The organism is Ancylobacter lacus (assembly GCF_018390635.1).
GTDB classification, from domain to species: Bacteria; Pseudomonadota; Alphaproteobacteria; order Rhizobiales; family Xanthobacteraceae; genus Ancylobacter; species Ancylobacter lacus.
The window spans coordinates 1-54,571 of sequence record NZ_JAHBGE010000065.1 but is presented as its reverse complement, the minus strand read 5'-3'; the positions used below and the strand labels follow the sequence as shown (position 1 = coordinate 54,571).

Annotated in this window: 55 protein-coding genes and 1 riboswitch (1 of these 56 cut by a window edge); of the genes, 26 read left to right on the top strand and 29 right to left on the bottom strand. The window is 71.9% G+C overall.

Annotated features, from left to right (window positions below; genetic code table 11):
* On the top strand, positions 1-712 hold the final stretch of the coding sequence (rpsA, locus tag KHC27_RS16655) for a 30S ribosomal protein S1 (protein ID WP_213340517.1). 998 nt of this gene lie to the left of the window's left edge; 712 of the gene's 1,710 nt are visible here — the last part of the coding sequence; its start codon lies beyond the left edge, outside the window; the stop codon is at positions 710-712.
* Between the two features lie 160 nt (positions 713-872).
* Here the strand turns inward: rpsA and KHC27_RS16650 are convergent, their stop codons facing one another.
* Positions 873-1,637, bottom strand: a complete 765-nt coding sequence (locus KHC27_RS16650; RefSeq protein ID WP_213340516.1) for a haloacid dehalogenase type II — start codon at positions 1,635-1,637, stop codon at positions 873-875.
* A 198-nt stretch (positions 1,638-1,835) separates the two neighbouring features.
* Between KHC27_RS16650 and KHC27_RS16645 the strand changes: the two genes are divergently transcribed.
* Positions 1,836-2,741 (top strand): LysR substrate-binding domain-containing protein, encoded by a 906-nt coding sequence (locus tag KHC27_RS16645; protein WP_213340515.1) that lies wholly within the window; start codon positions 1,836-1,838, stop codon positions 2,739-2,741.
* 20 nt (positions 2,742-2,761) lie between these two features.
* Here the strand turns inward: KHC27_RS16645 and KHC27_RS16640 are convergent, their stop codons facing one another.
* Both KHC27_RS16640 and KHC27_RS16635 read right to left on the bottom strand, forming a co-directional pair.
* On the bottom strand, positions 2,762-3,466 hold the full coding sequence (locus tag KHC27_RS16640) for an LrgB family protein (protein ID WP_213340530.1): 705 nt from the start codon (positions 3,464-3,466) through the stop codon (positions 2,762-2,764).
* Positions 3,447-3,911, bottom strand: coding sequence for a CidA/LrgA family protein (locus tag KHC27_RS16635; RefSeq protein WP_213340514.1), 465 nt, complete (start codon positions 3,909-3,911; stop codon positions 3,447-3,449). The genes KHC27_RS16640 and KHC27_RS16635 overlap by 20 nt, the downstream gene beginning before the upstream one ends.
* An 87-nt stretch (positions 3,912-3,998) precedes the next feature.
* Between KHC27_RS16635 and KHC27_RS16630 the strand changes: the two genes are divergently transcribed.
* Entirely contained in the window at positions 3,999-4,883 is an 885-nt protein-coding gene (locus KHC27_RS16630; RefSeq protein ID WP_213340513.1) for a LysR family transcriptional regulator, read from the top strand.
* Positions 4,884-4,894: 11 nt separating this feature from the next.
* On the opposite strand, the gene KHC27_RS16625 is transcribed toward KHC27_RS16630, so the two are convergent.
* The 3 genes from KHC27_RS16625 to KHC27_RS16615 all read right to left on the bottom strand — a co-directional run bounded on the left by KHC27_RS16625 (position 4,895) and on the right by KHC27_RS16615 (position 7,471).
* The gene (locus tag KHC27_RS16625) at positions 4,895-5,470 is read right to left on the bottom strand and encodes a sugar O-acetyltransferase (protein ID WP_213340512.1); all 576 of its coding nucleotides are present in this window, start codon (positions 5,468-5,470) and stop codon (positions 4,895-4,897) included.
* A 55-nt stretch (positions 5,471-5,525) separates the two neighbouring features.
* Positions 5,526-6,599, bottom strand: coding sequence for a ferrochelatase (gene hemH / locus KHC27_RS16620; protein ID WP_213340511.1), 1,074 nt, complete (start codon positions 6,597-6,599; stop codon positions 5,526-5,528).
* Positions 6,600-6,763: 164 nt separating this feature from the next.
* Entirely contained in the window at positions 6,764-7,471 is a 708-nt protein-coding gene (locus KHC27_RS16615; RefSeq protein ID WP_213340510.1) for a glutathione S-transferase N-terminal domain-containing protein, read from the bottom strand.
* A gap of 230 nt (positions 7,472-7,701) precedes the next feature.
* Positions 7,702-7,918: riboswitch (cobalamin riboswitch) on the top strand.
* A gap of 35 nt (positions 7,919-7,953) precedes the next feature.
* Here KHC27_RS16615 and KHC27_RS16610 point away from each other — a divergent pair.
* Positions 7,954-8,631 (top strand): energy-coupling factor ABC transporter permease, encoded by a 678-nt coding sequence (locus tag KHC27_RS16610; protein WP_213340509.1) that lies wholly within the window; start codon positions 7,954-7,956, stop codon positions 8,629-8,631.
* Between the two features lie 184 nt (positions 8,632-8,815).
* Here KHC27_RS16610 and KHC27_RS16605 read toward each other — a convergent pair whose 3' ends face one another.
* Complete coding sequence (locus KHC27_RS16605) at positions 8,816-10,243, bottom strand: homospermidine synthase (protein WP_213340508.1); 1,428 nt, start codon at positions 10,241-10,243, stop codon at positions 8,816-8,818.
* A 185-nt stretch (positions 10,244-10,428) separates the two neighbouring features.
* Complete coding sequence (locus KHC27_RS16600; RefSeq protein ID WP_213340507.1) at positions 10,429-11,649, bottom strand: polyhydroxyalkanoate depolymerase; 1,221 nt, start codon at positions 11,647-11,649, stop codon at positions 10,429-10,431.
* 260 nt (positions 11,650-11,909) lie between these two features.
* Between KHC27_RS16600 and KHC27_RS16595 the strand changes: the two genes are divergently transcribed.
* On the top strand, positions 11,910-12,662 hold the full coding sequence (locus KHC27_RS16595; protein WP_213340506.1) for a glutathione S-transferase family protein: 753 nt from the start codon (positions 11,910-11,912) through the stop codon (positions 12,660-12,662).
* Between the two features lie 147 nt (positions 12,663-12,809).
* Here KHC27_RS16595 and KHC27_RS16590 read toward each other — a convergent pair whose 3' ends face one another.
* The 3 genes from KHC27_RS16590 to KHC27_RS16580 form a co-directional block, all read right to left on the bottom strand.
* Positions 12,810-13,412, bottom strand: coding sequence for a GNAT family N-acetyltransferase (locus KHC27_RS16590; RefSeq protein ID WP_213340505.1), 603 nt, complete (start codon positions 13,410-13,412; stop codon positions 12,810-12,812).
* Positions 13,413-13,579: 167 nt separating this feature from the next.
* Entirely contained in the window at positions 13,580-14,710 is a 1,131-nt protein-coding gene (locus KHC27_RS16585; RefSeq protein WP_213340504.1) for a type III PLP-dependent enzyme, read from the bottom strand.
* Between the two features lie 649 nt (positions 14,711-15,359).
* The gene (locus KHC27_RS16580; RefSeq protein WP_213340503.1) at positions 15,360-15,599 is read right to left on the bottom strand and encodes a hypothetical protein; all 240 of its coding nucleotides are present in this window, start codon (positions 15,597-15,599) and stop codon (positions 15,360-15,362) included.
* Positions 15,600-15,722: 123 nt separating this feature from the next.
* On the opposite strand from KHC27_RS16580, the gene KHC27_RS16575 reads away from it, so the two are divergent.
* The 8 genes from KHC27_RS16575 (at position 15,723) to lhpI (ending at position 22,742) form a co-directional block, all read left to right on the top strand.
* Positions 15,723-17,321: a gamma-glutamyltransferase family protein gene (locus KHC27_RS16575; protein ID WP_213340502.1), complete on the top strand. Its 1,599-nt coding sequence runs from the start codon at positions 15,723-15,725 to the stop codon at positions 17,319-17,321.
* Positions 17,322-17,395: 74 nt separating this feature from the next.
* On the top strand, positions 17,396-18,535 hold the full coding sequence (locus KHC27_RS16570) for an alpha-D-ribose 1-methylphosphonate 5-triphosphate diphosphatase (RefSeq protein ID WP_213340501.1): 1,140 nt from the start codon (positions 17,396-17,398) through the stop codon (positions 18,533-18,535).
* Positions 18,536-18,546: 11 nt separating this feature from the next.
* On the top strand, positions 18,547-19,263 hold the full coding sequence (locus tag KHC27_RS16565) for a DUF1045 domain-containing protein (protein ID WP_213340500.1): 717 nt from the start codon (positions 18,547-18,549) through the stop codon (positions 19,261-19,263).
* Positions 19,264-19,266: 3 nt separating this feature from the next.
* Positions 19,267-19,881 (top strand): LbetaH domain-containing protein, encoded by a 615-nt coding sequence (locus KHC27_RS16560; RefSeq protein WP_213340499.1) that lies wholly within the window; start codon positions 19,267-19,269, stop codon positions 19,879-19,881.
* A gap of 102 nt (positions 19,882-19,983) precedes the next feature.
* A complete protein-coding gene (sppA, locus tag KHC27_RS16555; RefSeq protein ID WP_213340498.1) occupies positions 19,984-20,967 on the top strand; it encodes a signal peptide peptidase SppA in 984 nt (327 codons plus the stop codon).
* A 62-nt stretch (positions 20,968-21,029) separates the two neighbouring features.
* On the top strand, positions 21,030-21,323 hold the full coding sequence (ihfB, locus tag KHC27_RS16550) for an integration host factor subunit beta (protein WP_213340497.1): 294 nt from the start codon (positions 21,030-21,032) through the stop codon (positions 21,321-21,323).
* 64 nt (positions 21,324-21,387) lie between these two features.
* Positions 21,388-21,774 (top strand): lipopolysaccharide assembly protein LapA domain-containing protein, encoded by a 387-nt coding sequence (locus KHC27_RS16545; RefSeq protein WP_343210933.1) that lies wholly within the window; start codon positions 21,388-21,390, stop codon positions 21,772-21,774.
* A 5-nt stretch (positions 21,775-21,779) separates the two neighbouring features.
* A complete protein-coding gene (gene lhpI, locus KHC27_RS16540; RefSeq protein ID WP_213340496.1) occupies positions 21,780-22,742 on the top strand; it encodes a bifunctional Delta(1)-pyrroline-2-carboxylate/Delta(1)-piperideine-2-carboxylate reductase in 963 nt (320 codons plus the stop codon).
* Between the two features lie 27 nt (positions 22,743-22,769).
* Here lhpI and cysW read toward each other — a convergent pair whose 3' ends face one another.
* The 4 genes from cysW to KHC27_RS16520 all read right to left on the bottom strand — a co-directional run bounded on the left by cysW (position 22,770) and on the right by KHC27_RS16520 (position 26,739).
* Positions 22,770-23,651 carry a sulfate ABC transporter permease subunit CysW gene (gene cysW / locus KHC27_RS16535; RefSeq protein WP_213340495.1) on the bottom strand — a complete coding sequence of 294 codons (882 nt, stop codon included), beginning with the start codon at positions 23,649-23,651 and terminating at the stop codon, positions 22,770-22,772.
* A complete protein-coding gene (cysT, locus tag KHC27_RS16530) occupies positions 23,648-24,469 on the bottom strand; it encodes a sulfate ABC transporter permease subunit CysT (RefSeq protein WP_213340494.1) in 822 nt (273 codons plus the stop codon). Before cysT ends, cysW begins: the two co-directional genes overlap by 4 nt.
* A gap of 127 nt (positions 24,470-24,596) precedes the next feature.
* Complete coding sequence (cysP, locus tag KHC27_RS16525; protein WP_281417093.1) at positions 24,597-25,613, bottom strand: thiosulfate ABC transporter substrate-binding protein CysP; 1,017 nt, start codon at positions 25,611-25,613, stop codon at positions 24,597-24,599.
* Between the two features lie 151 nt (positions 25,614-25,764).
* Positions 25,765-26,739: a DMT family transporter gene (locus KHC27_RS16520; RefSeq protein ID WP_213340492.1), complete on the bottom strand. Its 975-nt coding sequence runs from the start codon at positions 26,737-26,739 to the stop codon at positions 25,765-25,767.
* 98 nt (positions 26,740-26,837) lie between these two features.
* Here KHC27_RS16520 and KHC27_RS16515 point away from each other — a divergent pair, with 98 nt between their 5' ends.
* From KHC27_RS16515 to KHC27_RS16490, 6 genes are all read left to right on the top strand, one after another.
* On the top strand, positions 26,838-27,713 hold the full coding sequence (locus KHC27_RS16515) for a LysR substrate-binding domain-containing protein (protein ID WP_246520019.1): 876 nt from the start codon (positions 26,838-26,840) through the stop codon (positions 27,711-27,713).
* 120 nt (positions 27,714-27,833) lie between these two features.
* A complete protein-coding gene (locus KHC27_RS16510; protein ID WP_213340491.1) occupies positions 27,834-28,601 on the top strand; it encodes a phosphoribosylanthranilate isomerase in 768 nt (255 codons plus the stop codon).
* The gene (trpB, locus tag KHC27_RS16505) at positions 28,598-29,809 is read left to right on the top strand and encodes a tryptophan synthase subunit beta (protein WP_213340490.1); all 1,212 of its coding nucleotides are present in this window, start codon (positions 28,598-28,600) and stop codon (positions 29,807-29,809) included. The genes KHC27_RS16510 and trpB overlap by 4 nt, the downstream gene beginning before the upstream one ends.
* An 8-nt stretch (positions 29,810-29,817) precedes the next feature.
* On the top strand, positions 29,818-30,669 hold the full coding sequence (trpA, locus tag KHC27_RS16500; protein WP_213340489.1) for a tryptophan synthase subunit alpha: 852 nt from the start codon (positions 29,818-29,820) through the stop codon (positions 30,667-30,669).
* 188 nt (positions 30,670-30,857) lie between these two features.
* The gene (gene accD, locus KHC27_RS16495) at positions 30,858-31,784 is read left to right on the top strand and encodes an acetyl-CoA carboxylase, carboxyltransferase subunit beta (RefSeq protein WP_213340488.1); all 927 of its coding nucleotides are present in this window, start codon (positions 30,858-30,860) and stop codon (positions 31,782-31,784) included.
* 16 nt (positions 31,785-31,800) lie between these two features.
* Positions 31,801-33,174, top strand: coding sequence for a bifunctional folylpolyglutamate synthase/dihydrofolate synthase (locus tag KHC27_RS16490; protein ID WP_213340487.1), 1,374 nt, complete (start codon positions 31,801-31,803; stop codon positions 33,172-33,174).
* A 178-nt stretch (positions 33,175-33,352) separates the two neighbouring features.
* Here the strand turns inward: KHC27_RS16490 and infC are convergent, their stop codons facing one another.
* The gene (infC, locus tag KHC27_RS16485) at positions 33,353-33,877 is read right to left on the bottom strand and encodes a translation initiation factor IF-3 (protein WP_213340527.1); all 525 of its coding nucleotides are present in this window, start codon (positions 33,875-33,877) and stop codon (positions 33,353-33,355) included.
* A gap of 433 nt (positions 33,878-34,310) precedes the next feature.
* On the opposite strand from infC, the gene KHC27_RS16480 reads away from it, so the two are divergent.
* The gene (locus tag KHC27_RS16480; RefSeq protein ID WP_213340486.1) at positions 34,311-35,087 is read left to right on the top strand and encodes an alpha/beta hydrolase; all 777 of its coding nucleotides are present in this window, start codon (positions 34,311-34,313) and stop codon (positions 35,085-35,087) included.
* 15 nt (positions 35,088-35,102) lie between these two features.
* Here the strand turns inward: KHC27_RS16480 and rsmD are convergent, their stop codons facing one another.
* Both rsmD and KHC27_RS16470 read right to left on the bottom strand, forming a co-directional pair.
* On the bottom strand, positions 35,103-35,660 hold the full coding sequence (gene rsmD, locus KHC27_RS16475) for a 16S rRNA (guanine(966)-N(2))-methyltransferase RsmD (protein WP_213340485.1): 558 nt from the start codon (positions 35,658-35,660) through the stop codon (positions 35,103-35,105).
* 15 nt (positions 35,661-35,675) lie between these two features.
* On the bottom strand, positions 35,676-37,757 hold the full coding sequence (locus KHC27_RS16470) for a pseudouridine synthase (RefSeq protein WP_213340484.1): 2,082 nt from the start codon (positions 37,755-37,757) through the stop codon (positions 35,676-35,678).
* Between the two features lie 105 nt (positions 37,758-37,862).
* On the opposite strand from KHC27_RS16470, the gene KHC27_RS16465 reads away from it, so the two are divergent.
* On the top strand, positions 37,863-38,291 hold the full coding sequence (locus KHC27_RS16465) for a nucleoside deaminase (protein ID WP_213340483.1): 429 nt from the start codon (positions 37,863-37,865) through the stop codon (positions 38,289-38,291).
* Positions 38,292-38,295: 4 nt separating this feature from the next.
* Here KHC27_RS16465 and KHC27_RS16460 read toward each other — a convergent pair whose 3' ends face one another.
* The 9 genes from KHC27_RS16460 to KHC27_RS16420 form a co-directional block, all read right to left on the bottom strand.
* Positions 38,296-40,101, bottom strand: a complete 1,806-nt coding sequence (locus tag KHC27_RS16460; RefSeq protein ID WP_213340526.1) for a methanol/ethanol family PQQ-dependent dehydrogenase — start codon at positions 40,099-40,101, stop codon at positions 38,296-38,298.
* A gap of 180 nt (positions 40,102-40,281) precedes the next feature.
* Complete coding sequence (locus KHC27_RS16455) at positions 40,282-41,181, bottom strand: patatin-like phospholipase family protein (RefSeq protein WP_213340482.1); 900 nt, start codon at positions 41,179-41,181, stop codon at positions 40,282-40,284.
* 176 nt (positions 41,182-41,357) lie between these two features.
* Positions 41,358-42,623 (bottom strand): phosphoribosylamine--glycine ligase, encoded by a 1,266-nt coding sequence (purD, locus tag KHC27_RS16450; RefSeq protein ID WP_213340481.1) that lies wholly within the window; start codon positions 42,621-42,623, stop codon positions 41,358-41,360.
* Between the two features lie 72 nt (positions 42,624-42,695).
* Entirely contained in the window at positions 42,696-44,645 is a 1,950-nt protein-coding gene (locus KHC27_RS16445) for a MacB family efflux pump subunit (protein WP_213340525.1), read from the bottom strand.
* Between the two features lie 73 nt (positions 44,646-44,718).
* The gene (locus tag KHC27_RS16440) at positions 44,719-45,891 is read right to left on the bottom strand and encodes an efflux RND transporter periplasmic adaptor subunit (protein WP_246520018.1); all 1,173 of its coding nucleotides are present in this window, start codon (positions 45,889-45,891) and stop codon (positions 44,719-44,721) included.
* Between the two features lie 172 nt (positions 45,892-46,063).
* Positions 46,064-46,252, bottom strand: a complete 189-nt coding sequence (locus KHC27_RS16435; protein ID WP_213340479.1) for a hypothetical protein — start codon at positions 46,250-46,252, stop codon at positions 46,064-46,066.
* 36 nt (positions 46,253-46,288) lie between these two features.
* Positions 46,289-47,197, bottom strand: coding sequence for a S49 family peptidase (locus KHC27_RS16430; RefSeq protein WP_213340478.1), 909 nt, complete (start codon positions 47,195-47,197; stop codon positions 46,289-46,291).
* Positions 47,198-47,297: 100 nt separating this feature from the next.
* Positions 47,298-48,077, bottom strand: coding sequence for a tRNA1(Val) (adenine(37)-N6)-methyltransferase (locus KHC27_RS16425; protein WP_213340477.1), 780 nt, complete (start codon positions 48,075-48,077; stop codon positions 47,298-47,300).
* A complete protein-coding gene (locus KHC27_RS16420; protein ID WP_213340476.1) occupies positions 48,061-48,282 on the bottom strand; it encodes a putative signal transducing protein in 222 nt (73 codons plus the stop codon). Before KHC27_RS16420 ends, KHC27_RS16425 begins: the two co-directional genes overlap by 17 nt.
* 143 nt (positions 48,283-48,425) lie before the next feature.
* Here KHC27_RS16420 and KHC27_RS16415 point away from each other — a divergent pair, with 143 nt between their 5' ends.
* Entirely contained in the window at positions 48,426-49,436 is a 1,011-nt protein-coding gene (locus KHC27_RS16415) for a polyprenyl synthetase family protein (RefSeq protein ID WP_213340475.1), read from the top strand.
* Between the two features lie 30 nt (positions 49,437-49,466).
* Here KHC27_RS16415 and KHC27_RS16410 read toward each other — a convergent pair whose 3' ends face one another.
* Together KHC27_RS16410 and KHC27_RS16405 are read right to left on the bottom strand one after the other, a co-directional pair.
* The gene (locus KHC27_RS16410; protein ID WP_213340524.1) at positions 49,467-49,790 is read right to left on the bottom strand and encodes a YnfA family protein; all 324 of its coding nucleotides are present in this window, start codon (positions 49,788-49,790) and stop codon (positions 49,467-49,469) included.
* Positions 49,791-49,822: 32 nt separating this feature from the next.
* Positions 49,823-50,722 carry a 4-(cytidine 5'-diphospho)-2-C-methyl-D-erythritol kinase gene (locus KHC27_RS16405; RefSeq protein WP_213340474.1) on the bottom strand — a complete coding sequence of 300 codons (900 nt, stop codon included), beginning with the start codon at positions 50,720-50,722 and terminating at the stop codon, positions 49,823-49,825.
* A gap of 275 nt (positions 50,723-50,997) precedes the next feature.
* On the opposite strand from KHC27_RS16405, the gene rimP reads away from it, so the two are divergent.
* The 4 genes from rimP to KHC27_RS16385 all read left to right on the top strand — a co-directional run.
* On the top strand, positions 50,998-51,810 hold the full coding sequence (gene rimP, locus KHC27_RS16400; protein ID WP_213340473.1) for a ribosome maturation factor RimP: 813 nt from the start codon (positions 50,998-51,000) through the stop codon (positions 51,808-51,810).
* Positions 51,810-53,417, top strand: coding sequence for a transcription termination factor NusA (nusA, locus tag KHC27_RS16395; protein WP_213340472.1), 1,608 nt, complete (start codon positions 51,810-51,812; stop codon positions 53,415-53,417). The genes rimP and nusA overlap by 1 nt, the downstream gene beginning before the upstream one ends.
* Before the next feature lie 14 nt (positions 53,418-53,431).
* Positions 53,432-54,166: an RNA-binding protein gene (locus KHC27_RS16390; protein ID WP_213340471.1), complete on the top strand. Its 735-nt coding sequence runs from the start codon at positions 53,432-53,434 to the stop codon at positions 54,164-54,166.
* Between the two features lie 68 nt (positions 54,167-54,234).
* Positions 54,235-54,571 (top strand): translation initiation factor IF-2 associated domain-containing protein (locus tag KHC27_RS16385; protein WP_213340470.1); only part of this gene is annotated, 337 nt, incomplete at its 3' end.

The following is a 54,571-nucleotide window of genomic DNA, read 5'->3' as shown; positions in this document are numbered from 1 at the left end:
CACCTCCCAGGAAGTGGAAGTCGCGATCCTCGAGGTGGATTCGGTCAAGCGCCGCATCTCGCTCGGCCTCAAGCAGACCCTGCAGAACCCCTGGGATGCCTTCGCGGACAAGTATCCGTCCGGCTCCGTGGTGGAAGGCGAGGTCAAGAACAAGACCGAGTTCGGCCTCTTCCTCGGCCTCGACGGCGACGTCGACGGCATGGTGCACCTGTCCGACCTCGACTGGAACCGTCCGGGCGAGCAGGTCATCGACGAGTTCAAGAAGGGCGACGTGATCAAGGCGGTCGTGCTCGACGTCGACGTCGAGAAGGAGCGCATCTCGCTCGGCGTGAAGCAGCTGGCCGGCGACCCCTTCGCCGATGCCGGCGAGATCAAGAAGGGCGCGATCGTCACCTGCGAAGTCGTCGACGTGAAGGATGGCGGCGTCGAGGTGAAGATCATCGGCACCGACATGACGACCTTCGTGAAGCGCTCCGAGCTGGCCCGCGACCGCGGCGACCAGCGCCCCGAGCGTTTCGCCGTCGGCGAGAAGTTCGACGCGCGCATCATCCTGTTCGACCGCAAGGCCCGCAAGGTCCAGGTGTCGATCAAGGCGCTGGAGATCGCCGAGGAGAAGGAAGCCGTGGCCCAGTTCGGCTCGCAGGATTCCGGCGCCTCGCTGGGCGACATCCTGGGCGCCGCGCTGCGCAAGGCGACCGAGAAGACCGACTGAGCGTCTCCCGGCCGGGGCGCCCCGCACGGGCGCGCCCCTTCCGCGGAACGCCGGACGGCGTGACACACAAGCGGCCGGCGCAGCGATGCGCCGGCCGTTTTTCATGGGCGGGCAGGGTCTTGCGGCCGGCGGGATGTCGCCGGCCGCCCGGGCCGGCGGCTCACATCCAGCCGGCGGCGGCCAGCACGCCGGGAACGGCGTCCAGCGCCGGCACGGTGGCGTCGGGCCGGTAGTCCGGCAGTGGCCGGCGCCCGGTGCCCCGGTCCACCCACACCGCGCGGAAGCCGAGGTCGCGCGCCGCCGCGAGATCGAGATGCGGGCTGGCGCAGACATGCACGATCTCGTCGCGCGTGACGCCGAGCGCCCGCCAGCCATGCTCGAAGATGGTGCGCGAGGGCTTGTAGGCCCCGGCCTGCTGGGCGGTGATCACCCGGTCCACATGGCCGCCGAGCTGGGCGATGTTGCCGGCGATGATGGCGTCGTCGGTGTTGGAGATCACCGCGAGGCGGAAGCCGGCCGCCTTCAGCCGGGCGAGGCTGGCCACCACCTCGGGGAAGGGCGGCATCCGGCCGATGGAATCGGTCAGCACGGCGGCGTCGGCGGGGTCGGGCTCCAGCCCCAGCTCGGTCATCGCCGCCGCCATCGCCCGCCCGGCCACGGTGCGGAAGTCGAGATGCGGCCGGGACTCTTCCAGCGCGTGCTCGTGCCGGTCATAGACCGCGATGAAGCGGGCGGGCTCGACCGGATGGGCCTTGCCGGCGAGCACCTGGCGGATCGCGGCGAGCAGACCCTCGTCCCACTGGATGAGGGTGCCGTAGCAGTCGAAGGTCAGCCACAGCGGGCGGGGCCCCGACAGGCCGCCGGTCGCCGAAGGTGCGGGGGGTGCCGCCACGCCCGGCGGCGTCTGGATGGGGTCCTCGGACATGAGCATGCCTTCCCTGGTGATGGCCGGGGGCGGGGCCTTTCCCGCCCGCGGACCGCCGGAGGGAAGGGGCGCCCCGCCGCGCCCGGCCGGAGCCTTTCGGAGTCGCGGGCCGCCGGTCGGCGCCCGCAGCAAAGGCTCTAGCGCGGCGGCGCCTTATCGGGAAATGATATGGTGCAATGTCCTTGATTGAGAAATTCAATGCACTTCGGCTTCGACCTCGATCTCCTGCGCACCTTCGTCGCGGTGGTGGACAGCGGCGGCTTCACCCGCGCGGCGGAGCGGGTGCACCTCACCCAGTCCACCGTCAGCCTGCAGGTGAAGAAGCTGGAGCAGGGCCTCGGCCATGTGCTGCTGCTGCGCGAGCGCGCCGGCGCGGTGCGGGTGACGGAGGAGGGCGAGCGTCTGCTGGGCTATGCCCGCCGGCTGCTGGCGCTCTCGGCCGAGGCCTCCGAGGTGCTGCGGCGGCCCGGCGCGCCCCGCACCATCCGGCTCGGCGTGCCGGAGGATTTCGCCGGCCGCCGGCTGATCGACCTGCTGGCCGGCTTCGCCGGGCGCTGGCCGGACACGCGGCTCGACACAGTGAGCGGCCTCAGCCTCGATCTCCGGCGCCTGCTGGAGCAGGGCGAGCTCGACCTCGCCCTTGCCAAGCGCGAGCCGGGTGACGGCACCGCGCTGGCGAGCTGGACCGAGCCGCTGGTCTGGGTCGGCGCCGCAGGCTCGGGGATCGAGGCCGGCCTGCCGGCGCCGGACGAGCCGGTGCCGCTGGCGGTGTTCTCCGCCGGCTGCATCTACCGCGACCGGGCGATCCGCGCCATCGAGGAGGCCGGGCGGGGCTGGCGCATCGCCTATGCCAGCCAGGGGCTTTCCGGGGTGCAGGCGGCGGTGGCGGCGGGGCTGGGGCTCAGCCTGCTGCCGCGCGAGGCGGTGCTGGCCGAGCACCGCGTCCTCAGCGGATTCGGCCTGCCCGAGCAGGGCCCGACCGAACTCGCGCTGTTCGCCGCGGCCCGGCGGCCGGAGCGGCGGGTGCGGGCGCTGGCGGATTTCCTGGTCGGGCACATCGACGGGCTGCACGCCCCCGCCCGGCCTGCCGACGCGGTGCCGTGAGGCCCCCCGCCGGGCCCCTGTCACCGCAGCAGATGCGCCACCAGCGGGGCGGCCAGCACGTTCAGCAGGCCGACCAGCACCATCACCAGCCCGGCCACCGCGCCTTCGGTCTGGCCGATCTGGTGGGCGCGGGCGGTGCCGACGCCGTGGGCGCCGAGGCCGAACAGCGCCCCGCGCGCCAGCGCCGAGCCGAAGCGCAGCCGGGCCAGCACGAGGTCGCCGAGGGCGCCGCCGGCAATGCCGGTGATGACCACGAAGATCGCGGTGAGGTCGGGAACGCCGCCGATGTCGCCGGACACCTCCATGGCGAAGGGCGTGCTCATGGAGCGCGGCAGCAGGCTGAGGCGCAGCACCCCATCCAGCCCCACCGCGGTGGCCAGCGCCCAGCTCGTCAGCACCGCGGTGGCGCTGCCGGCGACCATGCCGGCCAGCAGCACCGGCCAGTGCCGGCGGATCAGCGCGCGCTGCTCATAGATGGGAAAGGCGAAGGCCACCGTCGCCGGGCCGAGCAGCAGCACCAGCCAGCGCGTGCCGCCGATATAGTCGCGGTAGCTCGCATGCAGCCCCACCACCACCAGCGCGATCAGCGCCGGCGTCACCGCCAGCGGCGAGAGCCACCAGCGCGGCCAGCGCCGGTAGATGCGCTTGGCCGCGGCGTAGAAGCCGATGGTGACGAGCGACCAGAGCAGAACCCGGCCGGCGGCCTCAGGAGAGAGCAGGCTCATCATCGGCGCGGCTCCAGCGGCTCAGGGCCTCGACGGTGAGCGCGGTGACCACCATCACCATCACCGTGCTGAGCAGAATGACGAACAGGATCTTGAGCCCGGTGAGCCCGATCAGCTCGCCATGGTCGAGCACCGCCAGCACCGCGGGCACGAAGAACAGCAGCATGTCGGCCAGCAGCCATTGCGCGCCGCGCCGCAGGTTCTGCCGCTTCAGCCGGCCGCTCGCCAGCAGCGCCAGCACCAGGGCGAGGCCGACGAGGCCGCCCGGCAGCGGCAGCCCGAGCAGCCGCACCATGGCCTCCCCCGCCAACCAGAAGCCGGCGACGAGACCCACCTGCAGCAGCGGGCTGTGGCGCACGAGCCGCGCCACGCGGGCGGCGCGCGGCAGGGCCGGGCGGGTGGCGGCGGGACGGGCAGCGGCGGAACGGAAGGCGATGGGCTTCATGGCGACCTCTCGCTTTCCTAGTAGACCCGCCGGCCTTATGATGAAAATGAATTGATAGACTGGAAATTATTCCAAGAAGGCATAGCGATGGATTTCCGCACCCTCCGCGCCTTTGTCGAGGTCGTGCGCCAGGGCGGCTTCTCCCAGGCCGCGCGCACCGTCTTCGCCACCCAGTCCACTGTGTCCAAGGCGGTGAAGCAGCTCGAGGAGGAGATCGGCGCCCCGCTGCTCGACCGCATCGGCCATCGCAGCCTGCTCACCCCGGTGGGCGAGGTGGTGTACCGCCGCGGCGTGAAGCTGCTGGCCGACCGCGACGACCTCCTCGCCGAGCTCGACGAAATCCGCGGGCTCCGGCGCGGCGTGCTGAAGCTCGGCCTGCCGCCGGTGGGCAGCGCGACCCTGTTCGCGCCGCTCTTCGCCATCTACCGCCGGCGCTACCCCGGCATCGAGGTGCGGCTGGCGGAACATGGCAGCGACGAGCTGGAGGCACGGCTGCGCGCGGGCGAGATCGACTTCGCCGGGGCGCTGCTGCCGACCTCGGCGGAATTCGAGTGGCAGGAGGTGCGGCGCGAGCCGCTGCTGGTGCTGCTGCCGGCGGCCCATCCGCTCGCCGCGCGCGAGCGGCTCGCCATGCTGGACCTGCGCGAGACGCCGCTGATCCTGTTCGACAGCGGCTTCACCCTGAGCCGCATCGTGCTGGAAGCGGCGCGGCGCGCCGGCTTCGAGCCCGACGTGGTCGCCCGCTCCAGCCAGATCGACTTCATGGTGCAGCTCGTGGCGGCGGGGCTGGGCGCCGCCTTCCTGCCGCAGCTCATCGCCCGGCAGCGGCCCGACCCCCAGGTGCGGCAGGTGCCGCTGGACGAAGAGGGGACGGACTGGGCGATGGCGATGGCATGGCGGCGCGGGGCCTTCTTCTCCGAGGCGGCCAAGGCGTGGCTGGCGCTGGTGCGCGAGGCCCATCGCCCGGCCTGAGCCGGCCGCGCCTATACCCGCTGCCGGGCGGGGTTGCCGACGACGGTGGCGCCGGCCGGCACGTCGCGCGTGACCACCGCCCCGGCGCCGATCAGGGCGTCGTCGCCGACCGTCACCCCCGGCAGGACGATGGCGCCGGCGCCGATCCACACATTGGCGCCGATCGTCACCGGCCGGCCGAATTCCCAGCCGGTGGCGCGCTCGGCGGGGTCGCGCGGGTGGTCGGCGGTCAGGATCTGCACCCCCGGCCCGATCTGGGTCCGCGCACCGATGGTGACGGAGACCACATCCAGCACCACGCAGTTGAAATTGAGGAACACCCCGGCGCCAAGGGTGATGTTGAAGCCGTAGTCGCAGTGGAAGGGCGGGCGGATGACGCAGCCTTCCCCCACCGCGGCGAAGCGGGCGCGCAGCAGCGCCAGCCGCGCCGCGTCGTCCTCGGCGAGGCTGGCGTTGTAGCGCACCATGAAGGCGGCCGCCGCGCGCTGGGCGGCGACGATCTCCGGGTCGCTGGCGAGATAAGGCTCGCCCGCCAGCATGCGCTGGAGGTGGCTGCGGCGGTCGCCGTCGTCGCGGTCAAGGCTCATCGCTTTCCCCCATCCCCGGCGCCTTCCCGCGGGCGCCTGCCTGTGGGGAAGCGGGTTAGCCCAGCTCGACCCAGCCGGAAAGCTCGCGGCGGATCACGTTGTGCAACACATCAATGCCGCCCTCGCTGTCATTGAGGCACGGGATGAAGTGGAACTGCTCGCCGCCATTGTGGTGGAAGATCTCGGCGTTCTCGCCGGCGATCTCCTCCAGCGTCTCCAGGCAGTCCGAGACGAAGCCGGGGGTGATGACGGCGAGCCGCTTCACGCCGGACCTGGCGAGGGCTTCGACGGTCTTGTCGGTGTAGGGCTGCAGCCATTCGGCCCGGCCGAAGCGGGACTGGAAGGTGAGGCGCAGCCGGCCCTCCGGCCAGCCGAGCCGCTCGCGCACCAGCCGGGCGGTCTTGTAGCAGTAGCAGTGATAGGGGTCGCCCTTCTCGAAATACTCCTTCGGGATGCCGTGGAAGGAGGCCAGCACCAGCTCCGGCTCCCAGTCCAGCCCGGCCAGCGACCGCTCGATCGAGGAGGCGATGGCGTCGATATAGACCGGGTCGTCCGGCCAGTGCGCGGCGACCCGCAGCACCGGCTGCCAGCGCATCTTCATCAGCGCCTCGAACGCCTTGTCGCAGACGGTGGCGGAGGTGGCGGCGGCGTATTGCGGGTAGAGTGGCACCAGCAGCACGCGCTCGCAGCCCTGCTTCTGCAGCGCCTCGATGCGCGAGGCGATGGAGGGGTTGCCGTAGCGCATCGCCCAGTCCACCACCAGCCGGTCGCTCTGCGGCGCCAGCCGGGCGGCGAGCTTCTCGGACTGGGCGCGGGTGATGGTCTTGAGCGGGCTCTCGTTGCGCTCGCGGTTCCAGATCGTGTCGTAATCCTTGCCCTTGGCCTGCGGCCGGCGGGAGAGGATGACGACGTTGAGCAGGAACCACCACAGCGCGCGGTTCACCTCGATGACGCGGCGGTCGGAGAGGAACTCGCCGAGATAGCGCCGCATCGACCAGTAGTCGGTGGCGTCCGGGGTGCCGAGATTGACGATGAGCACGCCGATCTTGCCGAAGGCGACCCGGGGATGGTCGGCCGGCAGATGGGCGGGGGCGAAGGGCCCGCGCGGCGGCGTCACGTTCTGGTTCATCTCGGCTCGACCTCGGTTTCGCCCTCTCGCAGGGGCTTATAGGGGAAATCCGCGCTCCTGCCAGCCGCCACATTGACCGGGGCGGCGGGCGAGGCGCTGGGGACGGCGCGGCGCCGGTCCCCGGAGCACGCTCCCGACCGCTACGCCGCGCCGCCGCCGCCGGATCAGGCCGGGCGGGCCGGAATCTCCAGCCCGCGCTGCACCGCCGGCCGGGCGAGGCCACGCGCCAGCCAGGCCGGCACGTTGGTGAGCTCGTCATAAGCGACCAGATCGCCGGCGCCGTAGAACCCCACGAAGCCGCGCACCCAGCCCAGCAGCGCGATGTCGGCGATGGTGTAGTCCGCGCCCATGATCCAGTCGCGCCCTTCCAGCCGGGCCTCGAGCACCCGCAGCAGCCGCGCGCTCTCCTTGGCGTAGCGGTCGCGCGGGCGCTTGTCCTCATAGGCGGCGCCGGCGAATTTGTGGAAGAAGCCGAGCTGGCCGAACATCGGCCCGACCCCGCCCATCTGCCACATCACCCACTGGATGGTCTCGTAGCGCGCCGCCGGATCGGCCGGCAGGAACCGCCCGGTCTTCTCGGCGAGATAGAGGAGGATGGCGCCGCTCTCGAACAGCGCCAGCGGCCGGCCGCCCGGCCCGTCGGGGTCGAGGATCGCGGGAATCTTGCCGTTCGGGTTCAGCGACAGGAATTCCGGGGTCCAGGTCTCGTCCTTGCCGATGTTGACGGTGTGGGCCTCGTAGGGCAGGCCGGTCTCCTCCAGCAGGATCGAGACCTTCACCCCGTTGGGGGTGGGGAAGGAATAGAGCTGGAGCCGGTCGGGGTGCTGCGCCGGCCAGCGGCGGGCGACGGGGAAGCTGGAAAGATCCGTCACGTCATTCTCCGGGTGGGGTGGGCGCGCCGGGTGGCCGCGCCCGCAGGGCTGCCGGCGGCGCGCGCCGGCCGTGCGCACCAGACGTAAGCAGTCCCGGCCCGAATGCCATGGCGCGGCGGCCCGTGGCGATGCCGGATAGGCGGTTTGCCCGCAGGCCGGGGGAGTGGCGGCCAACGCCTCCTCCCCCGTGAACGCGCCCGCGCCGCCTTGACAGCACCTCCCGGCACGACCGTGATGCAGGGTCACATGGTGTCCGGGCGACGACTCGCCCGGATGAAACGGGAACGGGGAAGGGCGTAAGCCCGAAGCCCCGACCGCCCCCGCGACTGTGAGCGGCGAGCGAGCTTCCATCACGCCACTGGCCCGCGACCGAAAGGCGTGGGCCGGGAAGGCGGAAGCGAGCGTGGACCCGCGAGTCAGGAGACCGGCCATGGGCATGGGTCCAACGCGAGCCGTCGGGTGAGACGGCGAAGGAGAACGGCATGCATATCGAACCCGGCCTCGTGGCCGAAGGAAAAATCTGGCTCGGCTACGTCACCGCCGCCGCGGCCGGCGCGGTCACGCTGAAGCTCGCGGCGGAGACGGTGCACACGCGCGGCCTCGCCTCGCTGGCGCTGCGCAGCCTCGCCACCACCGCGCTGGTCTTCAGCTTCTTCGAAGTGCTGCCCCACCATCCGGTCGGGGTGTCCGAGGTGCATCTCATCCTCGGCTCGACGCTGTTCCTCGTCTTCGGGGTGGCGCCGGCGGCGATCGGCCTCGCCCTCGGGCTGCTGATCCAGGGCGTGTTCTTCGCGCCCTTCGACCTGCCGCAATACGGCATGAACGTCACCACGCTGCTGGTGCCGCTGTTCGCGCTCACCGCGCTGTCGCGGGCGATCATCGCTCCGGCGACGCCCTATGTGGAGCTGAAGTACCGGCAGGCGCTGGCGCTCTCCACCGCCTATCAGGCCGGCATCGTGGCGTGGGTGGCGTTCTGGGCCTTCTACGGCCATGGCTTCACGGTGGAGAACGCGGCGGCGATCGGCTCGTTCGGCGCGGCCTACATGCTGGTCATCCTGGTGGAGCCGCTGGTCGACCTGGCCGTGCTCGGTGCGGCGAAGGCGCTGCACCGGCTGAACGGCAGCCCGCTGCTGGAGCGCCGGCTCTACAACGCGGCGTGAGGCGGGACGGCCGGGGAGGCGCCCGACCCGGCGGCGCGGCACCCGCCCTGAAACGCGGAAGGCGGCACCCGTCGGGCGCCGCCTTTTTTCAGGTTGCCATCGGCTCGCCGGGACGCAGGGCGTCCCTTGGCAGGGCGCGGCGGCAGGGCGCGGCGGGAAGGGGTGAGGGCCCTCCCGCCATAGCTCAGCGCACCAGCACGTTGCGGAACTGCCAGGGGTCGCTGGTGTCGAGGTCTTCCGGGAACAGGCCGGGACGGCCCGCCAGCGGGGTCCAGTCGGTGTAGTAGCCCTTCACCGTGCCGAGATAGGGCAACTGCACCTCGAGGCAGCGCCTGTAATCCATTTCCTCGGCCTCGACGATGCCGGCCTCGGGATTCTCCAGCGCCCACACCATGCCGGCCAGCACGGCGGAGGTGACCTGAAGCCCGGTCGCGGTCTGGTAGGGTGCGAGGTTGCGGGCTTCCTCGATGGTGAGCTGCGAGCCGAACCAGTAGGCGTTCTTGGCGTGGCCGTAGAGCAGCACGCCGAGCTCGTCGCGCCCGTCGACGATCTCGTTCTCGTCGAGAATGCTCCACTCGCCGGAGAACTGGCCCTCATTGCCGAACATCTCGTGCCACGACACCAGCGCGTCGTTGCAGGGGTGGTAGGCATAGTGACAGGTGGGGCGGTAGGCGACCTGGGCGCCGTTGCGCACCGTGAAATAGTCGGCGATCGAGATCGACTCGTTGTGGGTGACGAGGAAGCCGTGCTGCGCGCCGAGGCTCGGGCACCAGGTGCGCACCTTGGTGGCGGCGCCCGGCTGCATCAGGTAGATCGCGGCGCCGGAGCCGAAATTGTGGGTGTAGCCGTTTTCCGGCATCCATTTCTCATGGGTGCCCCAGCCGAGTTCGGCCGGCTGCAGGCCTTCGGAGACGAATCCCTCAACCGACCAGGTGTTGACGAACACGCCGAAGGGGCGGGGATCGCGGGCGCGCTGGGTGTCGCGCTCGGCGATGTGGATGCCCTTCACGCCGAGGCGCTGCATCAGCTCGGCCCAGCCCTCGCGGCTGGCGGGTTCCTCGAAGGGGAGGCCGCTATCGGTGGCGACGTCGACCAGCGCCTTCTTGACGAACCACGACACCATGCCGGGATTGGCGCCGCAGCAGGACACCGCGGTCGGACCGCCCGGATTGGCGCGCTTGGCCTTCAGCATGGATTCGCGCAGCGCGTAGTTGGAGCGGCTGGCGGGGGTCGCGTCCTTGTCGAAGTAGAAGCCGAGCCAGGGCTCGACCACCGTGTCGATGTAGAGGGCGCCGAGTTCGCGGGCGAGGTTCATCAGGTCGACCGAGCCGGTGTCGACCGACAGGTTGATGACGAAGCCGCGCCCGCCCGAGGTGAGCAGGGGCGTCAGCACCTCGCGGTAGTTCTCGCGGGTGATGCCGAGCTGGAGGAAGCGGATGCCGCGCTCGTCGAGCAGCGCGCGGTTGTCGTCCACCGGGTCGATGACCGTCAGCCGTTCCTTATCGAAGGTGAAGTGACGCTCCAGAAGAGGCAGCGTCCCGCGGCCGATCGAGCCGAAGCCGATCATCACGATGGGACCGTCGATTTGGGCATAGACCGGCCAAACGGACATTCTTGGGGAACTCCTCCAAAAGTCAGCAGAAACAACGCGCCGCGCGACATGCGCCGGGCCGCGGCACCATGAGGACGGGAAGGTGCGCCGTCAACCGTGACGACGCCATGACGCCGCCGCGACGCCACGCCGTCCCGACCCCACGCCGCCGCGACGGCAGGGCGCCCCGGCGGGCGGGGCGGCGCTCAGTCCGCGGAGAGGATGTGGTTGCGCACGATGGGATAGACCTGCGCCTGCCAGCGGCGGCCGCTGAACACGCCGTAATGGCCGACGCCGGCCTGCATGTGGTGGCGCTTGCGGTGCGGCCGCAGCCCGCTGCACAGGTCCTGCGCCGCCACCGTCTGGCCGACCGCGCAGATGTCGTCGCGCTCCCCCTCCACCGTCAGCAGCGCCGTGCGGCGGATGGCGCGGCAGTCCACCGGCTCGCCGCGATAGGTCAGCACGCCACGGGGCAGCTCGTGCTCCTGGAACACGATGCGGATGGTTTCGAGGTAGAACTCGGCGGCGAGGTCGAGCACCGCGAAATACTCGTCGTAGAAGGCCTTGGTGGTCTGCGCCTTCTCGGTCTCGCCGAAGGCGAGGTGGCCGTAGAGGTCGAGATGGGCCCGCACGTGGCGCTGCAGGTTCATGCCCATGAAGGCCGAGACCTGCACGAAGCCGGGATAGACCCGCCGCCCGACCCCGGCGAAGCCCGGCGGCACGGTGGAGATGAGGTTGCGCTCGAACCAGTCCATCGGCTTGGAGGTGGCGAGCTCGTTCACCTTGGTCGGGCTGATGCGGGTGTCCACCGGGCCGGCCATCAGCGTCATGCTGTGCGGCTGGGCGGGGTGGCCGGCCTGCGCCATCACCGCGCTGGCCACCAGCACCTGCACGCAGGGCTGGCACACCGCGAGCACATGGGCGCCGGGACCGATGGCGTCGAGGAAGTCGATGATGTGCTCGACATAGTCGTCGAAGCCGAAGGCGCCGGCCGAGAGCGGCACGTCGCGGGCATTGTGCCAGTCGGTGACGTAGACGTCGTTCTCCGGCAGCAGGGTCTTGATGGTGCCGTGCAGCAGGGTGGCGAAGTGGCCGGAGAGCGGCGCCACCACCAGCACGCGCGGCTGGGCCTGCTCGATGTCCTTGGCGAAGTGCAGCAGCGTGCCGAACTCGGTGGCCGCGGCGATCTCCTCGCGCACCGCCACCGTGCGGTTGCCGACCTCCACCTCGGTGATGCCGAAGGGCGGGCGGGCGTGGCTGAGGCCGGCGCGCTCCACCATCTCCAGCCCGGCCGCGACCTGCCGCATCAGCAGGCTGTCGCCGAAGCCGCCGGCCAGCGCGCCGCCGAGGCTGCGGCGGGTCAGCCGCGCCAGCACGCGCAGCGGGTCCATCAGGTCGGCCTGGGCCTGATAGGCGGCGTAGATCATGCGGGTCTGCCTGTCGGAGAGGTGCGGGAACGGAGACGGCGGGGGAGGGGACGGCGGAAGGCGCAGGGCTTGACGAGGATCATGGGCGTGACGCTAACGCATTTTGCCGTGGGTGCCTATGATACCGCCATGGCGCCGCAGCGGGCAGGGGCCGCGACCGTTCCGCCCTGTCCCGGCGGGTGGCACGAACCATGATTGCAGCGCTGGCGACACATGCCGGCCGTCCACCCCAAGGAACCCCTGCCAAGGAAGCCCGTCCCATGCCTGCCGCGCCGAAGACACCCGCAAGGCCCCCCCGCAAGGCGGCCTCCACCTCCAGGGCAACGGCATCGACGACGTCCACGGCCGGTTCCTCCGCGCCGACGACGACGCTCACCCTCAGTAGCAAGAACTATTCCTCGTGGTCGCTGCGCGGCTGGCTGATGTGCCGGATGGCCGGGCTGGCGTTCGAGGAGGTGCGGCTCTCCGCCGACGACCCCAGCATCCGCGCGGAACTGCTGCTGCAGTCCTCCTCCTTCCTGGTGCCGTGCCTGACCCATGAAGGCCGGCGCATCTGGGACACCCTCGCCATCGGCGAATACCTGCACGAGATCGTGCCGCAGGCCGGGCTTCTGCCTAGCGATAAGGCAGCGCGGGCGCATTGCCGCTCCATCTGCGGCGAGATGCATTCGGGCTTCGCCAATCTGCGCTCGGCCCTGCCGATGAACATCAAGGCCCGGCACGAGGGCTTCAAGGTGTGGGCAGGCGCGCTCGCCGACATCGAGCGCATCACGCTGATCTGGCGCGACTGCCTCGCCACCTATGGCGGGCCCTATCTGTTCGGCGCCGCGCCCTGCCTCGCCGACGCGATGTACGCGCCGGTGTGCTGGCGCTTCACCACCTATGGCGTCGCGCTGGATCCGGTCTGCGCCGCCTATTGCCGCGCCATCCTGGCGCTGCCGGCGATGGAGGAATGGGCCGCCGCCGCCCGGATCGAGCCGGACGAGATGGAGGAGCTGGACGTCGAGTTCTGAGGCGGGAGCGGGCGGCGAGGGCCGCCGGGCGCGCCGGCACGGCGCGAGACTGCCGCGCGGCCCGCGCCCTCCCTTTCGGGCGGCGGGGCCGCGCGGCGTCGAGCGCGGGCGGAGACGACGAACGGGGAGGGGCGGGATTCGCCGCCTTCACGCGCTGCGCTTGAGGCTCTCGTCAAAGGATACGGCGGCGGTCTCCCGCGCGATCAGTTCGCGCAGCGAGGGCGTGGCGGCCATCGCCCCGGTGGCGTTCACAAGTCCGCGAGCGCCGGCCAGCGCGCCGGGCGCCAGCTCCAGCCCGAGGAAGCGGTCGCGCTCGAACGGGCCGGGCATCCACAGCTCCCGGGTCGGGGCGGTGGAGAAGCCGAACCGGGCGTAATAGGGCGCGTCGCCCACCAGCAGGATGGCGCCGTGGCCGAGCCGGGCGGCCTCGTTGATGGCGGTGGTCATCATCGCCCGGCCGAGGCCGAGGCTGCGGAACCAGGGGTGCACCGCCAGCGGGCCGAGCAGCAGGGCCGGCTTGGCCGGGCCGGCCGAGACGTGCCACAGCCGCAGCGTGCCGACCAGCCGGCCATCCGGGCCATGGGCGGCGAACGCCAGCCCTTCGGCGGGGAGGCGGCCCTCGCGCAGGCGCTCGGAGGTCTTGGCCAGACGCGCGGCGCGGCCGAAGGCAAGGTCGAGCAGGGCCTCGCGCTGGGCGATGTCGCCAGCGGTCTCGAGGGAAATGGCAGGAGCGGCGGCGGGGAAGTCCATGGCAGCCTCCAGAACCCGGGCAGGGGTAACAGAGATGCGGGGGAAAGGTTGCGAGAGGGGCCCGGGCCGGCGCCTCGATCCCGAACCGCGCGGGCACCGCTCCCGGCCGCGTTGGCGGCGGGAGGCAGGCCCCGGCGGGGGGAGAGGTCGAGCCGGCCCGGTAAGGCTCAGATCACGTAGGATCGGAGCGGGTCGAAGCCGTTGAAGGCCACGGCCGAGTAGGTGGTGGTGTAGGCGCCGGTCGCCTCGATCAGCACCTTGTCGCCGATGGCGAGCGAGACCGGCAGCAGGACCGGCTCCTTCTCGTACATCACGTCCGCCGAGTCGCAGGTCGGGCCGGCGAGCACGCAGGGCTCCACCGCGTCGCCATCGCGCGGGGTGCGGATGGGGTAGCGGATGGCCTCGTCCATCGTCTCGGCGAGACCGCCGAACTTGCCGATGTCGAGATAGACCCAGCGCACCGGATCGTCCTCGGACTTCTTCGAGATGAGGACGACCTCGGCCTCGATCATGCCCGCGGCGCCGACCATGCCGCGGCCCGGCTCGATGATGGTTTCCGGCAGGTGGTTGCCGAAGTGGCGCGACAGGGCGCGGAAGATCGCCTGACCATAGGCCTCGGCGGCCGGCACGTCCTGCAGGTACTTGGTCGGGAAGCCGCCGCCGAGATTGACGAGGCTCAGCGGCAGGCCGCGCAGCGCGCACTCCTGGAAGATCTGCGAGGCGGAGGCCAGCGCGGAATCCCAAGCGTCGACGTTCTTCTGCTGCGAGCCGACGTGGAAGGACACGCCATAGGCCCACAGGCCGAGCCGGTGGCCGTGCTCCAGCACGTCCGCCGCCATCTCCGGCACGCAGCCGAACTTGCGGGAGAGCGGCCATTCCGCGCCGGCGCCGTCGCACAGGATGCGGCAGAAGATCTTGGCGCCGGGGGCGGCGCGGGCGACCTTCTCGACTTCCTCGACCGCGTCGACCGCGAAGAGGCGCACGCCGAGCGCGAAGGCGCGGGCGATGTCGCGCTCCTTCTTGATGGTGTTGCCGTAGGAGATGCGGTCGGCGGTGGCGCCGGCCGCCAGCGCCATCTCGATCTCGGCGACCGAGGCGGTGTCGAAGCAGGAACCGAGCTCCACGAGGGCGCGCAGCACCTCCTTCGCCGGGTTGGCCTTCACCGCGTAGAACACGCGGGTGTCCGGCAGGGCGCGGGCGAAGGCGGCATAGTTGGCGCGGACCACGTCGAGGTCGACCACGACGCAGGGACCATCCTCGCGGCGGTTGCGGAGGAATTCGCGGATACGGTCGGTCATGGCACTCTCCCAAGGACCCGAAGCAGCAACCATGGATGCAACAGCCCGCCCGCGGCCCCGGTAGGGCACGGTCGTGGCGAGACGGTGCATCCGCTCGCGATCGACGGAGGATCCGCCGATCGTATGGACTGGAGCCGTGGCAGCGATACGTCCGCGAGCGCATGTGGAGAGCGCTCCCGTTCGGTCGATGCCTTCGCTTGGACTGGGAGGACCCCGATCCGCACGCCCGGCAAGAAGTAGTGCCTCTTTAGTTTCCCGACCTTTGGAGGGCCGACAGAGACCAAAAAAGCCCGCTACGTCGTTGCTTCAAGTCACGTTCCCCGCTGAGAGCGAGGTGCGCCGGTTTCGCCTCCGGCTACCGATCTTCCTGGCGACTTTCCGGCCTCTTGTCCGGACTTCCGCCGATCGGCACGCGACCACAGGCACGTGCGAATGTTGGGCAGGCGCTGATGTAGGGAAAATGACCGTCACATGCAAGACGGTTTTGAGAAAAATGCGCAAGGCCCGGTTGCGCGGGACGCATGCCGCCGCAACCAGCTGGCGGCGCACGCTTTTTTCCGGGAGGTGCGGGCCAGGGACGACAACGGCCGGATCGCTCGGGCCGTGGCGGGTGCCGGCGGGGCCGGCGCGGGCGGGCCGGCGCGCGCCGTCAGCCCTCGATGAAGGGCTCCACGGTGCGGGCCTTCTGCACGAATCGCCAGATGCCGTAGAGCGCGAGCAGGAAGAAGACGCCCTCGAAGATGCGCTCCCAGTGCCAGCTCGCCTCGAACAGCGCGGCCAGCGCCCAGCCGGCGGCCAGCCCCGCGCCGATCAGCTCGGCGCCGAGCAGGATGGCGGCGCTGACGACGGTGCTGACATGGTCCCAGCGGATGCGGCGGCCTGCGCTCATGGTCTTCGTCTTCCGGCTTAATGCGAGGGGCGCAACCTGCTATGCCCGGCCGCCCGGGTCAAGTCGCGGGCGGATTCGCGGCCGCGGCGCGCGGGTTCATGGCCGGTGGGACGGAGCGTCGGGATGGGACAAGAGAGCCTCTTCGCCGGGCGCGGCATGGTTGCCGCCCCTCACCATCTCGCCGGCGAGGCCGGCCGCGCCGTGCTGGCCGAGGGCGGCAACGCGGTGGAGGCGATGGTGGCCGCCGCCGCCGCCATCGCGGTGGCCTATCCCCACATGAACCACTTCGGCGGCGACGGCTTCTGGCTGATCCGCGAACCCTCGGGGCGGGTGCGCTACATCGAGGCGGCGGGCTTCGCGGGGGCGAAGGCGACGCGCGGCTTCTACGAGGAGCGGGGCCACCACGTCCTGCCCGCGCGCGGGCCGCTCGCCGCCCTCACCGTCCCCGGCCAGATCGGCGGCTGGCAGCTCGCGCTGGAGGCGGCGAAGGCGCTCGGCGGACGGCTGCCGCTGGCCCGGCTGCTGGAGCCGGCGATCGCGCTGGCCCGGGGCGGCGTGCCGGTGTCGCGCTCGCAGAGCCGGCTCACCACCGAGAAGCTGGCGGAGCTGCAGGACGTGCCGGGCTTCGCCGCGACCTTCCTCGCCGAGGGCAAGGCCCCCGCCGCCGGCACCACCCAGCGCTTTGCCCGGCTCGCCGACACGCTGGCCCATCTCGCCGGCGCCGGGCTGGACGATTTCTACCGCGGCGATGTCGGCCGGGAGATCGCCGCCGACCTCGAGCGGGCCGGCAGCCCGGTGACCCGCGCCGACCTCGCGCGCTTCCGCGCCGTGCCGCGCGAGCCGCTGCACGCGCGGTTCTCCGCCTTCGAGGCGTGGTCCTCGCCCCCGCCCACCCAGGGGCTCGCCACCCTCATGATCCTCGGCATCTTCGACCGGCTGGAGGCGAAGCAGCCGGAGAGCTTCGCCCATGTCCACGGGCTGGTGGAGGCGACCAAGCGCGCCTTCCTGGTGCGCGACCGGGTGGTGACGGACGGCGAGCGGCTGCGCCACGACCCCGCCGCCTTCCTCACCCCCGCCGCCTTCGAGCGCGAGGCGGCGGCGATCGACCCGCGCCGGGCGCTGGCCTGGCCGCGGCCGGCGGCGGGCGGCGACACGGTGTGGCTGGGCGCCGCCGATGCCGGCGGCACCGTGGTGTCCTACATCCAGTCGATCTACTGGGAGTTCGGCTCCGGGCTGGTGCTGCCGGCGACCGGGGTGCTGATGCAGAATCGCGGCGTCTCCTTTTCGCTCGATCCCGCCGCGGTCAACCCGCTGGAGCCCGGCCGGCGGCCGTTCCACACGCTCAACCCGGGCCTCGCCCGGCTCGCCGACGGCCGGGTGATGGCGTTCGGCACCATGGGCGGGGAGGGCCAGCCGCAGACCAATGCCGCGGTGCTGAGCCGGCACGTGCGCTACGGCGTGCCGCTCGGCGAGGCGATCGACCGGCCGCGCTGGGTGCTGGGCCCGACCTGGGGCGCGGGCAGCGCCGTGAGCCTGCGGATCGAGCCGCGATTCGATTCCGCCCTGCCGGAGCAGCTCGAGCGCGCCGGCCACGCCGTCAGCGTCATGGACGAGCCCTATTCCGACGTCATGGGTCATGCCGGGGCGGTGATTCTCCATCCGCGCGGCGCGCTCGAAGGGGCGCACGACCCGCGCAGCGACGGTGGCGCGGCCGGCGTGTGAGGCCGCCAAAGGGGCGGCGGGCCGGGTGCCGGCGCTTCATCGAACGGTCACAGGAACATGCGAGAGGCGCGCCGATGGAAACGATCCTCACCAATGCCCGCCTCGTGCTGCCCGACGCCGTCGTCGAGGGCACGCTGGTCCATGCCGACGGCGTCATCCGGGCGGTGGAGGCCGGCCGCTCCGCCGCGCCCGGCGCGGTGGACTGCGCCGGCGCCTATCTCGCGCCGGGGCTGATCGACCTCCACACCGACGCGCTGGAAGGCCATTTCGTGCCGCGCCCCAAGGTGATCTGGCCCGATCCCCGGGCCGCGGCGCTGGCCCATGACGCCCAGGTGGTCGCCTTCGGCGTCACCACCGTGTTCGACGCCATCTGCGCCGGCGGCTTCGACCAGGCCAAGGCCGACCGCCGCGCGCTCTACGAGGTGATGCTGGACGCGGTGGACACCGGCATGGCGCGCGGCCTGTTCCGCGCCGACCACCGCATCCACCTGCGCTGCGAGCTGACCGACCCCACCTTGCCGGATCTGGTGGAGGCCGCGCTGGGGCGCCCGACCCTCACCCTCGCCTCGCTGATGGACCACACGCCGGGCACCCGGCAGTGGCGCAATGTCGAGCATCTCAAGGTCTATCTCTCCGGCATCGGCAAGGGTGGTGCCGACCTTGACCGCGAGGTCGCCGACCGGATCGAGCGCGCCCGCGGCGCGGTGGCGGGCAATTTCGACCGCATGGTCGCGGTGTTCGCCTCTTCCGGCATCGTGCTGGCGAGCCATGACGACACCACCCCCGGCCATGTCGCGGAGGCGCTCGCCGCCGGCTGCACCATTTCCGAGTTCCCCACCACGCTGGAGGCCGCCCGGGCCGCCCGCGCGGCCGGGCTCGCCACCGTGGGCGGCGCGCCGAACGTGGTGCGGGGCGGCTCGCATTCGGGCGGGGTCTCGATCCGCGAGCTGGCCGCAGAGGGGCTGCTGGACACGCTGGCCTCCGACTATGTTCCCGCCAGCCTGCTGCAGGCGGCGGTGGAGCTGACCCGCACCCCCGGCCTGCCGCTGCACGCGGCGCTGGCGCTCGTCACCTCCCGCCCCGCGGCGCTGGCCGGCCTTGCCGACAGGGGCACGCTCGCGCCCGGCCTGCGGGCGGATTTCGTGCGGTTCGACCTCGTCGAGGGCACGCCGGTGGTGCGCGATGTCACCAGCGCCGGACGGCGGGTGTTCTGAGGAGCGGGCTGATGACCGAGGCACGCAGCGCCGAGCCGCGCTACGCCATCTATTTCGCCCCGCCGCCGGCGAGCCCGCTGTGGCGCTTCGGCTCCCGCGTCATCGGCTACGATGCCGAGACCGGCGAAGAGCCGGAGCCGCCGCCCTTCCGCCATTTCGACGCCGAGACCTGGCGCGAGATCACCGCCGATCCCCGCCGCTACGGCTTCCACGGCACGCTGAAGGCGCCGTTCCGGCTGGCGCCGGGCCGCGACGAGGCGGGGCTCAGGGCGGCCTGCGCGCGCTTCGCGGCGGATCGGGCGCGCTTTGCCTGCGCCGGGGTGGCGGTGGCGGGGATCGGCCGCTTCCTCGCGCTGAAGACGGTGCAGCCCTGCGGCGCGCTCGACCGGCTGGCGGCCGGGGCGGTTTCCGCCTTCGACGATTTCCGCGCGCCGATGAGCCCGGGCGAGCGGGAGCGCCGGCTGCGCTCGCCGCTGACGGCCCGGCAGCAGGAATCGCTGGAGCGCTGGGGCTATCCCTATGTGTTCGACGATTTCCGCTTCCACATGACGCTGACCGGGCCGCTGGACGAGGCCCCGCGCGAGCTGGCGGCGGCGGAGCTGCGGGAATTCTTCGCCGCCACCCATGCCGACGGCCCGCTGATCGTCGAGGCCATCGCGCTGTACCGGCAGGAGGGCACGCCGGGCGCCCGCTTCCGCCTGATCGAGCGCTTCGCGCTGGGGACCTGAACCATGGCCAAGCTCGGGCTGCAGCCCGCCGTCGATCCCTCCGCGCAGGTGGTGCGCTCCCGCCTCGGCCGCTACACCGAGGTCGGCGCCCGCACCAAGCTGCTGGAGGTCGAGCTCGGCGACTATTCCTATGTCGTCGACGATTCCGACATCGCCTACGCCACCGTCGGCAAGTTCGTCTCCATCGCCGCGATGACCCGCATCAATCCCGGCAACCACCCGATGGAGCGGGTCACCCAGGCCCATTTCACCTACCGCGCCTCGGCCTATTTCGACGATGCCGGGGACGAGGAGGGCTTCTTCGACTGGCGCCGCTCCCATGCGGTGAGCATCGGCCACGACGCCTGGATCGGCCATGGCGCCATCGTGCTGCCGGGGCGCAGCGTCGGCATCGGCGCGGTGGTCGCCGCCGGCGCGGTGGTGACGAAGGACGTGCCCGCCTACTCCATCGCCGCCGGGGTGCCCGCCCGCCCGGTGCGCGACCGTTTCCCGCCCGCCATCGCCGAACGGCTGCAGGCGCTGGCGTGGTGGGACTGGGACCACGCCCGGCTGCGGGCGGCGCTGGCGGATTTCCGCACGCTGGGGCCCGAGGCCTTCCTGGAGCGGCACGGCGGCTAGCCCCCGCCACGGTCGAGGCCGCGGGCTTTTCCTGCCGAGAAGGTTGCGCCGGAACGCGGGAGCCTATTAAGTCCGCCTCCGGTTTTGAGAAGGAGGGCGCGCATGGCGCTCGGCAACCCCGCGCTGGAGGTCGACCAGCTCATCGACAGGCGGCGCCTGCGGCGCAAGCTCGTGTTCTGGCGCACGCTGGGCGTCGTCCTGCTGGTCGGCGTTCTGGCCGCCGTGGCGAACTGGTGGAGCGGCGGGTTCGACCCGAAATCGGCTCCCCATGTCGCCCGCGTCACCATCGGCGGCACCATCCGCAGCGAACGCGAGCGGGTGGAGATGCTGGAGGACATCGGCAAATCCGGCGCCGAGGCGGTGATCATCTCGATCGACAGCCCCGGCGGCACGGTTGTGGGCTCGCAGGCGCTCTACGACGCGCTGCGCCGGCTGAACGCCCGCAAGCCGGTGGTCGCGGTGGTGGAGGGCATGGCGGCCTCCGGCGCCTATATCGCCGCGCTCGGCACCGAGCACATCGTCGCCCCGCGCAACGCGCTGGTCGGCTCCATCGGCGTGCTGTTCCAGTATCCCAACATCACCGGGCTGATGAAGACCGTCGGCGTCGAGCTGGAGGAGATCAAGTCGAGCCCGCTCAAGGCGGCGCCGAACGGCTTCACCCCCACCAGCCCGGAGGCGCGGCGGGCGGTGGAATCACTGGTGGCCGACAGCTACGCCTGGTTCAAGGGTCTGGTCGCCGAGCGCCGCGGCCTCCAGGGCGCCGAGCTCGACGCCGCGGCGGACGGGCGGGTCTTCACCGCGCATCAGGCCCTGCCGATGCATCTCGTCGACGAACTCGGCGACGAGCGCACGGCGCGGGCCTGGCTTGCCAAGACCAAGGGGGTTTCGGACAAGCTGCGGGTGCGTGACTGGCACACCGGCCGTCCCGGCGACGAGTTCGGCTGGCTTCATGTCGGCGCCGGGGCGTGGCTCGACGCGCTGGGCCTCGGCGGGCTGGCCCGTTTCGTGAATGCCGCCGGCGACGTCGCGGCAACGTCGCGCCTTGACGGTCTGCTGGCCCTCTGGCACCCTCGCTCGGGTGACTAAACCCCAGCGTAAGTATTTGAAATACATAGCACTTTTCGTTGCGAGGAGGGGACGGGGCATCGATGATCAAGTCTGAACTGGTCCAGCGGATCGCCGAGGCCAATCCGCATCTCTACCAGCGCGACGTCGAGAACATCGTGAACGCGATTCTCGACGAGATCGTTGCGGCGCTGGCGCGCGGCGACCGGGTGGAACTGCGGGGCTTCGGGGCGTTTTCGGTGAAGAGCCGGCCCGCGCGCACCGGGCGCAATCCGCGCACGGGCGAACATGTCGCGGTTGACGGCAAGGCCGTGCCCTATTTCAAGACGGGCAAGGAAATGCGCGAGCGCCTCAACGACGGCCTCGATCTCGAATAGCCCGGCGCCCGGGCCACCAACCCCGCCCGGGCGGGTATCCGGGCCAGTATCCAAGGAGTGCGGCGTGCTGCGTCGGATCGGACTCGTCCTCATCGTCCTCCCGCTGTCGCTGATCGCGGTTCTGCTGTCGGTCGCGAACCGGCAGCCGGTGACCCTCAATCTCGACCCCTTCGGCGGCGAGACCATCGCGGTGGCGGTGCCGCTGTTCCTGCTGGTGTTCGCCAGCGTCATCCTCGGCGTGGTGCTGGGCGGTGTCGCGGTGTGGCTGCGCCAGGCGCGCTTCCGCAAGGCGGCGCGGCAGGCCCGCCGCGAAGCCCGGCAGGCGGCAGCCCAGGCCGCCGAGCTGCGCGAGATGATGGCCGCCAGCGCCCCCGCCCCGGCGGCGGCGCGCGGCCTGCCCGCCCCCGGCGCCTCCCGCGTCGCGCTGACCGACCGCCGCAGCGCGGCCTGAGCGTCATGGGCGAGCTTCGTTTCGTCGGCGCGGCGGAGATCGCCGCGCGCCTGACCTTTCCCGCCCTGGTCGAGGCTCTGGAGGCGGCGTTCCGCCGTCCCATCGTGGTGCCGGTGCGCCACCACCACGGTATCGAGCGGCCCGAGGGCGAGGCGGCGCTGCTGCTGATGCCGGCCTGGACCGCCGGCGGCGGCGAGGACGACGTGCTCGGCACCAAGCTCGTCACCGTCTTCCCCGGCAACGGCGCCCGCGGGCTCGACAGCGTCAACGGGCTCTATGTGCTGAACTCCGCCGCGACCGGGCAACCGCTGGCCGTGCTCGACGGCCGCGCGCTGACGCTGTGGCGCACCGCCGCGGCCTCCGCCCTCGCCGCCCGCTGGCTGGCGCGGCCGGACGCCACCCGGCTCGCCATCCTCGGCGCCGGGGCGCTGGCGCCCTATCTCGCCCGCGCCCATGCCAGCGTCCGCCCCATCACGCAGGTCCGCATCTGGAATCGCACCCCGGCCCGCGCCGAGGCGGTGGCGACGCTGCTGCGCGGCGAGGGGTTCGACGCCGCCGTCGCCGCCTCCCGCGCCGAGGCGGTCGCCGGGGCGGACATCGTGTCCTGCTGCACGCTGTCGGCGGAGCCGCTGGTGGAGGGCCGCTGGCTGGCGCCGGGGCAGCATGTCGACCTCGTCGGCGGCTTTACCCCGACCATGCGGGAGGCCGACGATGAGGCGATCCGCCGCGCCCGGGTCTATGTCGACACCCGCGGCGGCGCCTTCAAGGAAGCCGGCGACATCGTGGTGCCGCTCGCGACCGGGGTTCTGACGCCGGAGGCGGTGCAGGGCGACCTGTTCGAGCTGGCCGGCGGCCGGGCCCGGGGGCGCGGCACGCCGGACGAGATCACCCTGTTCAAGTCGGTGGGGTCCGCGATCGAGGACCTCGCCGCCGCCGAGCTGGTGTGGCGGGGGCTCAAGGAAGGCTGAGGCGGCGTCGGCTCCCCTTGCGCCCGTTCAGTGCCCGGCCCGGCCGGCGCGCCTTACCGCGCGGGCGTCGAGACGCTCGATGACCGCCTTGGCCACCAGCGTCACCAGCGCGACCAGCGTCAGCAGGGTCGCGACCGCGAAGGCCGCGACCGCGTTGTTGTCCTGGTAGAGCAGCTCGATCTGCAGCGGCAGGGTGTTGGTCTGGCCGCGTATGTTGCCCGACACCACCGAGACCGCGCCGAACTCGCCCATCACCCGCGCATTGCACAAGGCGGCGCCGTAGAGCAGGGCGAAGCGGACATTGGGCAGGGTGACGAGCCGCAGGATGCGCCAGCCGCCCGCGCCCAGCGTGACCGCCGCCTCCTCCTCCTCCGAGCCCTGGGCCAGCATCAGCGGCACCAGCTCGCGCGCCACGAAGGGCGCGGTGACGAACAGGCTCGCCAGGATGATGGCGGGCACGGCGAACATGATCCTGATGTCGTGGGCCTCGAGGAACGGGCCGAGCAGGCCCTGGCCGCCATAGACGAAGAGATAGGCGACGCCGGCGATGATCGGCGAGATCGAGAACGGCAGCTCCACCAGCGCCAGCAGCAGGGCGCGGCCGGGAAAGCGGAACTTGGCGATGGCCCAGGCGGCGGCGATGCCGAAGCCGACATTCACCGGCACCACCACCAGCGCGGTGAGAAGCGTCAGCCCGATGGCGTAGCGCGTGTCGGGCGCGGCGAAGGAGGCGGCATAGGCCGCCCAGCCATGGCGGAACGCCTCGTGGAAGATGGCGGCGAGCGGAGCCACCAGCACCAGCAGCGTGCCGGCCAGCACCAGGCCGAGCAGCAGGGCGCGGGCGAGCGGGCCGTCGCCGACCCGGCGGGCCCCCGAGGGGCCGGCCGGCTTCACCCCGTTGGCGCTCATGACGCGGTCCCCATCCGGCGCTGCTGCCAGAGCTGGACCAGATTGACCAGCATCAGCAGCAGGAAAGCGAGGCCGAGCAGCGTCGCGGCGATGGCGGCGGCGGCGGGGTAATCATATTCCTCGATGCGGATGAAGGTGAGCAGCGACACCACCTCGGTCTTCAGCGGCAGGTTGCCGGCGATGAAGATGATGGCGCCGAACTCGCCGAGCGAGCGGGCGAAGCCGAGCGCCGAGCCGGTGACGAAAGCCGGCAGTAGGGCGGGGAAGATCACTTTCCGAAAGATGCGGCCGTCCGAGGCGCCGAGGGTGGCGGCGGCTTCCTCGACATCGGCGGCAAGGTCCTCCAGCACCGGCTGCACCGTGCGGACCACGAAGGGCAGGCTGGTGAAGGCCATGGCGCAGGCGATGCCGAGGGGGGTGTAGGCGACCTGCACCCCGATCTGCGCCAGCGGCGCGCCGAACCAGCCGTTCTTGGCGAACAGGGCGGAAAGGGCGAGGCCGGCCACCGCGGTGGGGAGCGCGAAGGGCACGTCGACCAGCGCGTCCAGCAGGCGCTTGCCGGGAAACTCGTAGCGCACCAGCACCCAGGCCAGCGCGAGGCCGTACACCGCGTTGAACGCGGTCGCGGCGGCGGCGGTGGACAGCGTGACCTGGAAGGCGGCAAGCGTGCGGGCGCCGCTCATGATGGCGAGATAGCGCTCCAGCCCGATGCCGAGCGCCTGCCAGACCAGCGCGCCGAGCGGCAGCAGCACGATCAGGCTGAGATACAGCACCGTGAGGCCGAGGGAGAGCGGAAAGCCCGGTATGACGCGGCTCACGGAGCCTCCTTAGCTTGCCGGCGATGGCCGGGACACGCCCCCGGCCATCGCCGCACTCCGGCGCGAATGTCCAGCCGCGCGGGCCGGAGACGGCGCAAACCCGGGGCGGGGTGCCCCGCCCCCGGCCTCACGGGGCGACGAACAGGGTGTCGAGCTTGCCGCCGGAGGCGAAGTGCTCCTTCTGGACGTTGGCCCAGCCGCCGAACACGTCTTCCACCTTCAGCAGGCGGACCGGGGCGAACTTGCCCTTGAACGCCTCGGCCACCTTGGGGTCGACGACGCGGTTGTTGAAGGTGGCGGCGATCGTCTGGCCCTCCGGCGAATAGAGATAGGTGAGGTAGTCGGTGGCGATCTGCCGCGAGCCGCGCTTGTCCGCCACCTTGTCGACCACCGTGGCGGGGAATTCGGCCAGCAGGCTCACCGGCGGCACCACCACCTCGAAGCCACGGTCCTTGTAGGCGTCGCGCACGCCGAGCACCTCGGCCTCGAAGGTGATGAGCACATCGCCCTGCTCGCGCTCGACGAAGGTGGTGGTGGCGGCGCGCCCGCCGGTGTCGAACACCACGACATTGGCCAGCAGCTTCTTGGCGAAGGCGTCGGCCTGGGCCTTGTCGCCGTTGAACTTCTCGAGCGCGAAGGCATAGGCGGCGAGATAGGTGTAGCGGGCGTTGCCGGAGGTCTTGGGGTTGGGGAACACCAGCTTGACGTCGTCGCGGACGAGATCGTCCCAGTTCTTCACGCCCTTCGGGTTGCCCTTGCGGACGAGGAAGGCGGGGAAGGAATACCAGGGCGAGGAGGCATTGGGCAGCCGGCCCTGCCAGTCCTTGGCGACGAAGCCCTTGTCGACGAGGAAGGTGATGTCGGTGACCTGGTTGAAGGTCACCACGTCGGCCTCCAGGCCCTCGACGATGGAGCGGGCCTGCTTGGAGGTGCCGGCATGGCTCTGGTTGACGGTGATCTCCTTGCCGGTCTTCGCCTTGTAGGCCGGCACGAACTGCTTGTTGATCGCCTCGAACACCTCGCGTGCCACGTCATAGGAGGCGTTGAGGATGGAATTCGGCTCCTCGGCGCGGGCCGGGGCGCCGGGAAGGGCGCCCGCCAGCAGCGGGGCGAGGGCGGCGGCGAGGACGAGGCGGCGCGACAGGCGCATGGACGGTCTCCGGTGGGCCGCAACGACAGGGCGGCAAACATCAGCAAAAAGGCGTGAAATATTGAATTTCACAGTTACCGGTGTCTAACACGCCGATTGTCGTTGAGGAAGCGCGTATTCGGCAACGCTCCCCTGCGCCGCCGGTTCACGCCGCCGGGCGCCTGCGCAGCGGCAACCGCCAGCCGAGCCGTCCGCCCAGCGTGCCGGCCGCGATCAGCGCGAGGCCGGCGCCCTGTGCCGGCCCGAGCGGGTGAGCGTAGACCAGCCAGTCCACCGCGATGGCCACCAGCGGGTAGACGAAGGTGAGCAGGGCGATGGCCGGGGTCGTGAGCCGGGGATAGGCGCCGTACATCAGCACATAGGCGACCCCGCTGTGCAGCACGCCGATGCCGACCAGCCAGGGCCACGCCGCCGGGGCGATGGGCAGCGACCAGTCCGCGAAGGGGGCCAGCATCACGATGCCGGTCAGGGTCTGGCACAGCGCCGTCACCTCCGCCGGCTGCCGGCCCAGCCCCTTGGCGAGCAGCGTGCCGGCGGCATAGAGCGCCGCCCCGGCCAGCGCGACGCCGATGCCCAGCGTCCAGCGCGACGACGTCTCCGCGCCGATGGCGGCGGAGGGCCTGCCCCAGCTTCCGGCAAGGCCGCTCGCCAGCGCGACGCCGAGAAAGGCGACCGCCATCCAGCCGAGCTGCGCCGCGGTGATGCGCTCGCGCAGCAGCGCCCAGCCGAGCAGGACCACGAAGAAGGGCTGGATGTGATAGACGATGGTCGCGGTGGCGATGCTGGTGAGCCGGATGGCGGCGAAGAACGCGGTCCAGGTCAGCACCGTGCAGACGCCCGCGGCCACCGCCCGCGCCAGATCACGCCGCTGCAGCCGCTCCGGGCGCAGATGCCCGCGCCAGAGGCTCCACGCCCCCAGGAAGAGGCTGCCGAAGACGCAGCGCCAGAACACCGTGCGCACCGGGTCGAGCCCGGCTTCGGTGACGAACGCCCCGACGGTGCCGGCGATGGCCATGGCGAGGGCGAGCTGGAGCCCGGGCGCGCCCCGGCCCGGCCGGGCGGCGGTCGTCGGGCCGGAACGCGAGGCGGCGGCGGGCAGGCCGGAGGAGGAGGCGCGCATGGCAGGATTCCAGCGGAGGAGGCGCGATCCTCGGGTCGGTCCGGCTTTCAGACAAACGAATATATTTCAGAGGATCGTCCTGCTAAGCTGATGGCATCATGCCGCCGCTCGATCTCGATCTTCTGCGCACCTTCGTCGCCGTCGTCGACAGCGGCACCCTCTCCAATGCCGCGCCGCGGGTCGGCCGCAGCCAGTCGGCCGTCAGCATGCAGATGCAGCGGCTGGAGCAGAGCGTCGGCCGGCCGCTTCTGGTGCGGCTGCCGCGCAGCGTGGTGCCGACCCCGGCCGGGGCCGATTTCCTCGTCTATGCCCGCCGGCTGCTGAAACTCTCGGAGGAAGCCCTCGCCGCTGTCTCCCGGCCGGAAGAGACCGGCTGCGTCCGGCTCGGCGTGCCGGACGACTATGCCGCCTCGCTGCTGCCGCCGGCGCTGGCGCGCTTCGCCGCCGAGCATCCGCGGGTGACGCTGGAGGTGATGTGCGAGCCCTCGGGCCACCTCAACCCGGCCATGGCGGAGGGCCGGCTCGATCTCGCCATCGTGACCCGGGTGCCCCGGCAGGAATTCGAGGTGCTGCGGCTGGAGCCCCTGGTCTGGGCGGCCTCGCCGCACCATGTCGCCTGGGCGCAGGACCCGCTGCCGGTGGCGCTGTTCGAGCCGGGCTGCGGCGCCCGCATCCATGTGGTGGACGCGCTGGGCGAGGCGGGCCGGGCCTATCGCTGCGTCTGTTCCAGCGGCTCGCTGATCGGCGTCACCGCGGTGGTGGAGGCCGGCCTCGCGGTGGTGGCGCTCGCCGCCTGCAGCGTGCCGCCGGGGCTGGTGGTGATCGGCGAGGCGGAAGGGCTGCCGCCGCTGCGGCCGCTGGAGATGTGCCTGCTGCGCAACCCGGCTTCCGAACAGCCGGCGACGCTGCGGCTGGAAGAGTTCCTGCGCCGGGCGCTGACGGCGCCGCGGGAGAGCCCGCCCCGCGTAGGTTGAGGCGGGCGGACGGCAGATGCAAGGTGCGGCCGGGCACATCCGGTGGCCGCCTCGCGACGTATCCGGATTCATGCTAGGTCCTCCCGTTCCGGTTTGCCGGCCGGGAGATGGGGACGCGCCGTGCCGCTCGACATCAAGATCTGCGGGTTGAAGACCCTCGATACGCTCGACGCCGCGCTCGGCGCCGGGGCGGATCTGGTCGGCCTCGTGTTCTTCCCGCGCAGCCCGCGCCACCTCTCCCTCGCCGAGGCCGCTCCGCTCGCCGGCCATGCCCGCGGCAAGGCCCTCGTCACCGCGCTGACGGTCGATGCCGACGACGACACCCTCGCCGCCATCGTGGAGGCGGTGCGCCCCGACCTGCTCCAGCTTCACGGCCGCGAGACGCCCGCGCGGGTGGCGCAGATCCGCGCCCGCTTCGGCCGGCCGGTGATGAAGGCGGTCGGCATCGCCGGTCCCGAGGACGTCGCCGCCGCCCGCGCCTTCGCCGGGGTGGCGGATCGCCTGCTGCTCGATGCCAAGCCGCCGAAGGGCGCCGTGCTGCCCGGCGGCAACGGGCTGGCCTTCGACTGGAACCTGATCGCCGATTTCGCCCCCGCCGGCCTTGCCTCGCTTGACGGGGCCGAGTCCTTCATGTTGTCAGGGGGGCTGACGCCGGAGAATGTGGGCGAGGCGCTGCGCCTCACCCGCGCCCCGGGCGTCGACGTGTCTTCCGGCGTGGAAAGCGCGCCCGGCGTGAAGGACCCGGCCCGGATCGTCGCTTTCGTGCAAGCCGCGCGGGCCGAGGCCCGGCAGTCTGCCGCCCCGGCGACGGCCACGCGCCCGCCGCCAGATTTCCGAGAGCGCGTCGCCGCCGGCGTCGCCGCCAACGAGACGAGTGAAGCGCCGTGAACGCACCCAACTCCTTCCGCACCGGCCCCGACGAGAACGGGCATTTCGGCATCTTCGGCGGCCGTTTCGTCGCCGAAACGCTCATGCCCAACATTCTCGAGCTGGAGGCCGCCTACCGCGCGGCCTGCGCCGATCCCTCCTACAAGGCGGAGATGGAGGAGGGGCTGAAGCACTATGTCGGCCGGCCGAGCCCGCTCTATTTCGCCGAGCGCCTCACCGAGCATCTCGGCGGCGCGAAGATCTACCTGAAGCGCGAGGAGCTGAACCACACCGGCTCCCACAAGGTGAACAACGTCCTCGGCCAGATCCTGCTCGCCCGCCGCATGGGCAAGAAGCGGATCATCGCCGAGACCGGCGCGGGCCAGCACGGCGTCGCCACCGCCACGCTCTGCGCCCGCTACGGCCTGCAGTGCGTGGTCTATATGGGCGCGGTGGACGTCGCCCGGCAGGCGCCGAACGTGTTCCGCATGAAGATGCTGGGCGCCGAGGTGGTGCCGGTGCAGTCCGGCTCCAAGACGCTCAAGGACGCCATGAACGAGGCGCTGCGCGACTGGGTGACCAATGTGCGCGACACCTTCTACTGCATCGGCACCGTCGCCGGGCCGCACCCCTATCCCGGCATGGTGCGCGACTTCCAGTCGATCATCGGCATCGAGACCCGGGCCCAGATGCTGGAAGCCGAAGGCCGCCTGCCGGACAGCCTGATCGCCTGCATCGGCGGCGGCTCCAACGCCATGGGCCTGTTCCACCCCTTCCTCGACGATCCCTCGGTAGCGATCTACGGCGTCGAGGCCGCCGGCCACGGCATCGCCTCCGGCCTGCACGCCGCCTCGCTGACCGGCGGCCGCCCCGGCGTGCTGCACGGCAACCGTACCTATCTGCTGATGGACGATGACGGCCAGATCGCCGAGGCGCACTCCATCTCCGCCGGGCTCGACTATCCCGGCATCGGGCCGGAGCATTCCTGGCTGCACGACATCGGCCGGGTGAACTACATCTCCGCCACCGACGAGGAGGCGCTGGCCGCGTTCCAGCTGCTCTCGAAGCTGGAGGGCATCATCCCGGCGCTGGAGCCGGCCCACGCCATCGCCAAGGTGATCGAGATCGCCCCGACCCTGCCCGCCGACCACCTGATGGTGGTCAACCTGTCCGGCCGCGGCGACAAGGACATTCCCCAGGTCGCCGAGATCCTCGGCAGCCGCCTGTGAGCCCGACCATGACATCCCGTCTCCCGACCCGCCTCGACGCCCGCTTCCGCGCCTGCGCGCAGGAGGGCCGCGCCGCCCTCGTCACCTTCGTCACCGCCGGCGATCCCGACCTCGCCACCTCGCAGGCCATCCTCGCCGCCCTGCCGGGGGCGGGGGCGGACATCATCGAGCTGGGCGTGCCCTTTACCGACCCGATGGCCGACGGCCCGGCGATCCAGGCCGGCGGGCTGCGCGCGCTGAAGGGCGGCCAGACCCTGGCCAAGACCATCGCCATGGTCCGCGCCTTCCGCGAGAGCGACGCGGCGACGCCGGTCGTGCTGATGGGCTACTACAACCCGATCTACATCTACGGCGTGCCGCGCTTCCTCGAGGACGCCAAGGCCGCCGGGGTGGACGGGCTGATCGTCGTCGACCTGCCGCCGGAGGAGGATGGCGAGCTGTGCCTGCCCGCGCTCGCCGCCGGGCTCGACTTCATCCGCCTCGCCACCCCCACCACCGACGACAGGCGCCTGCCGGCGGTGCTCACCAACACCGCGGGCTTCGTCTACTACGTCTCGATCAACGGCATCACCGGCTCGGCCGCGCCGGACCCGGACGCGGTGGCGGGCGCGGTGGCGCGCATCAAGTCCCACACCGGCCTGCCGGTCGCGGTCGGCTTCGGCGTGCGCACGCCCGAACAGGCGGCCGCCATCGCCGCCGGCGCCGACGGCGTGGTCGTCGGCTCGGCGCTGGTCGATGCGGTGCGCCGCAGCCTCGACGCCGAGGGCCATGCCACGGCGGAGACGGTGGGCGCCGTCACCGGCCTCGTCGCCTCGCTGGCCGCGGCGGTGCGCGGCGTCGCCCGGCAGGCGGCGGAATAGCCGCCTGCCCCGCGCCGCCTGCGCGGGGCCTCGCGACGGCAAGCCGCGTTGTGGACAGAACCTCTCGCCGCCCCGCGGGGTGATGCCGGACGCCGGCCCGCGCCCGCCTCGGCGGTGGCGTGCCTTCGGCCTTTCGTTCGCCGCACAACGGCATTACATGGAAGCCGGATCAGCCTGGAGCCGCCCCGTTGAACTGGATCTCGAACGTCGTCCGCCCGAAGATCAACAGCTTCCTGAGCCGGCGCGAAGTGCCGGAGAATCTCTGGGTGAAATGCCCGGAGACCGGGCAGATGGTGTTCCACAAGGACCTCGAGGCCAATCTCTTCGTGGTGCCGGGTTCCGGCGTCCACATGCGGATGGACCCGATGTCGCGGCTGCGCTCGGTGTTCGACGGCGGCAAGTGGATCGACGTCGCGCTGCCCGCCGTGGCCGCCGACCCGCTGAAGTTCCGTGACGAGAAGCGCTATGTCGACCGGCTGAAGGACGCCCGCGCCAAGACCGGGGCGCAGGATGCGGTGAAGGTCGGCTTCGGCAAGCTCGACGGCCTCGCCGTCACCATCGGCGTGCAGGATTTCGGCTTCATGGGCGGCTCGCTCGGCATGGCGGCCGGCGAGGCCATCGTGACCGGGCTGGAGACGGCCGCCTCACGTGGCACGCCCTTCATCATGTTCTGCTCCTCGGGCGGCGCCCGGATGCAGGAAGGCATCCTCTCGCTGATGCAGATGCCGCGCACCACCTGCGCCATCCAGGAGCTGCGCGAGGCGCGCCTGCCCTATATCGTGGTGCTGACCAACCCCACCACCGGCGGCGTCACCGCCTCCTACGCCATGCTGGGCGACGTGCAGATCGCCGAGCCGGGCGCGCTGATCGGCTTCGCCGGCCCCCGCGTGATCGAGCAGACCATCCGCGAGAAGCTGCCGGAAGGTTTCCAGCGCGCCGAATATCTGCGGGACCACGGCATGGTGGACCTGGTGGTGCACCGTCACGACATGCGCGACACCCTCGCCCGGCTGTGCCGGCTGATGATGCGGGCGCCGCGGCGCGAGACCGTGGCCGCGCCGGCCGTGGCTGCCGTCCCTGCCGAGCCGGCCCCGGCCGCGCCCGCCACGGCCTGAGCCTCGGGAGCCAGCGATGGGCGCGCACGCCGCCGAACACGGCCCCTCGGGTCGCGGTGCCGGGCCGGCCGCCCTCACCCCGGGAGGCATCACCTCCGATCTCATCCTCGAGCGCCTGCTCGCCCTGCACCCCAAGCTGATCGATCTCTCGCTGGAGCGGATGTGGCGGGTGCTGGAGCGGCTCGGCCATCCCGAGCGGCGGTTGCCGCCGGTGATCCATGTCGCCGGCACCAACGGCAAGGGCTCGACCGTCGCCTTCATGCGCGCCGTGCTGGAAGCGGCGGGGCTGAAGGTGCATGTCTACACCTCGCCCCATCTGGTGCGCTTCAACGAGCGCATCCGCCTCGCCGGCAGGCTGGTGGAGGAAGCGCGCCTCGCCGGGGCGCTGGCGCAGGCCGAGCAGGCCAATGACGGCGCGCCCATCACCTTCTTCGAGATCACCACCGCCGCCGCCTTCCAGCTCTTCGCCGAGGAGCCGGCCGACATCCTGCTGCTGGAGGTCGGCCTTGGCGGCCGGCTCGACGCCACCAATGTGGTGGAGCGGCCGCTGGCCACCGTCATCACCCCGGTGTCGATCGACCACGTCGAATTCCTCGGCGAGACGGTGGAGGCGATCGCGGGCGAGAAAGCCGGCATCCTCAAGGCCGGCGCGCCCGCCGTGATCGCCCGTCAGCCGCGCGAGGCGCTGCGCGCGATCGAGCGCCGGGCGGCCCGGCTCGGGGTGCCGCTCCACATCGCCGGCGAGCAGTTCCAGGCCTTCGAGGAAGGCGGCCGGCTGGTGGTCGCCGACGAGATGGGGCTGGTCGACCTGCCGCTGCCGCGCCTCGTCGGCGGACACCAGATCGAGAATGCCGGGCTGGCGGTCGCCGCCCTGCGCGCGGCGGGGCTCAAGCTGCCGGCCGCGGCCTATGAGGCGGGCATGCGCGCGGCGGAATGGCCGGCGCGGCTGCAGCGGCTCGGCCCCGGCCCGCTGGTGGCGCGGGCGCCGGAGGGGGTCGACGTCTGGCTGGACGGCGGCCACAACGCGGCGGGCGGCCAGGCGCTCGCCGCCGCCCTCGCCGATATCGAGGACCGCGCGCCGCGCCCGCTGGTGATGGTGGTGGGCATGCTCGGCACCAAGGACGCGGGGGGCTTTCTCGCCCCGTTCGCCGGGCTGACGCGCGAGCTGGTGGCGGTGCCGGTACCCGGCGAGCACAAGGGCCAGCCGCCGGAGATGGTGGCCGCCGCCGCGCGGGCGCAGGGTATCACCGCCTCGGTCGCCCCCAGCGTCGCCGCCGCGCTGGAGGGCCTCGCCAGCTTTCCCGCGCCGCCGGTGCCCCGGGTGCTGATCTGCGGCTCGCTCTATCTCGCGGGAGCCGTGCTCGGCGAGAACGGCAACTACCCCGACTGATCCCGGCACGATGGGGCTGCAGGAGCCGCGAGGCTGCAGCTCTTGCGGCGCGGGACCGGCCTCGCCGGGGGCCGGCGGTTGCCAATGCCAGCCAACGCACGGCGCAAACGGCTTCGCCCGCGCGGCCGGGTGGCCGCACGGCGAGGCATCGCGGTGGTGAGGGCAGGCCCCGCCCGGCTCAGCGCGGGGCGAGAACCATGATCATCTGGCGGCCTTCGAGCTGCGGCTCGGATTCCACCTTGGCGATGGTCGTCAGCTCGTCGCGCACCTTGTTCAGGAGCTTGTAGCCGAGTTCCTGATGCGCCATTTCGCGACCGCGGAAGCGAAGCGTGACCTTCACCTTGTCGCCGTCCTCGAAGAAGCGGTGGATCGCCTTCATCTTCACGTCGTAGTCGTGCGTGTCGATGCCGGGGCGCAGCTTGATTTCCTTGATCTCGACGATGTGCTGCTTCTTGCGCGCCTCGTTGGCCTTCTTCTGGTTCTGGTACTTGAACCGGCCATAGTCGAGGATCTTGCAGACAGGCGGCGTCGAATTGGGGGCGATCTCGACGAGGTCGAGGCCAGCGTCCTGGGCCATGGCGATGGCATCGCGGGTCAGCACGACGCCGCGGTTCTGCCCATCCTGGTCAATGAGCTGGACTTCACGAATGCGGATGTCTTCGTTGACGCGCGGGCCATCCTTTTCCGGCGCAACGGGTCTCATGGGGCGACGAATGGTGGTCAACTCCTCTGATGTTTCGACGATCCGCTCCACGCCCGGGCGGCGCCCGGCGGGCAGGCCGACATTCCGGACCGTGAAACGGTTGCAGAACATCGTGACAAACCTCGCAGAAGTCAACGGGATGACGTGCTGCTAAGCCGAACGCATGCGCTGCGTCGCAGCAACTGGGCATGCGGGCTGCCTTGTTCAAGGGCATCGGTCCCGCAAACGGCCTCCCTCGGTCCCCCGGCGGGGGCCGCTGCCGGATCATCGCGGCGCGGGACCTTCGCCGTTGCGGTGAAAGCCGTGGCAGGACCCCGCCCGCGTTGCCGTCCGCCCCGCCGGTGCTCTAGCAAGGAGAGGTCGAACGCAGGAAGCGGTCGAATCGCCGGTTCTCCCTTCCACCCTCCCGTCCCCGCCAGCCTGGACAGCCGCCATGGATGCCGATCTTCCCCAGTTTCTCTCCGTCGGCGACGACGCCCGCGCCATCGCCGTGCGGGTTCGAGACGGTAGTGCCGACCGGCCGGGGCTGCTGTGGTGCGGCGGCTTCCTCTCCGACATGCGCGGCACCAAGGCGGTGGCGCTCGACGCCTGGGGCGCCGCGCAGGGCCGGCGCGTCGTGCGCTTCGACTATTCCGGCCACGGCGAATCCGGCGGCGATTTCGAGCAGGGCACCCTTTCGCGCTGGGCGGAGGAGGCGCTGGCGGTGTTCGACACCGTCTGCACCCGGCCGCAGGTGGTGGTGGGTTCCTCGATGGGCGGCTGGATCGCGCTGCTGCTGGCGCGGGCGCTCGCCGCGCGGGGACCGCAGGCACAGGCGAAGCTGGGCGCGCTGGTGCTGATCGCCCCGGCGCCGGACTTCACCGAGGAGCTGATGTGGAAGGCGATGCCGGAGGAGGTGCGCGCCACGCTGATGCAGGAGGGCCGCTGGGTGCGGCCCTCAGAATATGGGCCGGGCATGGTCATCACCCGCGGGCTGATCGAGGACGGCCGCCGCAACCTCGTGCTCGGCGCCCCTTTCGCGGTGGGCTGCCCGGTGCGGATCCTCCAGGGCGTGGCGGACCCGGACGTGCCGTGGCAGCACGCGCTGCGGCTGGTGAGCTGCCTCGCCGAAGACGATGTGGTGCTGACGCTGGTGAAGGACGGCGACCACCGGCTGTCGCGGCCGGAAGACATCGAGCGCATCCTCGCCGCCGTCGAGGAGGTGGCCTGAGGCGGATCGGGCGCCTCAGCCGGGCGCCCGCAGGAAGGTCACCTCGGTGGCGTCGTAGCGGCGGCGTTCCAGCTCCTCGAAGCCGTCCGGGGTGACGAAGCCGGGCTCGGCCGCCTCTTCCACCACCACCAGCGCCGCCGGGGCGAGCCAGCGCCCGGCCAGCGCCCCCGCCAGCGCGGCCTCGGCGAGGCCCTTGCCATAGGGTGGGTCGCAGAACACGAGGTCGAAGGCATCCCCCGCCATGGCCTCGCCCAGCCGCGTGGCGTCGCGCCGGAAGATGCGGGTGATGCCGCCCAGCCCCAGCGCCTCGACATTGGCGCGGATCAGCCCGCGCGGCTCGGCCGCCTCCTCGACGAAGATGGCGAAGGCCGCCCCGCGCGAGATCGCCTCCAGCCCCAGGGCGCCGGTGCCGGCGAACAGGTCCAGCACCTTGGCGTCGGTGGCGGCGTCGCCATAGGCGTGCGCCAGCACGTTGAAGATCGCCTCCCGCAGCCGGTCCGTGGTGGGGCGGGTGGCCTGGGAGGACGGCGTCCTGAGGGTGCGGCCCCGGAAGCGGCCGCCGACGATGCGCATGGCGCGACGTCCCGATCAGCCGCGCGGCGGGCGTGGGCCGCGCGGCCCCGACCCGCCGGGACGGCCGGGCCCCTTGCCGGAACCACCGGGGCGCGGCCCCGGCCCCTTGCCGGCCGGGCGCCCGCCGGAAGGCTTGCCACCGGCGCCCTTGCCGGCGAAACCCTTGCCGTCGGAGCCCTTGCCACCGGCGTTTTTCCCGCCGAACCGCGACTGTTCGGATTTCACACGGCCGCTATAGGGCCGGCCGCTGCCGGCTCCCTGCGGGCGCGGCCGCGACGGCCGTTCACCCTCGGCGCCCTCGGGACGCGGGGTGCGGGGGCGGAAGGGGCGTTCGCCCTGCTCCGGGCGCGGGGCGCGCTCGCGGAACGGGCGGTCGGCCGCCTCGCCCTCGCGGCGCGGGCCACGGGCGCGGAAGGGGCGCTCGCCCTCAGTGCCTTCAGGACGCGGGGTGCGGGGGCGGAAGGGGCGTTCGCCCTGCTCCGGGCGCGGGGCGCGCTCGCGGAACGGCCGCTCGCCCTCAGTGCCCTCGGGACGCTGGGTGCGGGGGCGGAAATTACGCTCGCCCTGCTCCGGGCGCGGGGCGCGTTCGCGGAACGGGCGGTCGGCCGCCTCGCCCTCGCGGCGGGGGCCACGGGCACGGAACGGCCGTTCACCCTCAGTGCCTTCAGGACGCGGGGTGCGGGGGCGGAAGGGGCGTTCGCCCTGCTCCGGGCGCGGGGCGCGCTCGCGGAACGGGCGGTCGGCCGCCTCGCCCTCGCGGCGCGGGCCACGGGCACGGAACGGCCGTTCTCCCTCTGCGCCCTCAGGACGCGGGGTGCGGGGGCGGAAGGGGCGCTCGCCCTGCTCCGGGCGCGGAGTACGCTCGCGGAACGGCCGGTCGCTCGCCTCGCCCTCGGGCCGGGCCGGACGCGGGCGGAAGGTGCGCTCGCCGCCTTCGCTGCGGTCGGCGCGCGCGGCGCGGGGGCGGGCGGAACGGCCGTCATCGGCCTCGCGGCGCGGCGCCCGGCGGGGCTCCTCCGGCACGGGCGCGGGCTCGTTGGAGCGCACGCGCTGCACCAGCACCTTGCGGCCCCGGCGGTCGGCGAGGATGCCGGCGCTGACGGTCTTCTCGGCGGAAGGCTCCGTCGAGATCGGCTTGCGGCGCGGCGCTTCGCCCGCCGGTTTCGGCTCGCCCTTCGCGGCACGGGCCGGCCTGCCGCGCGGGGCAGTCTTCTCCGGCCGGTCGAGGGCGTCCTCCTCGGCCTCCTCGGCGGCGGCGTGATCGAAGATCGGGCCGGTGAAGTCGGCGCCCGCGGCGGCAGTCAGCTCGGGGCCGAGCTGGTCGGCCAGCACGCGGGTGCGGACCTCCTCCGCCTCGCCCTGCGGCAGTTCGGCCAGCTGGAACGGGCCGTAGGACAGCCGGATCAGCCGGTTGACCTCCAGCCCCAGCGCGCCGAGCACGTTGCGCACCTCGCGGTTCTTGCCCTCGCGCAGCGCCAGGGTGAGCCAGGAATTGGCGCCCTGCACCCGGTCGATCGTCGCCTCGATCGGGCCGTAATGGACGCCGTCCACCGTGATGCCCTGGATCAGCGCGTCGAGCTTGTCCTGGGTGACCGAGCCCTTGGCGCGCACGCGGTAGCGCCGCAGCCAGCCGGTTTCCGGCAGCTCCAGCACCCGGGCGAGGCCGCCATCGTTGGTGAGCAGGATCAGCCCTTCGGTGTTGAGGTCGAGCCGGCCGACCGAGACCAGCCGCGGCAGCCCGGCCGGCAGGATCTCGAACAGGGTGGGGCGCCCTTCGGGGTCATAGTTGGTCGTCACCACGCCGCGCGGCTTGTGGTAGATGAACAGCCGTGTGCGCTCCCGGGCCGGCAGCGGCTTGCCGTCCACCTCGATGATATCCGCGGCGGTCACGGTGCGGGCCGGGCTCGCCAGCACCTCGCCGTTCACGGCCACCCGTCCGGCGGTGATCCATTCCTCGATCTCGCGCCGCGAGCCGAGGCCGGCGCGGGCGATGACCTTCGCGATCCGCTCCGCCTCGCGGGGTTCGACCGGCGTGAGGGCGCGGGCGGCGCGGGGCACGCGGTTCTGGTCCTTGCGGGGCGACGGCTTTTTGGGCATGGGGTGCGATCCGGTATCGGGTCGGCGGTGCTATCACGTTCGGCGAAGCGAGGCGAGCCTTTGACGCAAGCGGGTACGCGGCCCGGCCCGGCGGGGCCCGGTTTCATGCAGCGGGCGCTGGAACAGGCCCGCGACGCGGCGGCACGCGGCGAGGTGCCGATCGGGGCGGTGCTGGTGTGCGAGGGGGTGGTGCTGGCGGCCGATGGCAACCGCACACGCGAGCTGGCCGACCCCACCGCCCATGCCGAAATGCTGGTGCTGCGCGCGGGCGCGGCGCGGCTCGGCACCGACCGGCTCGCGTCCTGCGATCTCTATGTGACGCTCGAGCCCTGCACCATGTGCGCGGGCGCCATCGCCTGGGCGCGGCTGCGCCGGCTCTACTACGCCGCCGCCGACCCCAAGGGCGGGGCGGTGGAGAGCGGCGTGCGGTTCTTCTCGCAGCCGACCTGCCACCACCGGCCGGAAATCTATGGCGGCCTCGGCGAAAGCGAGGCGGCGGCGCTGCTGCGCGGCTTCTTCCGCGAACGGCGCTGAGGGTTCACGGCGCATCCGGCAGGGCGAAGACGGTGAGCTGGCCGCCGAGATTGGTGTAGCTGGTCAGCGCGCCATAGGCCTGCCCGGCGCCGGAGCCGGCATTGGGGTCGGTGAGGCCGGCGGCCAGCCCGATGCCGGCCCAGCCGCCGATACCGGAAAGCACGGCGACATATTGCCGGCCGCGATGCGCATAGGTCATCACATTGCCGACGATGCCCGAGGGCGTCCTGAAGCGGAACAGCTCGCGTCCGGTGCGGGCGTCGACGGCCTTCAGATAGCCTTCCAGCGTGCCGTAGAACACCACGCCGCCGGCGGTGGCCAGCGCCCCGGACCAGACCGAGAAGCGTTCCGGCGCGGTCCAGGCCGCCCGCCCCGCCACCGCGTCCCACGCGGTGAGCGCGCCGGTGCGGCCATCGCTGCCGGGCGCGGGATACATGGTCAGCGTGGCCCCGACATAAGGCTGGCCGGCGACGTAATCGACGTGGAACGGCTCGTAATCCATGCACATGCGGGTGGTCGGCACGTAGAACAGCCGTGTCTGCGGCGAATAGGCCGCGGGCTGCTGGTTCTTGGCGCCGAGCGCGGCGGGGCAGATGCCGGAATAGGTCACGTCCTCGCCCTCGGTCTCGGTGGAGTGGGCGGGGTCGACCAGCGGCCGGCCATAGCTGGGGCTTGCCCGGTCGAGGTCGACGCCGCGGGCCCAGTTCACGGTCGGCTCGAAGGGGGCCGCCCGCAGCAGCTCGCCGGTGGCGCGGTTGAGGGTGTAGGCGAAGCCGTTGCGGTCGAAATGGGTAAGCAGCGGGGTGGGATGCCCGTCGATCTCCTGATCGGTCAGGATCATCTCGTTGACGCCGTCATAATCCCACTGGTCGTGGGGCGTCATCTGGTAGACCCAGCGCGCCATGCCGGTGTCGGCGTCGCGGGCGAAGATGGTCATGGACCATTTGTTGTCGCCCGGCCGCTGCGAGGGATTCCAGGTCGCGGGGTTGGCGGTGCCGTAATAGACGAGGTTGAGCGTCGGATCGTAGGCGAACCAGCCCCAGGTGGCCCCGCCGCCGATCTTCCACTGGTCGCCTTCCCAGCTCTTGAGCGAGGAATCCTTGCCGATCGGCCGGCCTAGCTCGGTGGTCTTCTCCGGGTCGACCAGCAGGTCGGAATCCGGCCCCGTGCTCCAGGCCCGCCAGGCGAGCGAGCCGTCCTTGATGTTGTAGGCGCTGATATGCCCGCGGGCGCCGAATTCCGCTCCCGCGATACCGACGATCACTTTGTCCTTTACCGGCATCACCGTGGCGGTGTTGGATTCCCCGAGCCTGGGATCGCCATTGGCGACGCTCCAGCGCACCGCGCCGGTCCTGGCATCGAGCGCGACGAGGGTGGTGTCGTTCTGGTGCAGGAAGACCATGCCGTCGGCATAGGCGAGGCCGCGATAGACCAGGTCGCAGCACATGATGGCGGCGACGTCCGACGTCTGCTTCGGCTCGTATTTCCACAGGATGCGCCCGTCCGCGTCGAGGTCGAGGGCGTAGACGACATTGGGGAACGGGGTGTGCACATACATCACCCCGTCCACCACCAGCGGCGCCCCTTCATGGCCGCGCAGCACGCCGGTGGAGAAGGTCCACGCCACCTTCAGCCGGCCGACATTGCCGGTGTCGATCTGGTCGAGCCGGGAATAGCGGGTGTTGGCGTAGTCCACCGTCTGCAGCACCTGCTGGGCGGGATCGGCGGTGCGGCGCAGGACGTCGTCATTGGCCCGCGTCGGCAGGGCCGAGGCGAGGACGAAGGCGGCGGCGAGCGCGGTCGCGAGCAGTCTGGGGTGCACCGGGCGTCTCCGGCTTGGCGGCGGGGCCGACACGCTCGCCGAGCGGCCGGCCCCGCGTCAACGGCGTAAAAGGCTGCGAAATGACGCTGCCGGAGCGTCAGCCGGGCGCGACGGCGATGAATTTCCCGTGTTCCTCGCGCGGCGGCAATGCAGGGCGTCCGGGCGCGCTCAGGTGAGCGCGGCTTCCAGCCGGCGCTTCACCTCGTCCTTCACCGGCTCGGCCGCCTTCAGGATGGCGGTGGCGCGGAAGAAGTCCAGCACCCGGAAGGCATCGACATTGGGGCGGATGAGGATGTCCGGGGCGCCCGATTTCAGCTTCTCGCCCACAATGGTGCTGGCCATGATCTGCAGGGTCGCGAACATCGCCTCGAAGGCGCCGGGCACGCCGCGGGCTTCCCCGCTCGGGCCGCCGGTGATGTCCACCGCGAGCACCAGATCGGCCGCGTTCCGCAGCAGGTCGAACGGCAGCGGGTTCACCGCACCACCGTCGACCAGCACCCTGCCGGCATGGGCGACCGGGCGGATGAGGCCGGGAATGGCGATGGAGGCCGCCACCGCGGGGCGGACGGCGCCGTGCTCGAACACCGCCTCGCCGCGCGCCCAGTAGTTGGTGGCCACCACCTTCAGCGGAATCTGCAGCTGCTCGAACGTGTCCGGCACCACCTGCGGCAGCATCGCCTCCACGAAGGTCTCGCCGTCGATCAGCACGGGATTGCCGCGCCCGCTGAACAGGTCGGCGATGCGCCCGACGCGGGCCGCCAGCAGCTGCCCCATGACCTCGCCGCGGTTGCGCAGGTAGCTGGTCGCGAGGTGGCGCACCTCCCGCGCGGGGACGCCTGAGGCATAGACCGCGCCGACCAGCGCACCGATCGAGGTGCCGGCGATGGCGACGGGGCGCAGGCCCATCTCGTCCAGCGCCTCCAGCACCAGGATGTGGGCGAGACCGCGGGCGCCGCCCGAGCCGAGCGCCACCGCGATGCGCGGCCCGGCCGGCCGGTGTTCGGCCGGGGGCTCGCCCCCGGCGGTCCCGCCGGGCGGGCTCTGAAAGGTGTGGTGCAGCGTGTCCATGGCGGGCCATTCGAGGCGAGGCCGACGGTGATGCCGGCCGGTGCGGCCGACGTCCCCCGATCGGGTTAAAGGCAGAACGCGCGGTCCGGCAGGCCGGGCCGTCGAACGGAGCGGTTATGCCCTTAACCCTCCAACACGGCGATAGTTTGAAGCTGTCGCCGCGATGAGGCGTGGAATCAGGCCCCCAGCGCCCGCCAGGCGATGTCGCTGCGGCAAAATCCGTCCGGCCAGTCGATCCGGGCGACGGCGTCATAGGCCCGCTCGCGGGCTTCCGCGACATTGGCACCGGTCGCGGTGATGCCGAGCACGCGCCCGCCATTGGCCAGCAGCCGGGTGCCCTCGCTGCGGGTGCCGGCATGGAAGACGCGCACCCCCTCCACCCGCTCGGCCGCGATGAGGCTGCCGATCGGGGTTCCCCGGGCATAGTCGCCGGGATAGCCGCGCGCGGCCATCACCACGCAGATCGCCGCATCCGGGCGCAGCGCCACCTTCTGCCCCGCCAGCTCGCCGCGGGCGACGGAGGCGAGCAGCGCCAGCAGGTCGCCCTCCAGTCGGCTCATCAGCACCTGGCATTCGGGATCGCCGAAGCGGACATTGTATTCGATCAGCTTCGGGCCTTCGGAGGTGATCATCAGCCCCGCGAACAGCACGCCGCGGAACGGGACCCCGGCATCCGCCAGCGCCCGGGCGGTGGGTTTGACGATCTCGGAGAGGGTACGCCGCTCGATGTCGGCGGTGAAGACCGGGGCGGGTGAATAGGCCCCCATGCCGCCGGTGTTCGGCCCGGTGTCGCCGTCGAAGGCGCGCTTGTGGTCCTGCGCCGAGCCGAGCGGCAGCACGGTGTCGCCGTCCACCAGGCAGAAGAAGCTCACCTCCTCGCCTTCGAGGAATTCCTCGATGAGGATTTCGGGGCCGCTGCCACCCATGGCGAACACCTCGTCCACCGCCGCCAGCGCCTCGGCCTGCGTCATCGCCACCACCACGCCCTTGCCGGCCATGAGGCCGTCGGCCTTCAGCACGATCGGGGCGCCCTGCGCCTCGATGAAGGCGCGGGCGGCCTCGGGATCGGAGAAGCGGCCGAAGGCGGCGGTGGGAATGCCGTGGGCCTTGCACAGCTCCTTGGTGAAGAGCTTGGAGCCTTCGAGCTGGGCGGCGGCGCGCCCGGGCCCGAACACGGCGATGCCCTCCGCCGCCAGCCGGTCGGCGATGCCCTCGACCAGCGGCGCTTCCGGGCCGACCACCACGAGGTCGATCTTCTCGGCGCCGCACACCGTGACGATGGCGTCATGGTCGGTGAGGGGGATGGTCTCCATGCACTGGGCGTATTGGGCGATGCCCGGATTGCCGGGAATGGCGATCAGCCTGCCGAGCTTCTCGCTCGAAGCCAGTTTCCACGCGAGGGCGTGCTCGCGGCCACCCGAACCCAGCAACAGCACATTCATGCGCGGCTCTCTCTCCCGATTGGCGCTTGGCTACTTGCTCGCACCGCCCGCCGCAAGGGCAAAGCGCGTGGGCTACTCGTAGGAGAGCGCCACGACGGGGTCCAGCCGCGCCGCCTTGCGGGCCGGCAGGTAGCCGAAGACGAGGCCGGTGAGGAAGGCGCAGGCGAAGGCGAGCAGGGCCGGCGCCAGCGAGAGCGCGATGTTCACCCCCAGCGCTTCCAGCCCCAGCGCCGCGCCGATGCCCAGCACCACCCCCACCGCGCCGCCGACGCCGCACACCACCAGCGCCTCGGTGTTGAACTGCAGCATGATGTTGCTCATGCGCGCGCCCGTGGCCATGCGGATGCCGATCTCGCGGGTGCGCTCGGTGACGCCGACCAGCATGATGTTCATCACCCCGATGCCGGCGACGAGCAGCGAGATCGCCGCCACGCAGCCGAGCACGAGGGTGAGCGTGTTCTGCGTCTCGATCGCGGTTTCGAGGAACTGGGCGGTGTTGCGGATCTGGAAGTCCTCGGCCTGGTGCCGATCGGCGATGAGGCGGCGCATGGCGGCCTCCACCGCGGGGATGTCGCCGCTGTCGGCCACCTTCACCGTCACCGAATTGAGGAAACGCCGGCCATAGAGCCGCATGAAGCCGGTGGAGAGCGGCACCAGCGCCACGTCGTCCTGGTCCTGCCCGAACGCGTTCGCCCCCTTGGAAGCGAGCACGCCAAGCACCTCGTAGGGCACGTTCTTGACGAGCACGTAGCGCCCCACGGGGTCCTCCGCGCCGAACAGGTTGTGCGCCACGGTCTGGCCCAGCACGATGACGGGGGCGTAGCTGCGCACGTCGGCGGCGCTGAACATCACCCCGCTCGCCAGCGGCCAGTCGCGCGCCTCCAGATAGTCGGCGGAGGCGCCGGTAACCTGGGTGAAATAGTCTTTCGAGCCGTAACGCAGGGTGTAACGGCCGGAGCGCTCCGGCGCCACCGCGGCGATGCCGGGAAGGCTGCGCAGCGCCTCCGCATCCTCCGGCAGAAGGGTGGCGTTGTCGCCGCTGGAGCGGATGCCGGGCGCGCCGGGGCGGACCACCAGCAGGTTGGTGCCGATCTGCGAGATGCGCTCCAGCACGCTGCGCTTTCCCCCGTCGCCGACCGCCAGCATGGTGATGACCGAGGCCACCCCGATGACGATGCCCAGCAGCGTCAGCGCGGTGCGGAAGATATTGGCGTGCATGGAGGCGAAGGCCATCCGCACCGCCTCGGCGAGGTCGGGCAGGAAGCGCATCATCCCCGCCGGGCCGGCCGGCCGGTGGGCCGGCAGGGCCGGGCGCCCGGCCTCGGGTCGGCGGCGCTCGTCCTCGACGATCCGGCCGTCCTGGAAGCGCACGATCCGGTGGGCGTGGGCGGCGACGTCGGGATCGTGGGTGATGAGGATGACGGTGTGCCCTTCGGCGTTCAGCTCGCCGAGCAGGGCGAGCACGTCCTCGCCGCTGCGGCTGTCCAGCGCGCCGGTGGGCTCGTCGGCCAGGATGACCGGCGCGGCGTTCATCAGCGCGCGGGCGATGGAGACGCGCTGCTGCTGGCCGCCGGAGAGCTGGCCGGGCGTGTGGTCGACCCGCGCTTGCAGCCCCAGCCGGGCGAGCAGCATGCGCGCGCGCTCCGCCCGCTCGGCCTTGGGCGTGCCGGCATAGACCGCGGGAATCTCGACATTCTCCGCCGCGGTCAGTGCCGGCAGCAGGTTGTAGCGCTGGAACACGAAGCCGAAGGTCGAGCAGCGCAGCGCCGCGAGCGCATCCGCATCCAGTTCCGCCACGTCGACGCCCGCCACCCGGTAGGTGCCGGAGGACGCCCGGTCGAGGCAGCCGACGATGTTCATCAGCGTCGACTTGCCGGAGCCGGACTGGCCCATGATGGCCACGAACTCGCCCGGCAGGATGGCGAGCGACACCCGGTCGAGCGCCCGCACCACCGTCTCGCCATTGGGATAGATCCGGCTGACGTCGTCGAGCGCGACGATCGGCACCAGAGCGCCATCCATGCCGGAGGCGGCGCCGGCCGGGCCGGCCGGGCCGGCGGGATGTGTCGCCCCGAGAATCGCGCTCATGCCCGCCTCACCCGAGCCGCGGCATCATGGGCGGGCGTGGCTGGCCGCCGCCCGGCGCGCGCGGGCCGCCGCCCTCGCCCACCACCACCGTGTCGCCCGGCTGCAGCCCTTCCAGCACCTGCGCCATGGACCGGTTGGACAGGCCGATCTTCACCGCGCGCCGCTCGACGCCCGAGCCCGTGACCACCTGCACGAAGCTGCGCCCGTCCGGCCCCGTCCGCACCGCCTGCACCGGCACCAGCGGCACGCGCCTGGCCTCGCCCAGCCGGAAGAACACCTGCGCGGTCATGTTGGTCATCAGGGTGAGGTCGCTGTTCGGCACGTCGATCAGCACGTTGTAGAGCACCACGTCGTTGACGATGGTCGGGGTCGGCTCGACCTGCCGCACAGTGCCTTCCCAGCGCCGGTCGGGCAGGCCGAGGGTCGAGAAATAGGCCGGCATGCCGACCTTCACCCGCGGTATATCGCCTTCGGTCACCTGCGCGGTCACCGTCATGGTCTGGAGGTCGGCGATGCGCAACACAATGGGCGCGCTCTGGTTGGCGTTGAGGGTCTGGCCGGGCTTGGCCGAGAGGCTCACCACCGTGCCGTCCATGGGCGCGTAGATCTTGGTGTAGCCGAGATTGGCGAGATCGCCGTCGAGGGTCGCCTTGGTCTGCTGGATCTGGGCCTTGAGCGCGTCGATCTTGGCCGCGCTGATGCGCATCGTGGCCGTGGCGGCGTCGGCGGCGTCCTTGCTGCCGGAACTGCGGGCGAGCAGCTCCTGCGCGCGCTGGCTGCGCAACGTGTCGAGTTCGAGCTGGGCCTCGGCCTGGGCCAGCTGGGCCTTGAGGTTGTCGAGGCTGGCGCGGTCGCCGGTGACGCGGGTCTGATAGACCGTCGGGTCGATCTCGGCGAGCAGGTCGCCCTTCTTCACGATGTCGCCGATATCGGGCAGCACCGAGCGGAGCTGCCCCGACACCTGGGTGCCGACATCGACATAGGTCTTGGGCTGTATGTTGGCGATGGCGGTGACGGAGGTCTCGATGTCGCCGAGCTGGATCGTCGCGGTTTCCCGCGCCGGGGTGGCGGTGGCGCCGGTTTCGGCCCGCCAGCCATACCAGCCCGCGCCGGCCGTGGCCGCCACCAGCAGGGCGGCCACCCAGGGCCAGCGCCGGCGGCGGCGCCGCGTTGCGATCATCGTGTCCCGTCCGGCTTCGGTTCGTTGCAGCATGCTGGCCCCTTGGCGCACCGCCCGCGCCTCGTTTCCAGCAATAAACGCCTTCCATTCCCCGATAAAATGAATTCGCGGTAATGAAAGCCGCGATATTCAAAGGCTTTCCAGACTAGAGAAAGTCTAATCGGCGCCCGCTTCAGGATCGGTGCGGCCGATACTCGCCGGTATCGGCGTCCCGCCGCAGGGTTTCGCGCGGTGCCGAGTCGGCTTCTGCCGCGCGGCCGGCGTCCAGCTCGGCGTTCACCCTGCGGGATTCATGCGCGAGCAGTTTCGCCAGGGCGGCCGCGCCGAGGGCGCCGAGCGCGAGGACGATGAAGGGCGGCATGTCGGGTCGATCTCCTGTGCGTGGATGGCCGGCGCGTCAGAGGCCGAACCGGCCCCAGAGCGCGCGTTCCTCGGCGGCGGTCAGCAGGCGCTCGGCGATGCCGCCCCCGATCGCCTCGAGTCCCCCTTCGGTGAGGGGGGCGCCGAAGGCGGACCCCACGCCGGGCCGCCGCCGCGACAGCAGCCCGCCGCCCGCCTCGATGAGCGGGGTTGAAACCTTGTCGCCGTAACGGGCGCGCAGATGCGACCGGAGGTCGCCGAGGGCGTCGATAAGGCCATATTCCAGCGCCTGGCCCGCCGCCCAGAACTCGCCGGAGAAAACGGTCTTTTCCGGCCCGACCAGCACATTGCCGCGCCGCTCCTGCACCAGCCCGACGAAATGCTCGTGGATCTCGCGCTGCAGGGTCTTCAGCTTGCGGATGTCCTCCGGCTTTTCCGGCTGGAACGGGTCGAGGATCACCTTGCGCTCGCCGGCGGTGTAGACGCGGCGGTCGATGCCGAGCTTCTCGATCGCCCGATCGAAGCCGAAGCCGGCGCTCACGACGCCGATCGAACCGACGATGGAGAAGCGGTCGGCGATGATCTCGTCGGCCGCGCAGGCGAGCATGTAGCCGCCCGAGGCGGCGACATCCTCGACGAAGGCGAAGACCGGGATGTTCTTCTCCTCCGCCAGCGCGCGGATGCGCCGGTAGATGAGATGCGACTGCACCGGCGAGCCGCCGGGCGAATTGATGAGGAGGGCGACGGCCTTGGCGCCCTTGACGGCGAAGGCGCGATCCAGCGTCTTCGCCACGCCGGCGAAGTTGAGGCCGGGGCGCAGCGGCGCGGCCATGCCGATGGCGCCGTTGAGGCGGACCACCGGGACCACCGCGCCGGAACGCATGCGGGCGGGAAGGAGCGGTTCGAGGCCGCGGCGCAGTCGGGCGAAGAGGGACAGATCGGACATGGTGCAGAAATAGGACCTGTGCCCCGCCGTCTCAAGCGGCCCTCGGCCGTCCGCCGCTCAGGGGGGCCATGGCGGGCTGGCCCGGCCACGGTTCGCCCGCTCAGAAGCCCTCGCCCTCGCGCAGCAGGCGCTCGGCCTCCGGCCGGGCCTGCCCGTCCGCCCCGGTGAGCACCAGCGGCGGCAGGAGCGCGAGGGGCGTCCGGCGGCCCTTCACCGCGCTCGCCAGCAGCCGTACCGCGGGCGCGTCCGGCCGGGGATGCACCGTCCGCAGCCGCACCGCGCCGAACCGGCCCTCCAGCGCCGCCAGCACGGCCGCCAGCGCCTCCGGGCGGTGAATGAGATGAACCTCTCCGGCGGGGGCCAGCAGCCGCTCCGCCGCGCGCAGCCACGTCTCCAGCGCCTCGTCGCCGGCGCTGTGGGCGCGGGCGCGGGCCTCGCGCGGCGAGACGCGATGGCGGGTTGGATCGTTGAAGGGCGGGTTGAGAATGACGGTATCGGCACCCCTCGCGGCCGGCAGCGGCGGACCCGAGACGAGGCCGAGCCGGGCAATGTCGGCTTCGACCACGGCCACCCGCCCGCCGAGCCGGTTTTCCGGCCGGCCGGCATTGCGGGCCGCCAGCGCGGCACTCGCCGGATGGATCTCGACCAGCGTCACCCGCGCCAGCGGCAGCCGGACGGCGACGGCAAGGCCGGCCGAGCCGACCCCGGCGCCGAGATCCACCACCTCACGGGCGCTCGACCCGACGCAGGCCGCCAGAAGGATCGCGTCATGTCCGACGCGGTGCCCGCGCGCGGGCTGGAACAGCCGCAGCCGGCCACCCAGCACGGCGTCGTCGGTCACGTCGCCGCCGGCCTCCGGTGTGTCAGCCGACCAGGTCATCGCCGAAGCCGGCCTCGTTCAGCAGCCGCCGGGCGCGGATCGCGTCCTCGTCCGCCACCACGAGACGGCGGGGCAGAAGCCCGAGCGAGCCCTCGAGCACGCTCATGTGTCCATCGGCGACATGGTGGGGGATATCCGCCGCGGCGAGCAGCGATCCGACCGCCGAGATCAACACGATGTCGTTGGTGCGTAACAGTTCCTGCATGAGGCGATCATGGCACGCCGTCCCGTCCGGCGCGAGGGGCGCGCCTGCCGGTGATTCCCTGGGCGACCGCCAACGTAAGTAGGGCACTTGAAGTTGTCGTCGTCCCGCATTTTAGTGCAGCCACAACAGTTGGGATAAAGCCTTTGGCCGTCGTAGTGCCCTTCGACCCCGTCGCCGAACCCTCGATCGAGGGTATCATCGAGCTCGTCCGCTCCGGCATGGAGGATGTGAACGCGCTTATCCTGTCGCGCACGGGATCGGACGTGGCGATGATACCCGAGGTGGCAACGCACCTCATCTCCTCCGGCGGCAAGCGGCTCCGGCCGATGCTGACCCTCGCCACGGCGCGCCTCGCCGGCTATGAGGGCGAAGGCGACGTCAAGCTCGCCGCCTCCGTCGAATTCATGCACACCGCGACGCTGCTGCACGACGACGTGGTTGACGACAGCGAGATGCGCCGCGGCAAGCTCGCCGCCCGGATGCTCTGGGGCAACGAGGCCAGCGTGCTGGTGGGCGATTTCCTGCTCGGGCAGGCCTTCCGCATGATGGTTGAGGTCGGCAACATGCGCGCCCTCGACATTCTCTCCACCGCGGCGGTGGTGATCGCGGAGGGCGAGGTTGCCCAGCTCGCCGCCGCAAAGAACACCGCGACCACCGAGGACGAGTATCTCGCGGTGATTCGCGGCAAGACCGCCGAGCTGTTCGCCGCCGCCTGCGAGGTCGGCCCGGTGATCGGCCAGCGCACCAAGGCCGAACAGTCCGCCTGCCGCAGCTATGGCATGAATCTCGGCATCGCCTTCCAGCTCGTCGACGACGCGCTGGACTATGGCGGCTCCCGCGCCAAGCTCGGCAAGAATGTCGGCGACGATTTCCGCGAGGGAAAGATCACCCTGCCGATCGTCCTCGCCTTTCGCCGTGGCAATGATGAGGAGCGCAGCTTCTGGCGGCGCTGCCTTGAGGAGGGCGAGATCCGCGACGGCGACCTCGAGCACGCCATGGAGCTTCTCAGCCGCCACCGCGCCCTTGCCGACACGGTGGACCGCGCCCGGCACTATGGCGCCATCGCCAAGGACGCGCTGGGCCTGTTCGCCGACGGCGCCGCCAAGCGGGCGCTGCTGGAGGTCGTCGATTTCTGCGTCGCCCGCGCCCGCTGAGCGGGATCACCAGCCATGGCGGCAGGCGGCCTAGCCGCGCGGGCCAAGCAGGATGACGGCGGCGCCCGCGAGGCAGATGCCGCCGCCGAGCAGGTCCCAGCGGTCGGGGCGCACCCCTTCGGCCAGCCACAGCCAGAGCAGCGAGGCGGCGATGTAGACGCCGCCATAGGTGGCGAAGGCGCGCCCCGCGGCGCTGGCCTCCACCTGGGTGAGCAGCGCGGCGAAGGCCAGCAGGCTCGCAGCGCCCGGCAGCAGCCACAGCGCCGGCGCGCCCGAGCGCACCACCGCCCAGAAGGCGAAGCAGCCCGCGATTTCCGCGAGGGCGGCGAGCGCGAAGGCGAGCAGGGTCGGCATCTGCGGCAGGCTCATCGCGGCGGCATCTCCCTTCAGCCGATCACGGTGGGCTTCACCCACCAGTCCGGCCGGCGCGCGGCCACGATCTTGCCGGCCGCCGCCGCCGCCCGGCAGTCTGGATAGAGCCCGAAGAACGTCCCGCCCGAACCGGACATGCGCACCAGCAGCACGCCCGGCGTCTCCGCCAGCGCCGCCGCCACCGCGTCCAGCCCGGGCACGAGGCGCCGGGCGGCCGGCTCGAGATCGTTCGGCACGGTGGCCAGCCGGCGGGCCAGCCTTTCCCGCTCCGGCTCCAGCGCGGAGGCGGCGGGGTGCTGCGGCCCGGCGAGCGTCTGGCCGGCGGCAAGGCCCAGCGCGGCGAAGACCCGCCCGGTCGGCACCGGCAGGCGCGGGTTCACCAGCAGCAGCCCGAAGCGCGGCAGCGCCAGCCGCTCCAGCCGCTCGCCCCGCCCGCGCATCAAGCTCGCCTGCCCGGGCAGGCACACCGGAACGTCCGAGCCGGTGGCCTCCGCCGCGGCGGACAGGCGTGGATCGGCGGGGTCGAGGCCATTGGCGCGGGCGAGCAGCCGCAGCGCCGCCGCCGCATCCGCCGAGCCGCCGCCGAGCCCGGCGGCCACCGGCAGCCGCTTGTCGAGGAAGAAGCGGCCGAGCCGCAGGCCGGGCACCCGTGCCGCCAGGGCCTGCGCGGCCCGTACCACGAGATTGTCACCCTCCGGCCCTGTGGCCTCCGCACCCGGCCCGCTTGCCTCCAGCGCCAGGGCCGGGCCGGGCCGCAACGCCAGCCGGTCGCCGGTCCCGGCGAAGCCGACCACGCTGACAAGTTCGTGATAGCCGTCCACCCGCCGCCCCAGCACCCGGAGGGTGAGGTTCACCTTGGCCGGCGCGCGCTCGCGCAGCACGGACGGATCGAGGATCGCGTGGGAAGGGCTCATGGCCGGCTTATGCGCGCGGGCGCCGGGCGGGGCAAGGGTTCCCGCCGGTTTCACGCTCAGGACGTCGGCGCGTATCCCGTCCCGGGCCGTGTCGTCGTGGCCGCGCAAGAGGGTCGCCCGCGCTGAAGACGGCGGTTGGCAAGTATCGGGATTGACTGTATAAGGGCCGTCATCCTTCACATCTCATAGCGATCGGATACGGTCGATTGAGGGTGGGTTCCTCCGGCGGAACCCGCTCTTTTTGCATTGCGGGCCCGGACCACCGGGCAGGGAACATGAGCGAAGCCGATACCGACACCCCGAACGGCGCCCCGGATTTTCCGGCCGACGAGCCGCGCCTCATCATCGAAACCGGCGCCGCCGCGCGGGTCGCCGCCATCGTTGGCCCGGTTCTGGAGGGTCTCGGCTTCCGGCTGGTGCGGGTGAAGATTTCCGGCACCAACGGCGTCACCGTGCAGGTCATGGCCGAGAGGCCGGACGGAACCTTCGGCATCGACGAGTGCGAGGCCTCCAGCCGGGCGATCTCGCCGGTGCTCGACGTCGAGGACCCGATCTCCGGCGCCTACAATCTCGAGATGTCCTCGCCGGGCATCGACCGTCCGCTGGTGCGGTTCGGCGATTTCGTGCGCTGGGCCGGCCATGACGTGAAGGTCGAGATGGCGGTGCCGCTCGATGGCCGCAAGCGTTTCCGCGGTATCCTGCTCGGCGCCGAGCAGGGCGAGGCGACGCTGCGGCTGCCGGATGTGCGCGAGGGCGCGCCGGACACGATCCGCCTGCCGATCGCCGACATCGGCGAAGCCCGCCTGGTGCTCACCGAGGCGCTGATCCGCGAGGCGCTGCGCCGCGACAAGGCGCTGCGTGAGGGTACCGAGGTCGACGGCGACGAGATCACCGACGAGGAGATCGCCGACGCCGCCGAGGAGGCCGAAGAGGACGCAGACGCGCCCCAGCGGGTGCTGCCTGCCAAGAAGATGCCGGTCCGCGGCAAGCTGAAGGCCAAGGCCAAGCCGTGGCCCAAGCCGCCGGGTGCGAAGCCCGGCAAGAAGTCCAATGCCAAAGCCAGATCCACCGCGAAGGAGACGCATTGATGGCTGTCGTCAGCGCAAACCGGCTCGAGCTTCTGCAGATCGCTGACGCGGTCGCCCGCGAGAAGTCGATCGACCGGGGCATCGTCATCGCCGCCATGGAGGACGCCATCGCCAAGGCGGCGCGCTCCCGCTATGGCGCGGAGACCGACATCCATGCCGAGATCAGCCCCCGCACCGGCGAGCTGCGCCTCGCGCGGCATCTCCACGTGGTGGAGCAGGTGGAGAACAACGCGATCGAGATCGGTCTGGATCAGGCACGCCGGCTGAATCCGGCGGCGCAGATCGGCGATTCCATCGCCGACACCCTGCCGCCCTTCGATTTCGGCCGCATCGCCGCCCAGTCCGCCAAGCAGGTCATCGTGCAGAAGGTCCGCGAGGCCGAGCGCGACCGCCAGTACGAGGAATACAAGGACCGCATCGGCGAGATCGTGAACGGCGCCGTGAAGCGCGTCGAATACGGCAATGTCGTCGTCGATCTCGGCCGCGGCGAAGGCTCGCTGCGCCGTGACGAGCTGCTGCCGCGCGAGGTGTTCAAGACCGGCGACCGCATCCGCGCCTATGTCTACGACGTGCGCCGCGAGCCGCGCGGCCCGCAGATCTTCCTCTCCCGCACCCATCCCCAGTTCATGGCGAAGCTGTTCGCCCAGGAGGTGCCGGAGATCTATGACGGCATCGTCGAGATCAAGGCGGTCGCCCGCGACCCCGGCTCGCGCGCCAAGATCGCGGTGACGTCGCGGGATTCCTCGGTGGACCCGGTCGGCGCCTGCGTCGGCATGCGCGGCTCGCGCGTGCAGGCGGTGGTGAACGAGCTGCAGGGCGAGAAGATCGACATCATCCCGTGGTCGACGGACGTGGCGACCTTCATCGTCAACGCCCTCGCCCCGGCCGAGGTGGTGAAGGTCGTGCTCGACGAGGACCGCGAGCGTATTGAAGTTGTGGTCCCCGATGCCCAATTGTCCCTCGCGATCGGCCGTCGCGGTCAGAATGTGCGCCTGGCGTCCCAGCTCACCGGCTGGGACATCGACATCATGACCGAGGCGGAGGAGAGCGAGCGCCGGCAGAAGGAATTCGCCCAGCGCACCAAGATGTTCGCCGAGGCGCTCGATCTCGACGAGATGATGGGCCAGCTCCTCGCCTCCGAGGGCTTCGCCTCGGTCGAGGAGCTCGCTTACGTCCCGCTGTCGGAGCTGACGAGCATCGAGGGCTTCGACGAGGACACCGCCCAGGAGCTGCAGAGCCGGGCGCTGGGCCATCTCGCCCAGATCGAGGAGGAGCTGGACGCCCGCCGCCGCGAACTCGGGGTCGAGGACGCGATGCGCGAGGTTCCCGGCATCACCTCGGCGATGCTGGTCGCGCTCGGCGAGCACGACATCAAGACGGTCGAGGATCTCGCCGGCTGCGCCACCGACGACCTGATCGGCTGGACCGAGCGCAAGGACGGCGAGACCGTCCGCATCGCCGGCGCGCTGGACGGTTTCGAGCTGTCCCGCGAGGCGGCGGAAGGGCTTATCATGCAGGCCCGCGTCAAGGCGGGCTGGATCGAGGAAGGCGACCTTGCCGCCGCCGGGGAGGGCGAGGAGGCCGGCCTCGACGAGGCGCAGGGCTGAGGCGGAGCGGGGGAATGACACACCCGGGCCGCGCGGCGGAGGAGGTTGGCCGGCAGGCCGATCGGGTGGAGGATCAGGCCGGTGAGGTGGACGATGGGGCCGATGGCGCCATCGCCGACGAGACCGACGCCGGTCCCGCCGCCGCCCGCCGCACCCCGGCCCGGTTCTGCATCGCCACCCGCGAGGTGAAGCCGCTCGACGAGCTGCTGCGCTTCGTGGTCGCGCCGGACGGCAGCGTGGTGCCGGACCTCGCGGCCCGGCTGCCCGGGCGGGGGGCCTGGCTCACCGCCACCCGGCCGGCGCTGGCCGAGGCGATTCGCCGGAAGGCGTTCGGCCGGGCCTTCAAGGGTCGCGGCCGGATCGAGACGGGGCCGCAGGGCCCGGCGCTCGCCACCCTGGTGGAGGCGCTGATGGAACGGGACGCGCTCGCCGCGCTCGCCCTCGCCAACAAGGCGGGGCAGGTGGTGACGGGGGCGACCAAGGTGGCGGAAGCCCTGCGCGGCGGCTCGGTCGCGGTGCTGGTCCACGCCGCCGACGCTGCCCCGGACGGGGTGGGCAAGCTGGACGCGCTGGCGCGCCGTGTCGGGGAGGACACGGGGCGCGGGATCGACCGGATTACCTGCCTTGCCGGAACGCAATTGGACTTGGCGCTAGGGCGGGCAAATGTGGTACATGCTGCGCTGCTCGCGCATTCGACGAGCGTGGGTTTTCTCGCGCGGACAAGACGGCTCGAGCGCTGGCGCGCCTGAACAGGCTTCTGGCGCGCAGGAATGACGCATCCCGGCATGAGGCAGGGATGCCGAGGAACGGATACCGAATGACCGATACGAAGAATCCCGGCGAGAAGACGATGGGCGTGGGCCAGGGGATTGGCCAGGGTGGCAAGACCCTGACGCTCAAGAGGCCTGTCGAGCAGGGCGTCGTCCGCCAGAGCTTCAGCCATGGCCGGTCGAAGGCCGTCGTGGTCGAGAAGGTGAAGCGCCGGGTCATCGGTCCGGGCGAGGGCAAGCCCGAGGCGTCCGCCCCGCCGGCCGCGGCACAGGCCGCGCCGGCCCCCGCCGCGTCCGCTCCCGCGGCACCTGCCGCCTCCGCTCCGGCGGCGCCGGCCCAGGCCTCCGCGCCGTCCCCTGCTGCGGCGGCGCCCGCGCCTGCGG

What these genes read in the sequence shown, in the direction of transcription:
- KHC27_RS16650 (WP_213340516.1), bottom strand. Translation starts at nt 1,637, where the DNA reads ATGTCCGAGGACCCCATCCAGACGCCGCCGGGCGTGGCGGCACCCCCC.
- KHC27_RS16645 (WP_213340515.1), top strand. Translation starts at nt 1,836, where the DNA reads ATGCACTTCGGCTTCGACCTCGATCTCCTGCGCACCTTCGTCGCGGTG.
- KHC27_RS16640 (WP_213340530.1), bottom strand. Translation starts at nt 3,466, where the DNA reads ATGAGCCTGCTCTCTCCTGAGGCCGCCGGCCGGGTTCTGCTCTGGTCG.
- KHC27_RS16635 (WP_213340514.1), bottom strand. Translation starts at nt 3,911, where the DNA reads ATGAAGCCCATCGCCTTCCGTTCCGCCGCTGCCCGTCCCGCCGCCACC.
- KHC27_RS16630 (WP_213340513.1), top strand. Translation starts at nt 3,999, where the DNA reads ATGGATTTCCGCACCCTCCGCGCCTTTGTCGAGGTCGTGCGCCAGGGC.
- KHC27_RS16625 (WP_213340512.1), bottom strand. Translation starts at nt 5,470, where the DNA reads ATGAGCCTTGACCGCGACGACGGCGACCGCCGCAGCCACCTCCAGCGC.
- hemH (WP_213340511.1), bottom strand. Translation starts at nt 6,599, where the DNA reads ATGAACCAGAACGTGACGCCGCCGCGCGGGCCCTTCGCCCCCGCCCAT.
- KHC27_RS16610 (WP_213340509.1), top strand. Translation starts at nt 7,954, where the DNA reads ATGCATATCGAACCCGGCCTCGTGGCCGAAGGAAAAATCTGGCTCGGC.
- KHC27_RS16605 (WP_213340508.1), bottom strand. Translation starts at nt 10,243, where the DNA reads ATGTCCGTTTGGCCGGTCTATGCCCAAATCGACGGTCCCATCGTGATG.
- KHC27_RS16600 (WP_213340507.1), bottom strand. Translation starts at nt 11,649, where the DNA reads ATGATCTACGCCGCCTATCAGGCCCAGGCCGACCTGATGGACCCGCTG.
- KHC27_RS16595 (WP_213340506.1), top strand. Translation starts at nt 11,910, where the DNA reads ATGCCTGCCGCGCCGAAGACACCCGCAAGGCCCCCCCGCAAGGCGGCC.
- KHC27_RS16590 (WP_213340505.1), bottom strand. Translation starts at nt 13,412, where the DNA reads ATGGACTTCCCCGCCGCCGCTCCTGCCATTTCCCTCGAGACCGCTGGC.
- KHC27_RS16585 (WP_213340504.1), bottom strand. Translation starts at nt 14,710, where the DNA reads ATGACCGACCGTATCCGCGAATTCCTCCGCAACCGCCGCGAGGATGGT.
- KHC27_RS16580 (WP_213340503.1), bottom strand. Translation starts at nt 15,599, where the DNA reads ATGAGCGCAGGCCGCCGCATCCGCTGGGACCATGTCAGCACCGTCGTC.
- KHC27_RS16575 (WP_213340502.1), top strand. Translation starts at nt 15,723, where the DNA reads ATGGGACAAGAGAGCCTCTTCGCCGGGCGCGGCATGGTTGCCGCCCCT.
- KHC27_RS16570 (WP_213340501.1), top strand. Translation starts at nt 17,396, where the DNA reads ATGGAAACGATCCTCACCAATGCCCGCCTCGTGCTGCCCGACGCCGTC.
- KHC27_RS16565 (WP_213340500.1), top strand. Translation starts at nt 18,547, where the DNA reads ATGACCGAGGCACGCAGCGCCGAGCCGCGCTACGCCATCTATTTCGCC.
- KHC27_RS16560 (WP_213340499.1), top strand. Translation starts at nt 19,267, where the DNA reads ATGGCCAAGCTCGGGCTGCAGCCCGCCGTCGATCCCTCCGCGCAGGTG.
- sppA (WP_213340498.1), top strand. Translation starts at nt 19,984, where the DNA reads ATGGCGCTCGGCAACCCCGCGCTGGAGGTCGACCAGCTCATCGACAGG.
- ihfB (WP_213340497.1), top strand. Translation starts at nt 21,030, where the DNA reads ATGATCAAGTCTGAACTGGTCCAGCGGATCGCCGAGGCCAATCCGCAT.
- lhpI (WP_213340496.1), top strand. Translation starts at nt 21,780, where the DNA reads ATGGGCGAGCTTCGTTTCGTCGGCGCGGCGGAGATCGCCGCGCGCCTG.
- cysW (WP_213340495.1), bottom strand. Translation starts at nt 23,651, where the DNA reads ATGAGCGCCAACGGGGTGAAGCCGGCCGGCCCCTCGGGGGCCCGCCGG.
- KHC27_RS16520 (WP_213340492.1), bottom strand. Translation starts at nt 26,739, where the DNA reads ATGCGCGCCTCCTCCTCCGGCCTGCCCGCCGCCGCCTCGCGTTCCGGC.
- KHC27_RS16515 (WP_246520019.1), top strand. Translation starts at nt 26,838, where the DNA reads ATGCCGCCGCTCGATCTCGATCTTCTGCGCACCTTCGTCGCCGTCGTC.
- trpA (WP_213340489.1), top strand. Translation starts at nt 29,818, where the DNA reads ATGACATCCCGTCTCCCGACCCGCCTCGACGCCCGCTTCCGCGCCTGC.
- KHC27_RS16490 (WP_213340487.1), top strand. Translation starts at nt 31,801, where the DNA reads ATGGGCGCGCACGCCGCCGAACACGGCCCCTCGGGTCGCGGTGCCGGG.
- infC (WP_213340527.1), bottom strand. Translation starts at nt 33,877, where the DNA reads ATGAGACCCGTTGCGCCGGAAAAGGATGGCCCGCGCGTCAACGAAGAC.
- KHC27_RS16480 (WP_213340486.1), top strand. Translation starts at nt 34,311, where the DNA reads ATGGATGCCGATCTTCCCCAGTTTCTCTCCGTCGGCGACGACGCCCGC.
- rsmD (WP_213340485.1), bottom strand. Translation starts at nt 35,660, where the DNA reads ATGCGCATCGTCGGCGGCCGCTTCCGGGGCCGCACCCTCAGGACGCCG.
- KHC27_RS16470 (WP_213340484.1), bottom strand. Translation starts at nt 37,757, where the DNA reads ATGCCCAAAAAGCCGTCGCCCCGCAAGGACCAGAACCGCGTGCCCCGC.
- KHC27_RS16465 (WP_213340483.1), top strand. Translation starts at nt 37,863, where the DNA reads ATGCAGCGGGCGCTGGAACAGGCCCGCGACGCGGCGGCACGCGGCGAG.
- KHC27_RS16455 (WP_213340482.1), bottom strand. Translation starts at nt 41,181, where the DNA reads ATGGACACGCTGCACCACACCTTTCAGAGCCCGCCCGGCGGGACCGCC.
- purD (WP_213340481.1), bottom strand. Translation starts at nt 42,623, where the DNA reads ATGAATGTGCTGTTGCTGGGTTCGGGTGGCCGCGAGCACGCCCTCGCG.
- KHC27_RS16445 (WP_213340525.1), bottom strand. Translation starts at nt 44,645, where the DNA reads ATGGATGGCGCTCTGGTGCCGATCGTCGCGCTCGACGACGTCAGCCGG.
- KHC27_RS16440 (WP_246520018.1), bottom strand. Translation starts at nt 45,891, where the DNA reads ATGATCGCAACGCGGCGCCGCCGCCGGCGCTGGCCCTGGGTGGCCGCC.
- KHC27_RS16435 (WP_213340479.1), bottom strand. Translation starts at nt 46,252, where the DNA reads ATGCCGCCCTTCATCGTCCTCGCGCTCGGCGCCCTCGGCGCGGCCGCC.
- KHC27_RS16430 (WP_213340478.1), bottom strand. Translation starts at nt 47,197, where the DNA reads ATGTCCGATCTGTCCCTCTTCGCCCGACTGCGCCGCGGCCTCGAACCG.
- KHC27_RS16425 (WP_213340477.1), bottom strand. Translation starts at nt 48,077, where the DNA reads ATGACCTGGTCGGCTGACACACCGGAGGCCGGCGGCGACGTGACCGAC.
- KHC27_RS16420 (WP_213340476.1), bottom strand. Translation starts at nt 48,282, where the DNA reads ATGCAGGAACTGTTACGCACCAACGACATCGTGTTGATCTCGGCGGTC.
- KHC27_RS16410 (WP_213340524.1), bottom strand. Translation starts at nt 49,790, where the DNA reads ATGCCGACCCTGCTCGCCTTCGCGCTCGCCGCCCTCGCGGAAATCGCG.
- KHC27_RS16405 (WP_213340474.1), bottom strand. Translation starts at nt 50,722, where the DNA reads ATGAGCCCTTCCCACGCGATCCTCGATCCGTCCGTGCTGCGCGAGCGC.
- rimP (WP_213340473.1), top strand. Translation starts at nt 50,998, where the DNA reads ATGAGCGAAGCCGATACCGACACCCCGAACGGCGCCCCGGATTTTCCG.
- nusA (WP_213340472.1), top strand. Translation starts at nt 51,810, where the DNA reads ATGGCTGTCGTCAGCGCAAACCGGCTCGAGCTTCTGCAGATCGCTGAC.
- KHC27_RS16390 (WP_213340471.1), top strand. Translation starts at nt 53,432, where the DNA reads ATGACACACCCGGGCCGCGCGGCGGAGGAGGTTGGCCGGCAGGCCGAT.